At 40.0% G+C, this 57671-nt stretch carries 52 protein-coding genes and 5 pseudogenes (1 of these 57 running past the window's edge); 34 read left to right on the top strand and 23 right to left on the bottom strand.

The genetic code is table 11. The features are described from left to right. Nucleotides 1–316: the 3' portion of a hypothetical protein gene (locus WIW89_RS09335; protein WP_337720550.1), read on the top strand. 185 nt of this gene lie to the left of the window's left edge; only the last 316 of its 501 coding nucleotides appear in the window; its start codon lies beyond the left edge, outside the window; the stop codon is at nucleotides 314–316. 16 nt (nucleotides 317–332) lie between these two features. Here WIW89_RS09335 and WIW89_RS09330 read toward each other — a convergent pair whose 3' ends face one another. From WIW89_RS09330 to WIW89_RS09320, 3 genes are all read right to left on the bottom strand, one after another. Further along, nucleotides 333–1187, bottom strand: coding sequence for a lysine exporter LysO family protein (locus WIW89_RS09330; RefSeq protein WP_337720549.1), 855 nt, complete (start codon nucleotides 1185–1187; stop codon nucleotides 333–335). A gap of 81 nt (nucleotides 1188–1268) precedes the next feature. Beyond that, nucleotides 1269–4268 carry a thermopsin family protease gene (locus WIW89_RS09325; protein ID WP_337720548.1) on the bottom strand — a complete coding sequence of 1000 codons (3000 nt, stop codon included), beginning with the start codon at nucleotides 4266–4268 and terminating at the stop codon, nucleotides 1269–1271. A gap of 175 nt (nucleotides 4269–4443) precedes the next feature. Next, nucleotides 4444–6402 carry an APC family permease gene (locus WIW89_RS09320; RefSeq protein ID WP_337720547.1) on the bottom strand — a complete coding sequence of 653 codons (1959 nt, stop codon included), beginning with the start codon at nucleotides 6400–6402 and terminating at the stop codon, nucleotides 4444–4446. Nucleotides 6403–6579: 177 nt separating this feature from the next. On the opposite strand from WIW89_RS09320, the gene gapN reads away from it, so the two are divergent. Beyond that, nucleotides 6580–8103, top strand: a complete 1524-nt coding sequence (gene gapN / locus WIW89_RS09315) for an NADP-dependent glyceraldehyde-3-phosphate dehydrogenase (RefSeq protein WP_337720546.1) — start codon at nucleotides 6580–6582, stop codon at nucleotides 8101–8103. Nucleotides 8104–8124: 21 nt separating this feature from the next. On the opposite strand, the gene WIW89_RS09310 is transcribed toward gapN, so the two are convergent. After that, nucleotides 8125–8946: a DMT family transporter gene (locus tag WIW89_RS09310; protein ID WP_337720545.1), complete on the bottom strand. Its 822-nt coding sequence runs from the start codon at nucleotides 8944–8946 to the stop codon at nucleotides 8125–8127. Between the two features lie 35 nt (nucleotides 8947–8981). On the opposite strand from WIW89_RS09310, the gene WIW89_RS09305 reads away from it, so the two are divergent. Beyond that, the gene (locus WIW89_RS09305) at nucleotides 8982–9863 is read left to right on the top strand and encodes a bifunctional 2-dehydro-3-deoxy-phosphogluconate/2-dehydro-3-deoxy-6-phosphogalactonate aldolase (RefSeq protein ID WP_337720544.1); all 882 of its coding nucleotides are present in this window, start codon (nucleotides 8982–8984) and stop codon (nucleotides 9861–9863) included. Continuing rightward, complete coding sequence (gene kdgK, locus WIW89_RS09300) at nucleotides 9856–10794, top strand: bifunctional 2-dehydro-3-deoxygluconokinase/2-dehydro-3-deoxygalactonokinase (RefSeq protein WP_337720543.1); 939 nt, start codon at nucleotides 9856–9858, stop codon at nucleotides 10792–10794. Before WIW89_RS09305 ends, kdgK begins: the two co-directional genes overlap by 8 nt. 36 nt (nucleotides 10795–10830) lie before the next feature. On the opposite strand, the gene WIW89_RS09295 is transcribed toward kdgK, so the two are convergent. Continuing rightward, nucleotides 10831–11349 (bottom strand): type 1 glutamine amidotransferase domain-containing protein, encoded by a 519-nt coding sequence (locus WIW89_RS09295; RefSeq protein WP_337720542.1) that lies wholly within the window; start codon nucleotides 11347–11349, stop codon nucleotides 10831–10833. 127 nt (nucleotides 11350–11476) lie between these two features. Here WIW89_RS09295 and WIW89_RS09290 point away from each other — a divergent pair, with 127 nt between their 5' ends. Then, nucleotides 11477–12418, top strand: coding sequence for a glycosyltransferase (locus WIW89_RS09290; protein ID WP_337720541.1), 942 nt, complete (start codon nucleotides 11477–11479; stop codon nucleotides 12416–12418). Between the two features lie 50 nt (nucleotides 12419–12468). Continuing rightward, on the top strand, nucleotides 12469–12846 hold the full coding sequence (locus tag WIW89_RS09285; RefSeq protein ID WP_337703113.1) for a cupin domain-containing protein: 378 nt from the start codon (nucleotides 12469–12471) through the stop codon (nucleotides 12844–12846). A gap of 16 nt (nucleotides 12847–12862) precedes the next feature. Here WIW89_RS09285 and WIW89_RS09280 read toward each other — a convergent pair. Beyond that, nucleotides 12863–13095: pseudogene (locus WIW89_RS09280) on the bottom strand (aldehyde dehydrogenase family protein); the annotation flags it as partial. 63 nt (nucleotides 13096–13158) lie between these two features. Here WIW89_RS09280 and WIW89_RS09275 point away from each other — a divergent pair. From WIW89_RS09275 to cobB, 7 genes are all read left to right on the top strand, one after another. Beyond that, nucleotides 13159–14901, top strand: a complete 1743-nt coding sequence (locus WIW89_RS09275) for a S9 family peptidase (protein WP_337720540.1) — start codon at nucleotides 13159–13161, stop codon at nucleotides 14899–14901. Nucleotides 14902–15170: 269 nt separating this feature from the next. After that, nucleotides 15171–16022: a glyceraldehyde dehydrogenase subunit beta gene (cutB, locus tag WIW89_RS09270; RefSeq protein WP_337720539.1), complete on the top strand. Its 852-nt coding sequence runs from the start codon at nucleotides 15171–15173 to the stop codon at nucleotides 16020–16022. Next, nucleotides 16012–16497: a (2Fe-2S)-binding protein gene (locus WIW89_RS09265; RefSeq protein WP_337703119.1), complete on the top strand. Its 486-nt coding sequence runs from the start codon at nucleotides 16012–16014 to the stop codon at nucleotides 16495–16497. Before cutB ends, WIW89_RS09265 begins: the two co-directional genes overlap by 11 nt. Then, nucleotides 16484–18700, top strand: a complete 2217-nt coding sequence (cutA, locus tag WIW89_RS09260; protein ID WP_337720538.1) for a glyceraldehyde dehydrogenase subunit alpha — start codon at nucleotides 16484–16486, stop codon at nucleotides 18698–18700. Before WIW89_RS09265 ends, cutA begins: the two co-directional genes overlap by 14 nt. Nucleotides 18701–18962: 262 nt before the next feature. Continuing rightward, complete coding sequence (gene doxD / locus WIW89_RS09255) at nucleotides 18963–19505, top strand: thiosulfate:quinone oxidoreductase large subunit (protein ID WP_337720537.1); 543 nt, start codon at nucleotides 18963–18965, stop codon at nucleotides 19503–19505. A 5-nt stretch (nucleotides 19506–19510) separates the two neighbouring features. Next, a complete protein-coding gene (locus tag WIW89_RS09250) occupies nucleotides 19511–20023 on the top strand; it encodes a TQO small subunit DoxA domain-containing protein (protein ID WP_337720536.1) in 513 nt (170 codons plus the stop codon). Between the two features lie 76 nt (nucleotides 20024–20099). After that, complete coding sequence (gene cobB / locus WIW89_RS09245; RefSeq protein WP_337720535.1) at nucleotides 20100–20855, top strand: NAD-dependent protein deacetylase; 756 nt, start codon at nucleotides 20100–20102, stop codon at nucleotides 20853–20855. Nucleotides 20856–20884: 29 nt separating this feature from the next. Here cobB and WIW89_RS09240 read toward each other — a convergent pair whose 3' ends face one another. Together WIW89_RS09240 and WIW89_RS09235 are read right to left on the bottom strand one after the other, a co-directional pair. Next, the gene (locus WIW89_RS09240) at nucleotides 20885–21094 is read right to left on the bottom strand and encodes a hypothetical protein (protein ID WP_337720534.1); all 210 of its coding nucleotides are present in this window, start codon (nucleotides 21092–21094) and stop codon (nucleotides 20885–20887) included. Between the two features lie 117 nt (nucleotides 21095–21211). Then, nucleotides 21212–21994: a KaiC domain-containing protein gene (locus tag WIW89_RS09235; RefSeq protein ID WP_337720559.1), complete on the bottom strand. Its 783-nt coding sequence runs from the start codon at nucleotides 21992–21994 to the stop codon at nucleotides 21212–21214. A 241-nt stretch (nucleotides 21995–22235) separates the two neighbouring features. Between WIW89_RS09235 and WIW89_RS09230 the strand changes: the two are divergent. From WIW89_RS09230 to WIW89_RS09205, 6 genes and pseudogenes are all read left to right on the top strand, one after another. After that, nucleotides 22236–22878: pseudogene (locus WIW89_RS09230) on the top strand (IS6 family transposase). A 494-nt stretch (nucleotides 22879–23372) separates the two neighbouring features. Next, the gene (locus tag WIW89_RS09225) at nucleotides 23373–25961 is read left to right on the top strand and encodes an ABC transporter substrate-binding protein (protein ID WP_337720558.1); all 2589 of its coding nucleotides are present in this window, start codon (nucleotides 23373–23375) and stop codon (nucleotides 25959–25961) included. A 9-nt stretch (nucleotides 25962–25970) separates the two neighbouring features. Further along, a complete protein-coding gene (locus tag WIW89_RS09220) occupies nucleotides 25971–27017 on the top strand; it encodes an ABC transporter permease (RefSeq protein WP_337720533.1) in 1047 nt (348 codons plus the stop codon). A 2-nt stretch (nucleotides 27018–27019) separates the two neighbouring features. Beyond that, nucleotides 27020–28372, top strand: a complete 1353-nt coding sequence (locus tag WIW89_RS09215) for an ABC transporter permease (RefSeq protein ID WP_337720532.1) — start codon at nucleotides 27020–27022, stop codon at nucleotides 28370–28372. Nucleotide 28373: 1 nt separating this feature from the next. Beyond that, nucleotides 28374–29312: an ABC transporter ATP-binding protein gene (locus WIW89_RS09210; protein WP_337703131.1), complete on the top strand. Its 939-nt coding sequence runs from the start codon at nucleotides 28374–28376 to the stop codon at nucleotides 29310–29312. Further along, nucleotides 29281–30261, top strand: coding sequence for an ABC transporter ATP-binding protein (locus WIW89_RS09205; protein ID WP_337720557.1), 981 nt, complete (start codon nucleotides 29281–29283; stop codon nucleotides 30259–30261). Before WIW89_RS09210 ends, WIW89_RS09205 begins: the two co-directional genes overlap by 32 nt. Here WIW89_RS09205 and WIW89_RS09200 read toward each other — a convergent pair. Next, complete coding sequence (locus tag WIW89_RS09200) at nucleotides 30258–30443, bottom strand: hypothetical protein (RefSeq protein ID WP_337709283.1); 186 nt, start codon at nucleotides 30441–30443, stop codon at nucleotides 30258–30260. The two genes, WIW89_RS09205 and WIW89_RS09200, sit on opposite strands and share 4 nt — an antisense overlap. A gap of 489 nt (nucleotides 30444–30932) precedes the next feature. Further along, the gene (locus tag WIW89_RS09195) at nucleotides 30933–32225 is read right to left on the bottom strand and encodes an APC family permease (protein WP_337720531.1); all 1293 of its coding nucleotides are present in this window, start codon (nucleotides 32223–32225) and stop codon (nucleotides 30933–30935) included. Nucleotides 32226–33174: 949 nt separating this feature from the next. Here WIW89_RS09195 and WIW89_RS09190 point away from each other — a divergent pair. Further along, entirely contained in the window at nucleotides 33175–33786 is a 612-nt protein-coding gene (locus WIW89_RS09190; protein ID WP_337708057.1) for a hypothetical protein, read from the top strand. Between the two features lie 929 nt (nucleotides 33787–34715). On the opposite strand, the gene WIW89_RS09185 is transcribed toward WIW89_RS09190, so the two are convergent. From WIW89_RS09185 to WIW89_RS09175, 3 genes are all read right to left on the bottom strand, one after another. Then, entirely contained in the window at nucleotides 34716–34886 is a 171-nt protein-coding gene (locus WIW89_RS09185; protein ID WP_337709288.1) for a hypothetical protein, read from the bottom strand. Between the two features lie 214 nt (nucleotides 34887–35100). Continuing rightward, nucleotides 35101–35310 (bottom strand): hypothetical protein, encoded by a 210-nt coding sequence (locus WIW89_RS09180; protein WP_337709289.1) that lies wholly within the window; start codon nucleotides 35308–35310, stop codon nucleotides 35101–35103. A gap of 199 nt (nucleotides 35311–35509) precedes the next feature. Further along, nucleotides 35510–36670 (bottom strand): cation:proton antiporter, encoded by a 1161-nt coding sequence (locus WIW89_RS09175; RefSeq protein ID WP_337709291.1) that lies wholly within the window; start codon nucleotides 36668–36670, stop codon nucleotides 35510–35512. A 134-nt stretch (nucleotides 36671–36804) separates the two neighbouring features. On the opposite strand from WIW89_RS09175, the gene WIW89_RS09170 reads away from it, so the two are divergent. Together WIW89_RS09170 and WIW89_RS09165 are read left to right on the top strand one after the other, a co-directional pair. Next, nucleotides 36805–38055 carry an APC family permease gene (locus tag WIW89_RS09170; protein ID WP_337720530.1) on the top strand — a complete coding sequence of 417 codons (1251 nt, stop codon included), beginning with the start codon at nucleotides 36805–36807 and terminating at the stop codon, nucleotides 38053–38055. Between the two features lie 30 nt (nucleotides 38056–38085). Continuing rightward, nucleotides 38086–38964: a mechanosensitive ion channel family protein gene (locus tag WIW89_RS09165; RefSeq protein WP_337720529.1), complete on the top strand. Its 879-nt coding sequence runs from the start codon at nucleotides 38086–38088 to the stop codon at nucleotides 38962–38964. A 33-nt stretch (nucleotides 38965–38997) separates the two neighbouring features. On the opposite strand, the gene WIW89_RS09160 is transcribed toward WIW89_RS09165, so the two are convergent. Continuing rightward, nucleotides 38998–39963: a CBS domain-containing protein gene (locus WIW89_RS09160; protein WP_337720528.1), complete on the bottom strand. Its 966-nt coding sequence runs from the start codon at nucleotides 39961–39963 to the stop codon at nucleotides 38998–39000. A gap of 659 nt (nucleotides 39964–40622) precedes the next feature. Between WIW89_RS09160 and WIW89_RS09155 the strand changes: the two genes are divergently transcribed. Both WIW89_RS09155 and WIW89_RS09150 read left to right on the top strand, forming a co-directional pair. Continuing rightward, on the top strand, nucleotides 40623–41612 hold the full coding sequence (locus WIW89_RS09155) for a TRM11 family SAM-dependent methyltransferase (RefSeq protein ID WP_337720527.1): 990 nt from the start codon (nucleotides 40623–40625) through the stop codon (nucleotides 41610–41612). 29 nt (nucleotides 41613–41641) lie between these two features. Beyond that, on the top strand, nucleotides 41642–41776 hold the full coding sequence (locus WIW89_RS09150) for a hypothetical protein (protein ID WP_337720526.1): 135 nt from the start codon (nucleotides 41642–41644) through the stop codon (nucleotides 41774–41776). 176 nt (nucleotides 41777–41952) lie between these two features. On the opposite strand, the gene WIW89_RS09145 is transcribed toward WIW89_RS09150, so the two are convergent. Both WIW89_RS09145 and WIW89_RS09140 read right to left on the bottom strand, forming a co-directional pair. After that, nucleotides 41953–42426: a hypothetical protein gene (locus tag WIW89_RS09145; protein WP_337720525.1), complete on the bottom strand. Its 474-nt coding sequence runs from the start codon at nucleotides 42424–42426 to the stop codon at nucleotides 41953–41955. Continuing rightward, on the bottom strand, nucleotides 42410–43012 hold the full coding sequence (locus WIW89_RS09140; RefSeq protein WP_337720556.1) for a molybdopterin-dependent oxidoreductase: 603 nt from the start codon (nucleotides 43010–43012) through the stop codon (nucleotides 42410–42412). The genes WIW89_RS09145 and WIW89_RS09140 overlap by 17 nt, the downstream gene beginning before the upstream one ends. Nucleotides 43013–43578: 566 nt before the next feature. Here WIW89_RS09140 and WIW89_RS09135 point away from each other — a divergent pair. Next, nucleotides 43579–43808 (top strand): annotated as a pseudogene (locus tag WIW89_RS09135) (hypothetical protein). Between the two features lie 120 nt (nucleotides 43809–43928). On the opposite strand, the gene WIW89_RS09130 reads toward WIW89_RS09135, so the two are convergent. Beyond that, nucleotides 43929–44450, bottom strand: coding sequence for an adenosylcobinamide amidohydrolase (locus WIW89_RS09130; RefSeq protein WP_337720524.1), 522 nt, complete (start codon nucleotides 44448–44450; stop codon nucleotides 43929–43931). Nucleotides 44451–44554: 104 nt separating this feature from the next. Continuing rightward, nucleotides 44555–45292: a hypothetical protein gene (locus tag WIW89_RS09125; RefSeq protein ID WP_337720523.1), complete on the bottom strand. Its 738-nt coding sequence runs from the start codon at nucleotides 45290–45292 to the stop codon at nucleotides 44555–44557. A gap of 477 nt (nucleotides 45293–45769) precedes the next feature. Between WIW89_RS09125 and WIW89_RS09120 the strand changes: the two genes are divergently transcribed. The 3 genes and pseudogenes from WIW89_RS09120 to WIW89_RS09110 form a co-directional block, all read left to right on the top strand. Continuing rightward, the gene (locus WIW89_RS09120; protein WP_337720521.1) at nucleotides 45770–46018 is read left to right on the top strand and encodes a hypothetical protein; all 249 of its coding nucleotides are present in this window, start codon (nucleotides 45770–45772) and stop codon (nucleotides 46016–46018) included. After that, nucleotides 45987–46388 carry a type II toxin-antitoxin system VapC family toxin gene (locus WIW89_RS09115; RefSeq protein WP_337720520.1) on the top strand — a complete coding sequence of 134 codons (402 nt, stop codon included), beginning with the start codon at nucleotides 45987–45989 and terminating at the stop codon, nucleotides 46386–46388. The genes WIW89_RS09120 and WIW89_RS09115 overlap by 32 nt, the downstream gene beginning before the upstream one ends. A gap of 119 nt (nucleotides 46389–46507) precedes the next feature. Further along, nucleotides 46508–46873 (top strand): annotated as a pseudogene (locus WIW89_RS09110) (hypothetical protein); the annotation flags it as partial. Between the two features lie 87 nt (nucleotides 46874–46960). On the opposite strand, the gene WIW89_RS09105 reads toward WIW89_RS09110, so the two are convergent. The 5 genes from WIW89_RS09105 to WIW89_RS09085 all read right to left on the bottom strand — a co-directional run bounded on the left by WIW89_RS09105 (nucleotide 46961) and on the right by WIW89_RS09085 (nucleotide 52458). Further along, nucleotides 46961–47341 (bottom strand): type II toxin-antitoxin system VapC family toxin, encoded by a 381-nt coding sequence (locus WIW89_RS09105; protein WP_337703385.1) that lies wholly within the window; start codon nucleotides 47339–47341, stop codon nucleotides 46961–46963. After that, nucleotides 47307–47546, bottom strand: a complete 240-nt coding sequence (locus WIW89_RS09100; protein WP_337720519.1) for an antitoxin VapB family protein — start codon at nucleotides 47544–47546, stop codon at nucleotides 47307–47309. The genes WIW89_RS09105 and WIW89_RS09100 overlap by 35 nt, the downstream gene beginning before the upstream one ends. Nucleotides 47547–47977: 431 nt before the next feature. Further along, on the bottom strand, nucleotides 47978–50236 hold the full coding sequence (locus WIW89_RS09095) for a hypothetical protein (protein ID WP_337720518.1): 2259 nt from the start codon (nucleotides 50234–50236) through the stop codon (nucleotides 47978–47980). Between the two features lie 297 nt (nucleotides 50237–50533). Beyond that, nucleotides 50534–51883, bottom strand: coding sequence for an ATP-binding protein (locus tag WIW89_RS09090; protein WP_337720517.1), 1350 nt, complete (start codon nucleotides 51881–51883; stop codon nucleotides 50534–50536). Then, the gene (locus WIW89_RS09085; protein WP_337720516.1) at nucleotides 51880–52458 is read right to left on the bottom strand and encodes a hypothetical protein; all 579 of its coding nucleotides are present in this window, start codon (nucleotides 52456–52458) and stop codon (nucleotides 51880–51882) included. The genes WIW89_RS09090 and WIW89_RS09085 overlap by 4 nt, the downstream gene beginning before the upstream one ends. Before the next feature lie 603 nt (nucleotides 52459–53061). Here WIW89_RS09085 and WIW89_RS09080 point away from each other — a divergent pair. From WIW89_RS09080 to WIW89_RS09055, 6 genes and pseudogenes are all read left to right on the top strand, one after another. Next, a complete protein-coding gene (locus tag WIW89_RS09080) occupies nucleotides 53062–53367 on the top strand; it encodes a Rieske (2Fe-2S) protein (protein WP_337720515.1) in 306 nt (101 codons plus the stop codon). Between the two features lie 14 nt (nucleotides 53368–53381). After that, entirely contained in the window at nucleotides 53382–54170 is a 789-nt protein-coding gene (locus WIW89_RS09075) for a hypothetical protein (RefSeq protein ID WP_337720514.1), read from the top strand. A 46-nt stretch (nucleotides 54171–54216) separates the two neighbouring features. Continuing rightward, nucleotides 54217–55323, top strand: coding sequence for a hypothetical protein (locus tag WIW89_RS09070; protein WP_337720513.1), 1107 nt, complete (start codon nucleotides 54217–54219; stop codon nucleotides 55321–55323). 309 nt (nucleotides 55324–55632) lie between these two features. Then, nucleotides 55633–56744: pseudogene (locus tag WIW89_RS09065) on the top strand (transposase). Nucleotides 56745–56754: 10 nt separating this feature from the next. Beyond that, nucleotides 56755–56913 carry a hypothetical protein gene (locus tag WIW89_RS09060; RefSeq protein WP_337720512.1) on the top strand — a complete coding sequence of 53 codons (159 nt, stop codon included), beginning with the start codon at nucleotides 56755–56757 and terminating at the stop codon, nucleotides 56911–56913. 201 nt (nucleotides 56914–57114) lie between these two features. Continuing rightward, on the top strand, nucleotides 57115–57378 hold the full coding sequence (locus WIW89_RS09055) for a type II toxin-antitoxin system RelE family toxin (protein ID WP_443295511.1): 264 nt from the start codon (nucleotides 57115–57117) through the stop codon (nucleotides 57376–57378). The last annotated feature ends 293 nt before the right edge of the window (nucleotides 57379–57671 follow it).

Below are 57671 nucleotides of genomic sequence, written 5' to 3'. Positions count from 1 at the left end.
CGACGATGCAGTTTCCAAGGCTAGGGAGACGGGGAAGGCATTTATCGATGGGTTTAACGAGGCTAAAAAGGACGTCGTGATCATATCCGACGTTGAAGAACTTGAGGCTAATAGGAACGAGATAACGAGTCTGGGTAAACCCGTCTTGTTCAGGAACATAAAAAAACTCGTGTTAGAAGACATAGATGAGCCTACTCTAGATAGATATATCGACTCTATCGTGTCAGTGGATGAGCTTGTTATACCTAGATCGTTGAATAAGTTTAAAGTTTTACAAAAATGTAAGTTCGTAAAGAGGATAACTCAAGTCCCGTGAAGGGAGTCATTTCCCATTATAGTAATGCAATCGTTGGCAAAATAATGGGTATGAGCAAAGTTAAAATAAAACCGCTTATCATTGCCCCTACAGCGTATTCTCCGCCTAACAAGTCCACGTATAGAGGTAACGTTACGTCCATTGACGTAGCCCCTCCTATGGCTATAGCACCTATAGGAGTTGCCTTCACTCTTAGTAAGATCGGTAACAAGATGAAAGCTAATTGCTCTCTCAGGAAGTTGCTTAGAAACCCGACTACGCCAAGAGCTGGACCGAAGTATTTAGCGACGAATGGTCCCGTATACGAATACCAACCTGATCCTAAGGTTATCATTAAACTTGCCTTTAAGGGAATTAAGGGGGAGAAGATCACTGAGAGTATTATAGCCCCTACCACGTCAACCGTAACTGCTAAGATCGCTAGTCCCGTAGTCCTCTTGAGTAATCCTATGTTAAAGCTCCTGCCTATCTCAATACCTATAATTACAGCCAAAAAGTATAACTCATAATCTATGATGAAGGTAAAAGGTAGCTCAAACCTGATTCCAAGTCCTAAGATAAGACCCAAAACCAAAGGTATAACGTATTTTATTTGCATCCTCAAGTTAACTTTCATAGGGTATAAATGAACTTTGTCTATAAAGAATAAGCCAATAACATATGTTATGAGGATTAACAAGGTTGCCATAATTAGAGATATTACCAAAACGCTAGCGATCTCGTTGACTGGAATTGTAACGCCTCCCCAATAGGAAATAGTGAATATCAAGACAAGCACTGTAGTTTCCGTGATCACTGAAGGCAGTTTGACTTTCCTTCCTATAGCCATACTTATAAGATATAGGGAGAGAAAAGTCAGTGTAAAGTTCATACAACTCAATATAATATTCTGCTTAAATGATTATCCTTACTTTAGTGGAGAGAGAAGTTTTGACTAAAACTTTCTTCCTCCTTATCTTCTTTTAATTGCCGCAAATAGCATTAAAAGCGTGGAGATTATCAGTAATACCACAGACACAACATTTACTAGATTGATAGAAACTACAGCGTTTTCCACTATGGGTTTATTTATTATGATCACAACTCCATTCGGTAAATTATATGTCCCAGTCCACTTTACACTCTCGAAAAAGGGAACTGTAGTATTTAACCTTATTTCACTGCCCTTGAAGTACCATGACTTCTGTCCGTTTATTGTGACCAAGTATTGTGGGTAATAAATTACTGTAATTGAGGTAGGTTTTATTAATGTAAAGTTAGAGAAAGGTAATACAGAGAGGACTGCATATCTTTCCGTACTATTTATTGGGTAAGTTACGTTAGTCAGAACCTGTATCTTACTTCCGTTGAAATACCACCCGTTAGTGAAATTGACGAGGTGACCGTTAACAAGGGCTAATACAAGATATTGTGAACTCACGTTAACGAAGAATTGTAACCTCCAAATAGCTGTAAAGTTCAGGGGAGATTCAATTCTTATTGTCATATTATTAATCAGGACATACCTGCTATAATTGTTAACGTAATAGTATTGAACCGGCACGTATATTGAAAGTCCGGAGTCGTACCATCCCGTAGTAAAGTTCATGATCATCCCGTTTGCTATGCCTTTTAGTGGGTACGGAGAAAGGACGTTTACAAGGAACTGTTTAACTAACGACACATTTATAGCTACAGGCTTATTGACGATTATGTAAGTAATGTTAGGAGAACATGCTATCCTCTCGCTAGACGCGATAAAATCGTAGTAGGCTACCTTAAACACTATAGAAGTCCCGTTATTATACCACCCACTTGTAACATTCATTAAAGTCCCATTTACATACCCTTCCAACTCTCTGTTTATACTTACGTAGTATTGGTAACTAGAGATTATGGTAATCGTCATAGATGAGTTAACTATAACGTGGAAAGGAGTTGGTATGTAGTATACTACTCTTTCGTCATTGGAAAGGTAATGGTAATTGTTCGGCACCGTTATCATTGTTCCATTATTATACCATCCTGAAGTTATGTTCTGGTAACTCCCGTTTACTTCTACTAACGCCTTGTAAGGGACTATAACGTAGTACTGTAATAAGAATCTTGCTGTGAAATTAATGGGTGAGTTCAATGTTACGTTAAGGTTGTTGGTTAAGATCCACCTCTCGGTTTTCGAGCTGTAGTATATTTGCGGAGGGATGAGGACTCTTGAGCTCTGGTTTATCCATTGTATATGTGTAGCCGTCATATTAATCCCGTTAACCAGTTCGTATAATGGCAGGGGAGAGTTTATTATCAGTCTGTATTGTGTTATCCATGAGGCTGTGTAGTTTATGTTCGGTTGACTTACAATGAAGCTGGTGGGATTTAGTAATTCTTCTCTTATACCCGTTAATAAATAATAATATTGCAGTGGGATCACTACTTTTGAAGAGGAGTTAAACCACTGGTTCCCTGTCACGTTCAATGTTTTCCCGTTGACTTCTACTATTAGGGGGTACTCGGTCTTAATATCTACCAAGTACTGTAAAACTACGGTTACGTGTATTGTTATGTTAGTCGTAATTACTATATATGTTACGTTAGGAATTAGAAGTTCCCTTTCCCCCTGTGCTATTACAGAGTAATTGCATATGGGTAATTCTATTACTTCTCCGTAATAGTATTCACCCGATTTGATGAGTGCGGGGGTTCCGTTCAATGTCCCCCACATGGGTATATTAATTGTAACCTTCAATATGTTAGGTATTTGGATATAACTCACAAACACTTGATAATAGCCGTTTGACAAAGTGATTATGTTGTTAGTGGTATTATAACTACCACTACTACTTAGCACCTTGCTTATAGGCAAATAGCGGTAAAGTGATGTATTAAACAGCGGAAGTTGTAGGGTAATACTAGAGGGTGAGGTGTAAGATGTGTAATAGGACTCTCCGTAATCCGGTTCTTGAGTGTTATAAGGTACATTTGCTGTAGTGTTATACCCGTTAACTAAGTAGTAGTGGTTTGAGAGTACTGTAACTAATGTCCACCCCGGGATCAAAGGTGTAAAATAGCTCGTCAAATAGGACGGGTTTGGGTTGCCGATAGTCACACAGACCATACCGTTATTACCCAAGGTTGCTTGTATGTTAGATGAAGTCTCTGCTGTGTCGAAGCCATAGTTATAAACTTCTGGAAACGGTGAGTATAAGTTAGTTCCCGTAACCTTATAATATATTGCTAATTGTGATTTCATTGACGAGAATGTAGCTATAGATCCGTTTGAGAACCCTCCCCAGACAAGCTCAGCATCAAAATACTCCCCATTTCCGGTTAATTGGGGTGCCACTAAGATATAGGCGTTAAGGATATCGCTTAATGTTATTATCACGGTGTCATATCTAACGTAAGAGCCACCCATTTCATATCCTATACAAACCTCCGCCCCACTTTGGGTTTTTGACACATTTATGAAAAGTAACAATGACATGGGAGTTGAGAAGGATTGATAAGATGTCGAATAGTAGTAAAATGATACTACTTGTCCATTATTTGTGGTTGTTGTCGTCACTTGACCATTACCAGATATATATGCTGGGTTCAATCCGGCACCATTTGCTGTAAAGTTCCAAATATTGTCTATGAAACGCATTTGAGATCCTTGGAATTGTATTGCATTCTGTATCCAATATTCCTGAAGGTTACTTAAGGAGCTCATCACTAGCACCACATTCAGCTGCAGAGAGGCACCGCTCGTAGACAGTGATCCTATATATACATAACCCATTACAGAATTTGTCTCAACTGCAACTTTAACCCCCGAGGGACTAACACCGTTAGATGAGACTCCAATGGGATAATAGGGAGGGTCTTTGGTGTAAACCTTAGGGATCAATGTAGGTGTTGAAGAGATGGGAGTGAATGTAATGAGGTCTAGAAGAAAAGAAGTGATCAAGAGTAAAGTTAACAGTAATCTTAAATTCATATCTAGTTTTTAAAAATCACAGTTTTAAAAACTTTTGAGAACAGAAAACATAGCTAAGGACAGAAGTATTAAAGAGAGAAATATTAAAACAAATGCAATGACTATACTGTCGTAAATCGGCTTTAAATAATATAAAAAAAGAAACAAAGCTATAATGGGGTTCTTCGTAAAGCTTTCACCTTTGTTGAGGCAGCTCGGGAGTCTCGCTTAGTATTTCCTCTATTGCCTCAGTCCTGAAACCGCTCTTAACAGCTGCGAAGTAGAACCCCAATATTACTAAAGCTGCTACAACTGTGTCCTCTGGGAACGGTATTATTGGATTTAGGCCGAATCCTCCGAAGTAGGACAGAATATATATTGCTATAAAGAAGCCTACCAACCACCAACCAGCATTTACCTCTCTCTTAATATCCTCACTCGTTACGGATAAGTTAAGGAGAGCTACATTTGCCATTAATAGAGCTGCATAAATGAGTATGTAAATTATGAACGCTGTATTGTTAGCTGTTGTAAGTCCTGAAGTGGCGTTAAAGAAAGCTATTGCAATTATTATAGAAACTACAATGTCAACAATGCCAACCAAGGCGGAAATGGTCTTGTTCACCTTTAATACTTTGTATGCGTAATACCCGAAGAACAACGGTAAACCGAAGGTAATACCAGTAAACACATAGAATAGTACAGCAAACCCTGACCAATATAATATCAGACCAGCGGCTAACGTCGCTAAGGGAGCTATTATTGATACACCAGGCAATTTGAAGGGTCTATTTAACTCTGGTGCATGCTTCCTTAGCACCGCTACGCTAATTCCCCCCATTATGTAAGTTAACACTGTAGCTGAGGATATGAAAGACACTAGGGCATACCATGACGGGAAGGGTAGTAAGAATATGAACCCTATGATTAATGCAGCAATTAGTGAGAATACTGGAACTTTAGTCTTTCCTACCTTAAGGAATATCTCTGGTAAGTAGCCGTTACTGGCAAAGGCGTATATAGTTCTCGCGGAAGTTCCAGTATAAATCCATCCAGTACCGGATGGAGAGACAACAGCATCTATTGTTAACACTATAGCCCATAACACAAATAATCCAGCAATAGCTCCAGCCTCGGGTGCTAGGTGGAATAATATTAAGAAGGGACCGTTTGCTATGGCTGCACCACTGCTTGTCTCAGCTGTAGGTAGAGCACTCCAATTACCAACTGGTACTGGGACTAGCTTACCTGACTCATTTAGATATAATTGGTTCCAGTTAATTCCGCCTATGAAAGCTACTTGTAACATTGTATAAAGTAGTATGGCAATTACTAACGAACCAATTACTGCAAACGGAATGTCTTTCTTAGGATTTCTACCTTCTCCTCCATATTCAACAGCTTGTCTGAAGCCTAAATATGAGAACACAACTCCGGTAGTAGGTATTGCGTAAAGCACAGCGTTGACTCCATAAATTCCACTAGCTCCTCCCACTACGTTGGAAGATGATGGGAAGAATCCTCCGCCAGCTGTAAAGTTTCCAGTATGGAAGTCGAATATTAACAGAAATATAACAGTTAGCGTCGGGACTAGTAACTTCCACCAGCCTACTCCATGTGTTACCTTACCTAGGATGTTAACGCCTGCATAGTTTAGGAAGAAGAAGAAGAGCAATAGAAGACCGGCGAGTGCTATTCCTTCAGGTGTTAGTATTGTTATCTGGGTTCCGTTAAAAGTTCCCGTAGTAGTTAATTGTGGATAATATGAGGCTATATACTCAACAGCTCCAGCCGCCTCAATAGCTGGTACTGAAGAGGCTGATAGGAAATAAGCCCAAGTTATTATGTAACCTACTACGCCTCCGTGAGTGTAGTGGGGATATCTGGTTATTCCTCCAGATTTCGGTATAGCAGCTCCAAGCTCAGCGTAAGCTAAACCCACGAACATTACTAGGATTCCCGCAACTATCCATGACAGAATTGCAGAACCTCCAGCATATGCACCAGTACTCAGAGAAGCGAACAACCACCCTGAACCTATTACTCCTCCTAAGGAGAGATATAATAATTCGAACTTATTTAGAGATCTTCTTAACAATTTATCTGATTGGGTTCCGAAATCTCTGGCTCCCCCTTTTATTTCCCTATCAGACATAAGTTTAAACTATATGAAGTAGTTTATAAATCCTTGGTATCTAATCATGGTTTGAAGGTGAACAATTTCTAATTGCTTAAAATAATTTGAACGATTCATGAATGATAATTTGAGATTTTAATTTCTATACCAGAGGACTGAAAAAATGATTTAAATGAAAATGAATAAATATATCTTATGGCAAAACTCAAAGAGCTTTCAGGTGAACTTAGAGAGATATATACAGTAAACTCAGATGAGGTGCTTTCCTTTAAGACGTATATAGCTGGAATCTGGACATCAACGAAAGATTTAGAAGAAGTAAAATCTCCCATAGACTTAGAGGTTTATGCAAAAGTCCCAAAGTTAAACTATGAAATGGTTGACATGGCTTTACAGACGCTTTATAAAAAGGGCAGGTGGGAAATAAGGGATATGCCGGGGGAGAAGAGATTAAAGGTTTTTCACACACTGGCTTCTTTACTGGAAAAGTTCAGGCAGGACTTTGTGAACGTGTTAGTAATCGGTAACGGAAAGACCCCTTCAGCTGCAAATGGCGAAGTTAATGCAGCTATCGAGAGGTTAGAGAGGGCTGACTTAGACGTGAGAAAACTATACGGTGAGTACGTCCCGGGTGACTGGAGTACCGAAAGTTTGGAGGCTGAGGCAATAGTGAGAAGGGAGCCTTTAGGTATAGTGTTAGCCATTACCCCCTTTAATTACCCTCTTTTCGACGTGGTAAACAAGTTCGTATACTCGACCGTAGCAGGGAACGCCTTTATTCTTAAACCAGCCAGTGCCACTCCCCTACCGGCGATGCTGTTCGCAAAACTTGCAGAGATGGCAGGTTTTCCGAAAGAGGCTTTAGCGGTAATCACTATACCGGGCAAAGAAATGGACAAGATAGTTCAGGACAAAAGGATAGGTGTTATTTCACTCACGGGAAGTACCGAGACTGGGGAGCAAGTGATGAAAATAGGTGGAATAAAGCAATACGTTATGGAACTCGGAGGTGGCGATTCTGCGATAGTTATGGCTGACGCTGATCCGAAAGTTTCAGCCCAGAAAATAGTCACCGGTATAACGAGCTATTCCGGGCAGAGATGTGACTCGATAAAGTTCGTATTTGCAGAAGAACCAATATACGATAAACTAAAGGAGAATTTAGTAGAGGAGTTAAGGAAGGTGAAAGTAGGAGACCCGAGACAAGACGGAGTCACTATGGGGCCTGTGATTGACCCTAAGACCGTAGACGAATTCGAGTTTGCCGTAAAAGACGCCGTAAGCAAAGGAGGAGTTGTACTTTACGGAGGAAAAAGACTGGGCGCCACTTATATTGAGCCGACGCTTATTGAAATCGATAAATCGAAAGTAAAGGACTTGTACTTGTATAAGAAAGAGGTATTTCTATCAATCGCAGTGCTCACTCAAGTAAGCAATATAGAAGAGGCAATAGAGTTATCTAACGGTAGGAGGTACGGACTGGACGCAGCATTGTTCGGAAATGACATAAATAAGATAAGAAAGGCAGTAAGAATGCTCGAAGTAGGTGCGGTTTACATAAACGAGTACCCCAAGCATGGTATAGGTTACTTCCCCTTTGGCGGGAGAAAGGATTCCGGGATAGGGAGAGAAGGTATAGGATACACTATTGAATATGTGACGGCTTATAAAACAGTGGTATATAACTACAAAGGAAAGGGAATATGGGAGTATTTGTGACTAAACGAAGTAGTTAGTGTTCTAACTCTTCTCTGAGCTCGTCACGACTATAAGTATCGATAGTATTACTAACATTCCCCCAGAGATTTCGAAGACGGTCGGTATTTGACCGAATATAGGGATAGCCAATAATGTTGCGACTACTGGCTCTAACAGCCCTATCGTCTCGATATGTTGAGGTTTGACCTTTCCAGAGGCTACTATTATAGACGTATGACCCAGCAAGGTAGGTAATGTGATTAAACCTAATAGTGCTAGGACGGAAGTTATGGTAACTGTGCCAAGTCCCTGCATTAGGAACAACGGAAGTGTAAATATTGAAGAAGAAATATATATAGAAGAAGTTAAGGTTATCGGCTCGTCTTTGACTTTACTCAGTCCAGCCGTATAAAGGGCTATTAAAAAGGCTGACAATATTGCAATGGCGTTTCCGAAAAGTAAACCGGGCTTTAGAGGAAGGTTCATTAATACCACTCCCAAAAACCCGGTGATGACAGCGATTATATCCCTTAAGTTTGTCTTGAATTTTAAGAAAGGTGATAACAAAATTACGAAAAAAGGGGAGGTAGAGACGAGAACAGTAGCATCGATTATCGTTGTCGAGTAAACACTGATAATAAAGGTCACCATATGCATTGCTAGTAGTAATCCAAATGGTGAATACCTCACGACTTTCTTAAGGTCGACCCTCCCTAAAGTGAGGATGAGACCTGCAATAAAGAACCTAAGGAATGCTATACTCCCAGGGGACATCGCCGATAATTTAATGAAAATAGAAGCGGTACCAAAGCTCATCCCACCGGCGATCAGTAGCAGGTAATACTTGTTTATCGATAGTTTCATTAGGACTTTTTATCCTAACTCAATAAATATGATTTATGCAAGTCGTAGTCCCTATCATTACCCCCTTTACGAAAGATGGTAAAGTTGACATAAATGCCTTAAAAGACCACGTGAAGAGGCTTTTAGAACTCGGAGTAGACGTAATTTTCCTTAATGGAACAACAGGTTTGGGACCGGCTCTTTCTAAAGAGGAAAAGAAGGAAACGTTAAAGGCGGTGTATGACGTCACACACAAGGTAATATTCCAAGTGGGTGGTCTTAATTTGTATGATGTCTTTGAGCTTGTCGAATATTCTAAGGAGTTCGACATTTTGGGAGTAGCATCTTACTCTCCTTATTACTTCCAGAGACTTCCAGAGAAATGGCTGATCAATTATTTTAATGACATTATAAGCAAGAGTGAACACGACTTCTTCCTTTATAATTATCCCGCGGCGACTGGATATGATATATCAGCAAAAGTAGTGGGAAAGATCCACGGGCTCAAAGGACTAAAGGACACTACGCAGGACTTAGCTCACACACTTGAATACAAGATAGTAAATCCTAACTTAATCGTTTATAATGGATCCGATAGCTTAATCTACTATTCTTTATCGTCACTTGACGGTACAGTAGCCTCTTTTGCAAACCATTCTCCCCACATAATATCGGCTATGAGGAAGCTGATAAAAGAAGGAAAGAGGGAGGAAGCACTCAAGGTCCAGATGTTGATTAACATGCTACTAGACGCGATCAGGAAATACGGGCAGCTCTCGGCAACATACTATATGGTGGAGATAATGTTAGGTTATAAGGTGGGTTATCCTAGACCCCCAATATATCCCTTAACAGACGATGAAGTTAAAATGTTGAAAAGCGAAGTTGAACCTTTAAAGAGAAAATTAGAAGATATTATTAGTGGAATTTATGGCTAAAATGGTCACGCTGGGAGAAATTCTGATTCAGTTTAACCCAATTACTCCCGGACCCCTAAGGCATGTTAACTATTTCGAAAAACATGTTGCGGGTAGCGAGGCAAATTATTGTGTCGCGTTCATAAGGCAAGGGAATGAGTGCGGTATTATAGCTCGTGTCGGGAAAGACGAGTTCGGGTACAACGCCATAGAGTGGTTGAGAGGGAAAGGTGTAGACGTATCTCAGATAAAGATTGATGATTCAAGCCCTACTGGGATATTTTTCATACAAAGGCACTATCCAGTCCCTTACAAGAGCGACTCGATTTATTACAGAAAGGGGAGTGCTGGGAGCAAACTTTCCCCGAATGATGTTGATGAAAAATATGTCAGAAGTGCTGACATAGTACACTCCTCTGGGATTACCCTCGCTATTTCAGACACTGCTAAAGAGGCTGTATACGAGGCTTTTGACTTTGCTAGAGCCAGATCCTTTGACACTAACATAAGGCTTAAACTTTGGTCTCCTGATAAGGCGAGATACGAGATAATGAGGATACTTAACAAATTCCACCTGAACTTCCTGATAACAGATACTGACGACTCAAAGATAGTATTGGGCGAGTCGGATCCCGATAAGGCAGCTAAAGTATTTCTAAATTACGCTGATGTAGTGGTAATGAAGATGGGAGCTAAAGGAGCTACATTGTACTACGAAGGTAAGAAGTACTACTCTCACGGATATACGGTTCCGGTCGAAGATGTAGTAGGTGCTGGAGACGCTTTAGGAGGTACTTTTCTGTCTTTATATTACAGAGGTTTTACTTTAGAAAAGGCTTTAGATTATGGTATAGTAGCGGCAACACTTAACGTTATGATAAGAGGAGATCAAGAGAACTTACCCTCGACTACTGACATAGAACAATTTTTGAGAGAGTTCGAAAATAGATAAGAAAAAAGAAATAGAGGTTAAATTCTAAATGGGTAGTTAACTAATTTTTCTTCCCTTTAATGCCTTAATCAACGTTGATGCAAAATAGGGTAAGTCACCTGGATGCCTCGATGATATTAGATTATCGTCCTCAACTACTGGGCTGTCTATGTATTCTCCGCCAGCAGCGATCACGTCGTCCTTAATCGAAGCCACGGAAGTGACTTTTCTTCCCTTTATTACTCCGGCGGAGATGAGGATTTGAGGTCCGTGACAGATTGCGGCTACGGGTTTTTTCAATTCGAAGAATTTCCTCGTTAACTCCTTGACCTCCGGCAAAGTCCGTATTCTCTCAGGACCTCTACCACCTGGAATTACCAGAGCTGAGTACTCTTCGGGCTTTACCTCTTTAAACGAGATATCCGCTACTACAGTATAACCGTGTTTACCGACTATCTTTCCTCCCTTTTCTTTACCCGCAATAACCGGAGTGAAGCCTTCTTCTATAACTCTATAAAACGGGTATAACAGTTCAATATCCTCATATTCATCTCCTACTATAAAGAGTACTTTCATAGTGTGATAATGTGTGGCAATATAAACTAATAACGTTAATTAATTGTCAGTCTAATCAAACCGTTATAAGTCCCCCACCTTACCTCTCTCAAAGGCTTTATTTTATTTTAATCTACCTTTAGAGTAAATGGTGGAGATATGCCTCTACGGTACCGTCTACAATAACGCGGACACAGTTGAAGAGAGTGTGAAGTCTGTTTTCGACCCTAGTTACAAAATAATCATAACCGACAATTATTCAACTGATGGTACTTACGAAAAACTGGAGGAGTTGAGAAAAGACTTTAATTTGACCGTTTTGCGTTATAAGTCCTCAAGAGGTGTGGGGAGACAATATTCACTAAACTACTGCCCGGAAAACTCCATGACAGCCTATTTTGATATGGACGTAAAATACAACAAGATATTTCACGATATAGTGAAATACTCAGCTGAAAGAGGAGCAAAGGTAGTAACTACGATACAGAGCACTCTTGTCGCACCCAAAAAAGAGATTATAGAGAAGGGTGGTTGGAGGGATCTTATAGTCGCAGAGGACATAGAGCTCTGGTATAGAGTAGGCTTCGACCACCACATACCGCTGATAACAATGGAGAAGAATTTACATAGACAGTCCAGCTATGGAGCTAGAGAGAAAAGGTACTCAAAAGGGATTAATTATTACTACCGGTGGTTTATGAGTGTAGTCGACACCATAAGGGGTAGGGGATTTACGTTAGAAGACGCCTTTTTATGGTATAAAAAGAAATACCACGCAATAGTCTTCCTAGCGTACATAATAGCCAAAGCAAAGGGGATGTACAGAGGTACTACCATCCCCGAGCTGTTAGAAAAGATCTACATTCCAGACGAGTTTAGGAATTACGAGGACTATATCCTTATAGGGGTAGGTCTAAGAGAAGTAAATTATAAAAATAGAGATATAATTAAGAAATACACGGAAGGGTTTAAGTCCTTCTTATGCGATGACAATATGATACTGTTTGTGAAAAAAGAAAAGGTTGTTGAATATTATATGAAGAACTTAAGTAAAAAACTTGTGAAGAATTGTGAGAAATTCACACTCTGAAGTTATAATCTATTTAAAATCTCCTCTAAGTAATAATAGTGGGGAACAATTTGGAGTATTATCTATCCAATATTTCTTCCGTAAAGAAAGACCAAGTTCCGATAAAGGGGTCAAAAGGAGCTTACATCCAGTGGCTTGTCACAAAAGATCATGGAGCCCATTACGCAGTCAGAAAGTTCACATTAGAGCCACATGGCGTAATACCGATGCACGTACATAAATACCAAGAGGCTGTCATCATAACTAAAGGTAAATGCAAGGTATGCGTAGCCGACAAGACCTACGAGATGAAAGCTGGTGACTTCATTTTCATAGATTCTAATGTAAAACACTCCTTCGTGAACGGTGACTCAGAACTGGAATTCTTCTGTGTAATCGATTACACAGACGACATGAGTATAAAGACGTTAGACGAGGAGTGCAAGTGAAAGAAAAAAGTCAAAGTCACTCGTAATACGTCTGAGCTTGTTCTCTGAGGAAGGAGAGTAAGTAATAGGGTCCTCCCGCGTTTTTCCTAGTCCAACCCGAATGCTTCCAACCCCTAACGGTTGTACTCCGGGCATTGCACCGGTAGTAGCCCCTACAGTCCTATTTACGTAAACAACACCGGCTTCTATATTGTTAAAGAAGTATTCAATCTCTCTCGGGTCCTCACTGAAGATACCAGCGGTTAAGCCGATCGCATACCGATCTTAGGACCTTCAGTTGACATTATAAAGTAAGTAAACACATAATACTTTATGGACACGATAGAAGAAGCGTATTCAATAAGACTCGTTTCAGAAGTGAAACTAAGTCAGAAGGGTCTATTACATACCGAGACGTGGATAGAAGGGAATGAGTATAAGTCAAGCATCTACCTTGATAAGAATAGGATTACTTTCGGCGGGAAGGAGTTCTTACCATCGATCAACGGAGAGGATCTCTACTACGTTTTAAACGGAAGAACACTCGTCAAGCAAAGTCCTTACGGAGAACCTAAGAGACTCTTTACTCTCGGTAAGATACATAAGTTCGTCTTCCATAAGGACGGGATTTTAGTCATAGGAGAAAAGAAAGATAAAAAAGAAGGCCACTTCGTGGCTAAAAAACTGAAGTATAGGTTTGACGGAAGAGGTCTACTGAGAACTAGGATGTCCTTGTTGTTGTTTGACGGAAAAGAAGTTAAGACACTTGTTGAAGGTGACTTCGACGTAACTGACGTTGCAACTAACGGAAAAAGGATCGTGATCTCTGCTACAAAAGAAAACGATGATGTGGGTCTATCCGACATTTATGAGGTTGAAGGAAATGAATTAAGGAGAATCACAAGAGGGGAGGGAAACATAACGGCTGTTGCTATGAATGAGGACGGTCAAATAGCCTATCTAGGACACCGAAAGGGTAAAACACCATGGGCAGTAAAAGAAGTAATACTACCAGAGGAGGATAAGAGTTATCTGTGCGGAAATTATTGTGGTAATAGCGTCCTCACTGACTTGTTCGACGGTGCAAAGGAGAAGTTAGTCTTTAAGAGGGGAGAAATAGTAACCACTGGTCAAGTCGGAGCTAAAACAAACGTTTACAAAGTTAGTGATAACAAGGTGGACCAACTGACAGATGGGGATATGGTAGTCAGGAGTTTCGATTATTTAGACGGAGAACTGGTTTATGTTTATACCACTCCTGAAAAGCCTTCAATAATGTACTACAAGGGGGAGACATACGACCCTAACCCCTCAGTAATGGGTTTAAAGCCTGAACTGGTTAGGGGAGATGTTGAGGGTTGGGCTATAATAGTGGACAAGCACGCTCCGACGATACTCTTTATCCACGGAGGGCCACACACTGCTTACGGGTACTCCTACTTCATAGAATTCCAGTTTTTCGCAAAGCACGGGTTTAACGTAATATACTCAAACCCTAGGGGTAGTCAAGGTTACGGTGAGGACTTTGCTAAAGCATGTGTAGGTGACTGGGGAGGGAAGGACATGGAGGACATCTTAAACTTCGTTAAAACTGTCAGAGAGAAATACGAGCTGACGGGTAAGATCGGCGTTACCGGGGGATCTTACGGTGGGTTTATGACTAATTGGATTGTCACAAAGACAGATATGTTCTCTGCGGCGATTAGCGAGAGGAGTATATCTAACCTCGTCAGCATGTGCGGTACGAGTGACATAGGCTTCTGGTTCAACACTATAGAGTCCGGTATTGACGACCCGTGGAAACCTGAAAATATGGATAAGTTAATGAAAATGTCTCCCATATATTACGTAAAGAATGTCAAGACGCCTACAATGCTAATACATGGAGAGGAGGACTACAGATGTCCTATAGAACAAGCAGAACAGTTCTTTATGGCGTTGAAAATGAATGGAATCGATAGCGAACTGGTCAGGTATAAGGGTGACGGTCACGAACATGCGAGAAGGGGTAAGCCCAACAACATGAAGGATAGGCTTAGAAGAAAGCTAGACTGGTTTAACAGATATTTGAGATAGGTGACCCTCCGCGTAAGATGCCTACGTTCTCGATATAAACAATTCATATACTCTCTTTAAGTTTATGAATAATGTAAGTTCTGATTATTCGTAGTGTCTTCAACATGTATTCGAACCATATACATCCTAAAACAAAACCGATTCTAAGGAGACATTATATGGTCGACCTAATTAATTAAAATATGTTTAAATGAACATTTTTTGATTTTGTAACAATTTAATCAAGAGATAAGCAAAGTATTTAATAAATTTCTTACCATTACCATATAATGTATCCACCCCAATTAGGCTATTATAGACCGGTCAGTCTTAGTGACGCCTTAGACTTCTTAAGTAATGAAGACGTTAAGCCCTTAGCAGGAGGTCAGAGCTTAATACCTATGTTAAAGTTTAGAATATTAAAGCCTAAGTTTCTACTGGACTTAAACCCTCTCAAGGAACTAAATCACATCTCGTCAGGAGATGATAGTGTAATCATAGGTGCTACAGTGACACATGCCAGCCTGGTTAAAAGCGGTATAGTGAGGATAGACTTGCCTCTACTTCACCAATCGGCAAAAAAGGTAGGTGATATGCAAGTCAGAAATATGGGTACTATAGGTGGTTCGTTAGCAAACGCAGACCCATCGGCAGATTATCCAGCTGTAGTTACAGCTTACAACGCTAAGTTAAGGTTACAGAGTTCGAAAGGCGTGAGGGAGGTAGAGGCTAAGGATTTCTTTAAAGGGCCCTATACAACCGAGTTAAGGGAGGACGAGCTTTTAGTGGAGATCGTCTTCCCTAAACTTAAGGGATACAACTATAAGTACGCGAAAATAGTGAGGAGAGCTGGAGACTACGCATTGATTGGAATGGCTGTTTTAGCTAAAGTAGACGGAGTAGTAAAGGATATCAGAATTGCTTATACCGGCGTTTCCGACAAGCCGTTCAGACCTTACGAGATAGAGAAGTCTTTACTCGATACTAAACCTTCTGAGAACGTAATTAGGGACTTCGCAGAAAAAGTAGCCTCTCAAGTGAACCCTCCTTCAGACTCCAGAGGATCTTCCGAGTACAGAAGAAAGGTGATGAAAGCTCTTACGGTAAACACCCTAAAGGAGGTGTTAGGTATTGTTAGTTAGACCAGGGGAAAAGGCAAAAATTAAAATAAAAGTAAACGGGATATGGTACGAAAGGGAAGTAGAGCCTAGGCAATTACTAGTCCACTTCCTGAGAGATGAACTAGGGCTTACCGGTACTAAGATAGGATGTGATACATCAACTTGTGGTGCGTGTACTGTACTCCTCAACGGTAAGAGCGTTAAGTCTTGTACAGTGCTTACAGTCCAAGCTGACGGTGCTGAGGTGACTACCATCGAAGGGTTAGACGCAAAGGAGCTTAAAGAGGCATTCAAGGAGAACTTTGCCCTCCAGTGCGGCTACTGTACTCCAGGGATGATAGTTCAAGCTCACTATCTCCTCAAGGAACATCAACATCTCTCGGAAGAGGAAATAAGGGAAGGTATTCATGGTAACATCTGTAGGTGTACTGGATATCAAAACATAGTCAAGGCAATAAGGCAAGTTGCAGGAGGTGACGGTCATGTACACGGGTAAACCAATAAAGAGGTTATATGACGATAAGTTCGTCAGCGGTAAATCAACTTACGTAGATGACATACAGATATCAGCCTATTATGCGGGGTTTGTCAGGAGCCCTTACGCACACGCGCTGATTAAGTCTATAGACGTAAGTGATGCGCTAAAAGTCCAAGGGATAGTCGCGGTCTTCACGGCAAAGGACTTAGAGGTTAAGGAAGGTATAGGAATATGGACTACTTACGAAGATCCTAAGTTATGGAAATTCGTAAAAAGGAAGCCGTTGGCAGATAAGAAAGTTAGGTATGCCGGAGAACCGGTGGCTATAGTGATAGGAACTGATAAGTATTCAGTGAGGGACGCTATAGACAAAGTAAGCGTTGACTACGAGAGATTACCTGCGACAGTTAAGATGGAAGATTCCTTAGAAGATAAAGTGATCATACACGAGGAGTTAAAGACTAATGTAGCTTTTGACCGGACTTACAGTGCTGGCAACATAGAGAACGCCTTTAAGAACGCGGACAAAGTGATCCCAGTCGAGATAACAAACAACAGACTCATCCCGTCACCCATGGAGCCTAGAGGCATTATAGCTAGATATGAAGGAGGCTTCCTGACGGTATGGTACTCTACACAAGTTCCCCACACAGCTAGGTCAGAGTTCTCCAGAATTTTTGGCATTCCTTCCAGCAAGATAAGGGTCATAATGCCCGATGTAGGAGGAGCTTTCGGAAGCAAAGTGAATATTTTGCCGGAAGATATAAGCGTCATAGCCAGTGCTATAAAGTTGGGGAGACCAGTAAGGTGGACAGCGACTAGGAGTGAGGAAATGTTAGCCTCTGAAGCCAGGCATAATACCTTCAAAGGGGAAATTGCAGTTAACAGAGAAGGGAGATTGTTAGGAATTAGAGGAGACTTACTGGTTGACTTAGGAGCTTATCTAACTTATACTGCCCCTCTACAACCAGCAATTATTCCTTTAATGATCCCGGGGCCATATAAGGTTAGAGATATCCATATAAGGAGTAGGGCAGTTTACACTAACACCCCACCCATAACAATGTACAGAGGAGCAAGTAGGCCAGAAGCTACATTCATAATAGAGAGAATAATGAGTATTATTGCCGACGAGTTGAAGCTAGACGACGTGAGGGTCAGAGAAGTGAACATGGTAAGGACGGACGAGATGCCGTATACGAACCCATTCGGCTTGAAGTATGATTCTGGTGATTATTTAGGCTTACTGAGGGAGGGACTGAAAGCACTCAAATATTATCAGCTCAAAGGATGGGCTGAGGAGGAGAGAAAGAAGGGCAGGAAGATAGGTGTAGGGATGGCATTTTACTTGGAGATCAGCGGTTTCGGGCCTTGGGAGTTTGGCGAAGTCAGAGTATCCGAGACTGGAGATGTATTAGTAATAACCGGAGGAACCCCCCACGGTCAAGGTACAGAAACTGCAATCGCCCAGATAGTAGCTGACACTTTGCAGATAGACATTAATAGAGTCAAAGTGGTCTGGGGAGACACTGAAATTGTCGCTGCAAGCATGGGTACTTATGGGTCGAGAACAGCCTCAGCTGCTGCGAGTGCTGCACTTGTCGCTGCAAAGGAGGTATTGGAGAAGATGAAGAGGACAGCTGCTAAGATTTTGAACGTGGATGTAGAGGAGGTCGCATATTCCAATGGAGAGTTCAGTGCAGGTGGTAAGAAAGTTAGTTGGGATGAAGTAGCTGCATCCTCTTATGCCTCAAATGAACCAGGTATTTACGCTCAAGTCACTCTGTCCGGAGATGTTACATTCCCCTATGGAGTTCATGTGGCAGTAGTTGAAGTAGACGATTATGGTATAATAAAGGTAATAGACTACAAGGCTTACGATGATATAGGTGTAGTGATAAATCCGGCTTTAGCTGAGGGGCAAATTCACGGTGGGGCTACGCAAGCTGTAGGACAAGCAACATTAGAAGAAGCTATAATTAACGACGATGGTCAGTTAGTTGTAACTTACGCTGATTACTTTATACCAACGGCTGTTGAGACACCAAAGTTTGAAAGTCACTTCGTAGAAAAACCACATCCATCCGCGTATCCCACTGGGGCAAAGGGAGTTGGTGAAGCCGCACTAATAGTTGGACCAGCTGTTATAGTAAGGGCTATTGAGGACGCCACTGGAAAGAGGTTCAATAAGACTCCCGTAAGACCTGAAGACGTAATTTAGCTTGATTAAATTCTTTTTTCTTAAACAAAGTGTCTCCAGTATAATTTTATTATACTTTTATTTTATGGTTAATAATCGTCATATGATTTGAATGATCTACCAAGATAATTTATATATCTTCTCTTTTTAATCCTTTTCTATTTATCGAAGTTTAAAAAAGTCTTAACTTTGTAAATAATTGAAGATTAAAAAGATTTATTACTTTTTATTAGAAAAACTTAAATTTGTTTTTTAAACAATTTGAAATAGGTGAGTTGAAAGGATGGCTAAAACGGAGTTAAATGAAGGAAATTCAACGAGAATGGAATACATATGGCCTATACGTTTTGCTGTAGGTTGGATGTTTTTAGACGGTGGTTTAAGGAAGGCTGTACTAAAGCCTGAAAAGTTAGACCCTAACTCATCTTCATTCGTGGGAGGAAAATTAGTGAATTTCCTGCCACACGCTGGTCCGTTTAAGCCTCTCTTACTAATGACTCTAGAGAACAGAACATTAGACGTAACATTCCTCACTGTCTTCAGTTATGTCGAACTACTTGTGGGGATTATGATAGTGATCGGGTTGTTAACAAGATTGGCATCACTAGGCGCTCTAGCAATGTCTGTGGGTTTCGCTCCAGCATACTGGTTAGGTTCCACATGCGAGGACGAGTGGCAAATCGGTGCTCTATTAACAGCAGGTTCAGTAGTACTAATGTTAACAGCTGCCGGAAGAGTATGGGGATTAGATCACTTCCTCTATAAGAAGTTCGGAGATAGACCGATAGCTAACGTACCGATACTTAAGTGGATTAAACTGTGGTGAAAAGTATGGAAAAAGTAGTTGTTCTTGGCTTAATTTTCAGTATCTTGGTAGCGGGCTGGATACTAGCTACTGGTCAGTGGGCTTATGGAAACGTAGTAGGGCCTCTAGTAAATAACTCAAAATTACCGAAACTAGAGATCACTTATATAGACGCTTATAATACACCTCAGGGTCTATGTCTTATAATGAACATAACAGATATCGATGGTCCGGACGCTTACCCGGCTTCCGCTCCACTGATGGAGATATACAATACAAATCACACGTTTATGATGTTCCTAAACTCTTCACAGATATCTAACGATACCGTGAAAATAATACAAGCCCCGTGGAACGCGAATAAAAAGGACACCGTTAACTGGTATTCGGGATTCGTAGTAATATTGGGAAGTGAAGGACAGTTCCACTTACTAATAAAAGGAGTACACTTAGCCCCCGGTAACTATTACGTGAAATTATACACACCAGCAATATCTACCGATATGGAAGCAGTAGCGAGCTTTACTATAACCTCATAACTTTTTCTTTTTTTAATTTATCCTCACTTTTTTCTCTCGCTTTACTTTTTTTACTTTTTCTTTACAATCTTTTGTGATGGAGAATGAAAAAATAAACATAGTAGTTGATATGTTGTTGTCTTCAGTAAATGCTATAGCTTTCACCGGAGCTGGCATCAGTACAGCTTCGGGTATACCGGACTTCAGAGGGCCTAACGGTCTTTGGAAAAAATACTCCCCTGAGCTGGCGAGTATAGAGTACTTTGAAAGGGATCCCAAAGGTTTCTGGGAGTTTTACTCGACAAGAATGAGGGGGCTATTTGAAGCGAAGCCGAACCCTGCGCATTTTGCTTTAGCTGAACTCGAGAAGATGGGGCTAATAAAGTACATTATTACACAGAATATCGACGGTCTTCATCAAAAAGCTGGTTCAAAAAGCGTGATAGAACTTCACGGCACTATGAAGAGGAGCTTTTGCTCCTCTTGCTTCAGGTCTTACGATTCGTCTGAGGTTCTTATGAAAATAGACGAGGGAGAACTTCCTCCAAAGTGCTCATGTGGTGGGATTATTAGACCTGATGTTGTACTCTTTGGGGAACCAGTTAAGGAGATAAATTACGCATTACAAATTGCTTACGATTCGGACTTGGCTTTAGTGGTAGGTTCCTCTCTGACTGTATATCCAGCAAATTTGGTTCCGCAAGTCGTAAAGGAAAGAGGAGGTAAACTAATAATCCTAAACATGGAGGAAACGCCTCTGGACTTTATTGCTGACGTCGTTATAAGAGACTCCGTCGAAAAAGTCCTACCGATGATAGTTGATGAAGTAAAAAGGCAGACTGGTTTGGTCTGACTTCTTCCCCGCTAGCGAGGGTTCCCTCCTCATCGTTCCCACCATCGATTCGGGTTTACATCTGGTGGGCAGTCGAGTGGCTCAGAGAACCACTCCCATTTGAAAATAGCATCGGGGGTGTGGGGGTATCCCCCACAAGGGGGACTTTCATTGTCGAGCTCTAGTCCCTTGAAGGAAAGAGGCGTCACTGCTTGCTCCTCCCACAGTACCATTAAGCTGAGGAGGAGCGTCGTTAGCATCACTAAGAGAAATTTTGATAGAGGAGTATTTAAACATGGGACTATCCATCCCGGCTGGCGAGGCTTTCCGCCCTTTTAACCCCTTTCTTTGTAACTTTCAGGATTCGAAAGTGGTAACTACTGAATGTCGCTTTCGTCCTTGTTTGCTTCCTTTATCTTGTCCATTACTTTTTTTGGTAAAGCATAGTCCTCCCTCCTCTCGTTTATTCTCCCCAAGAGGACTATGCCCTTTCCCGGGACTATGTCAATTTCCCAAACATACTTATCATGATTTGTCTGCCTCATCTTTTCTATAACTACATATCTATGTAGCATTCCATCTCTTATTACTCTCCTGAACCTGATAATCCCATCAGCTACGTGTTCAACTCCGAATCCGAAAGCTTGGGACGTAGTTATTGCGTATTGTGACGTAACGAGAATTGTAAACCTCCACTTGTTAAGTACTCTCTTCAAGTAGTAACTTATTTTTCTTGCCATTGCCGGTTTATCTAAGAAAAGTGCAGATACTGAATCGATCACTAGTCTAGCCCACCCAGAGCCTAATTTTTGCTTAGCCTCTATCACTTTTTGGACTAGTGACTCAGGTTCTAACTCCGTTAAAGACCACTCGTCTTCCCTTTCCTTCATTAACGCGTCAATTATTATCAACTTCTTTTCAATATATTCTTCGAGATCCCAGTTAAACATCTTGGCTTGCCTGACTATGGAGTCCCTGCTCTCTTCCGTAGTAACGTAAATTGCAGGCTCTCCATGGACAAGTCCTTCGTGTATAAAGCTGAGGGAGAAGATTGTCTTACCCGTTCCGGGTTCACCAGTCAAAGCTACAAAGAACCCCTGCGGAATGCCTCCCTCGATAAGCCTGTCAAATTCATGAATACCAGTAGACAGCCTGATCATAACCATTTATTTTGAACTAATGGAATAAATAATTGCCTTTTGATAAAGGTATTAAGGAAAAAATGGAGTGTGGACAACAATTTTGTTAATATAAAATGAATTATTTGAATTGTTTGTGCTTTATTAGTAGAACGTTAATGATAATACCTTTTTAGGGTGAGCACGGGAGGTATTACTTGGAGGTGAGCACTTGGAAACTAGATGGAAGGTTCCCGTGCTCACCCAAATTATACTAATTTTAATGCAGTATATTAACCTTAGCCCTAGGTTTTACTCTAGGGATACCTTAGCCTATGCATTGGCTAACCAGTTTCTGGGTTATCCACTTGGAGGGTCGTGTTATCCACTCTACTCTGCTTTACTATCATGGGAGGTTGAGTTACGTGAGGTATGCTGTGCCATTGAGTGGTGTTTACGCTATTGATGAGACTAAGGTGAGGCTAATTAATGGTCAGTACTATTACGTGTGGATCGTTAGGGATGTAAAAACCAAGGGAATACCCTTCTTCATGGTTACTAGCGTTAGGAGTGGGGTACATGTCTTGGCAGTTTTGGCAAGTATGAAGAGGGCTGAGGAAGTGGCAAGGGGAATATTTAAAGTGAGGGTGGATAAGTTACTTGCACGATGGGGCAACTGCATACAACGCCTTCACATGGTTAAACGTAGAACACGAGAAGGTAACGTTCAACGAGAGGGATTACGCAGAACAAGGGTTCAGAAGCTTAAAACATAGGCTTGCATCAATGGACTTCCACTTCCCTTGGAATACTGACAATCACAATAACTAGGTGGTTATCAACATTCTTCCTAATATTTCCTTTACACCCCAACGTACTTGTTAGATAAGGGGGTGATAATAAATGTAAATATTTCAAATGAATGAAATTGTTGTCCACACTGCTGGTGCATTGAAAGAAACATTTTAAATAGTTCTATAGAGATCGTTTACTTACAATCAATCGAGAAATAAATAGACGTTATCAATAGAAGTCGTATTCAGGAAACCCAGTTAGTGGTAGCGCGAATAACGTACATTTGTCCCATATTCACTAACTTAAGCCATAAAGTACTATATACGGGTTTATATACGAAGGAAAAGTAGTCGACATAGTCGGGAGTATACCTTAGAGGGTAAGAGATGTGGGACAATACGTAATAAAAATTTTTTATAGTACTAGCGAGTTTTATTTAATAACCAGTTAAAAACAATGTCAAATAATTTCATTTTTTTTAAAAAACTAAAGATGATTTCATACCTCCTTTACTCAATCAATAAAAGTTTATATTTCTTTAAAGTAAATTAAGTATTGTAAGGTGAATAAATTGGGACAGTCTTATAGGATTAGGAGATGGATCTCGGTACCGATTTTTATCCTAATGTTGTTAGGTACAATTACAGCCTTGGCTCAACCAACTTCAATACCTGCCTCAACTTCAATAACCTTCATTTCGTATAACGGTGATGATGCGAACGGTATATTAGCGTTTGAACATGGTCAGATAGCGTTTTACGCATACTCAGTTCCCCCATCGGAGTACACCTCCCTACCACCGGGGGCAAAGGCATATTTAATGCCGGCTACTTACTACGACGTCTTGGTAAATCCTTTAAATACAACATTTGGATTTAACCCGTTCCAGTTCCAAGAAGTCAGATTTGCATTAAACTTCATAGTTAACAGGACCTTCTTTGTGGATAATATACTTCACGGATACGGAATACCCTCGATAACTTTATACGCCGGAGAACAATGTGTGTTACACATACAGAACACTCTAGCTAAATACGCTTACATACATTATAATTTCACCTACGCTAATGAGACGATCTATAAAGTGTTGACCGCACACGGTGCTCAATACGTTAATGGTAAATGGTACTACGACGGGAAACCCATTACGGTTTATGTTTTCGTAAGGACCGATGCCACAGTGAGGAGTGAATATGCTGAATATTTCATTAGTCAGCTAGAAAAACTAGGGTTTACAGTTCAGGAGATACAAGGTAATTTGCAAAAGGAAATATCAATGGTCTACGGAAGCGATCCAGCTAATACTACATGGGATATTCTCATAGAAGCATGGGGAGACACTTACGGATATTATGATGCTGGGTTAATTGAAGGGCTTTACTCCACACTAGGTAGTTCTGCCCCCTTCACCTCATATTATGGATTATCATTTGGTAGCTTCAACGATAGTAAGTATGAGTCTCCTCTTCTACTTAAAGAGGCAAATGAAATCGACAACTGGTCTTTAACACTTATTCAAAGTGAATTCACCAATGCTGCTCAGTACTACCAGTTAGTTAATGATATAGTTAACGTCGGAATCAACATGTCAGTAAGAATAGGTTTGGGAATTAGCTTGACTCCTCAGTACGTATTGTCTAACATTAACGGTGTTTACCCCAATTACGCTCAGGGTAGCTTATTAAACTTCCAGACTTATCTCTCTATAGTTAACGGCTCCTACCCGAACGTGACTATAGGTGTTAGGTATTTAACCCAAGGAGCTGCTAACCCTGGTGCCGGTTTCACCGATGCTTACACGGACGAGATTGCAACAGCTCTGTTTACCCCAGCTGCTTTAACAGTACCCGGATCAGGATATCCAGTTCCTTACATCTATTCATTTAAGATTGTAAACATGACTCCCAATGCTGTGGTACCGGTTCCTTCCAACGCTTTATGGTGGAACCCTGCAAAACAACAAGTAACATATGTTCCTTCAAATACAACTGCACAGATGGCTGTGATCTACAATTTAGCACCTCTCTTCAATAATGATAAATGGGCCGACGGGCAAAACATAACTTTAGCGGACATAATATACCAATACATCATAGCGTCAGAAATGTCGCTGAACTCCAGCAACCCAATTTACGACTCTGTTACTAGTTCCGCCTACGGTCCTTCACTACAGACGATTAAAGGATTTAAGATAATTAACTCTACAGCAATAGAAATATGGGGTAACGATTGGTTCTTCGACCCAACAGAGGCAGCAGTAAGCTTATTTGGTTCATTCAATCCGTTAGGTTATGCATTAGCTGGTGGAGGTTACTTCCCGTGGCAAGTGTATGTTGGTATGAAGGATGTTGTAGCTGAAGGTAAGGCTGCGTGGTCACAGAGCGATGCACAATCTAAAGGAATTGACTGGTTAAACTTAGTAAGCCCCACTGACGTAGGCTATATACTTTCAGCCTTAGAAAACGCTTCCACAAGCGGTTACATACCGAACAGTTTAATACAAATAGAAAAATTAAGTAATATTACACTAGTAACTCAACAACAAGCGATATCTGGTTACAAAGCTGCAATATCTTTCATCCAGACTTACGATAACGCTCTAATTGGTGACGGACCGTTCATATTGGTAGCTTGGAACCCAAGTGCCTCCCCACCGTTTGCAAAGATAGTTAAGAACCCGTACTTCCACCTCGTCCCACCGCAACAAGCATTGTTAATCCCGATGACGTACTCAATATCATTTAATGTTCCACCTACAGTAACGGCAGGAGAGGTATTGAACGGGACGGTGAGGGGAACTCCAGCGGGAAGTACCCAAGCAAGTCCGGTAGCTAATGTGACGGTGTATCTCGAATTACTACATCCTAACGGATCCATAATATTCTCGACGCAAGAAATGACTAACAACCAAGGTCAGTTCACATTCAATATACCGAAGAACTTGTCATCTGGCTCTTATATTCTAACAATAGCGGCGTATCAAAACACTTCGATATTGATAAATCCAATGGAAGTTTCTCTAGTCGTATTACCACCTGTTACCACGACTTCGTCTACCACAACAGCTAATTTAAGTACGACATCAGTTCAGACCAGTTCATCAAGTGCCACCTCCACGACGTCGAGTGGTATTAATGTAGGTCTCATAGGAGCTGTGATAGCGATAATAATAATAGTGATAGCGGCTGTCGCGTTATTAAGAAGGAGGAAGTGAGGTTTCTAAATGGCGTACTTTACATTCGTCCTAAAAAAGGCAATCATTTATTTTTCCGTTCTAATTGCAACACTGTCTATTCTCTACATATTTACCTTTCCAATTTTGCAGGAAGTCATATCTAAAAGTATAGATTTTCAAGTGGCACAATTTACTCAGACTCTTTTAAAAAATTCTCACCATCTAAACTCCACTCAAGTTCAACTTATTGTTGAAAGGTACAAGGAAACGTTAATTTCTGCATACGGGTTGAACCAGCCTATTATTACTAAATACTTTGTACAAATGTATAATCTCATACTCTTTAATTTCGGTAACGCTTATTTTATCCAAGCACCATCTGGCTCGAGAGAGGTTAGTAGTATAATAGCATACTATTTACCCAACACAGTACTCCTTTTCACGACGGCGACTATCATATTTATAATAGCAGGCACTATCATAGGACTACTCTCCGCTAAATCAAAAGTATGGGATAAAATAATTGCCATAATAGCGGTAGTCCACTCCAGCATACCAACTTGGTGGTTAGGCTTTGTTTTAATAGCTGCCTTAGCTTATGGAGTAAAAGTTTTCCCGCCCGGGGGAATGACATCAGTTCCACCACCGAAAAACCCCTTTGACTATGGAATAAGCGTGATATACCATATGACTCTTCCTCTAATCACCATATTCATAGTGAATGTGGGTGGTTTTGCCTATATAGTTAGGAGCTTGGTTGCCTCTATAATGAAGGAGGATTTTGTAATCACAGCTAAAGCAAGAGGTATACCAGAATCTAGGATACTATTCAAACACGTCTTACGAACTGCTTCTCCTTCAATAACTACACAAGCTATCTTAGCTCTTGCCGGTTCATTGGGAGGTAGCCTGACTACGGAGGTAGTATTCGAATGGCCGGGGATAGGTTTATTGACTTACGTTGCAATAACATTAAACGACTTGCCCGTAATATTGGGAGTTACTTACGTCTTAACGATAGTCTTACTTTTGGGTTTGTTTTTAGGAGAGTTAGTTTACGGGATTCTGGACCCGAGAATAAGGTCAGGTGAATAAATTTGAGTAAATATGAAGTTGGTATTTCTAGTTATGTGAGAGAGTTTTTACACAATAAAATGGGTCTAACCGGGATCATAATACTTTTAATTTTGCTCGTTTTCACCGTAGTTGCCTTATCAGTACCTGCCCAAGTGTATGAGTCGTGGAATAATCCTGCATCATGGAGTGAGTATCCGAAACACGTACCCCCGGCGTGGCTAGGAATCTTCTATCCTAATAAGTATTTCACGACCGAGCAGTTGTCCCCAACTAACATATCAGAGTATTCACCAGCCAAAGACATTTACATAGCTTTAATCACGTTCTCGTTTAACTGGACTAAGTCGTTTCCGGCTTACAACGTCTACTTCATAATTTCTACCAACAGTACGCCGATTGAGGAAGTAGTCTATTGGAATAAACCCGACGGTAGCACAATTCAGATCCAAGTGCCTAATTCGTATTTTAACGTACCTTTTGACTTAACGGCTATACAAGGTTTCATTCTAAATTATATATCGTCGATCACCGGTAAAGCCCCCAACATAGTAAACGCTACTACATTATCCACCGCACTGTTTAACTCGCCCAAGTCTAACTTAACAGTGACCGAGGACGGCAAATACATAGTGAAAATAGAAGTCATATCTGCGAAACCGATGAACGTAACCAAAACCAAAATTTTACTATTAGGTAATTCTTACGGACTCATGGGTACAGATTACTTTGGTAAGCCCATAGATCTAGGCGTGCTTTTAGGGCTTCCCGATGCACTAGAAATAGGTGCCTTAACTTCGATTGTCTCCGTAGTGGTCGGGATTGTAGTAGGTGGTATATCAGGGTATCTTGGCGGTACTAAAGACTCCGTTATTCAGTGGATAACATTGGTGTTTCTGGCATTGCCTGCACTCCCGTTTTTAGTCGCAGTATCCTTTGTCACAGAGCCTAACCTCGAATTGGAAGGACTGTTAATCTCCTTCCTATCGTGGCCCTTTTACGCAATTATTGCGAGGTCTATGGCGCTATCGATCAAATCTAACAGTTACGTTGAAGTGGACAAACTCTTGGGCATACCTTCCTATAGAATATTCTTTACTCATTTTATGCCAAGATTGATACCGATAACTGTAGCTTACATGGCATTGGGAGTTCCTGCCGGTATATTGCTTGCTCAAACTCTAGCTTTTCTAGGAATAGCTCCGGCTAATATAGTAACGTGGGGAGGTATTTTAGATCAAGCGGAAACGTATCAAGCCCAAGTGAACGGTTGGTGGTGGTGGGTAGTGTTCCCTGGCCTTATGATAGTGGTAGTGGCAGTTCCTTTCGTTCTAATAGGTTTCGCAGTAGAAAGGATTACTTTAGGGGAGAGATAAAATGCTATTAGAGGTACAGAACTTAAAAGTTTATTTCTATACTAGGAGGGGTGTCGTAAGGGCAGTGGATGACGTTAACTTGAACTTGGATAAAGGAGAAATTGTAGGACTTGCCGGGGAGAGCGGTTCGGGGAAAAGCACTATAGGATACGCGATAATGAGGTTAGTACCTAATCCTGGAAAAATTGAAGGAGGCAAGATACTTTTCAAGGGCGAGAACATCTTAGATCTGGATGAGGATACCTTCAGGAGAAATTACAGGTGGAAAAAGATATCGATGGTTTTTCAAGGGTCGATGTCTGGATTTACGCCAGTTTTTAAGATAAAAGATCAGATCGTAGAGGTTTTGAAAATTCACGGTTGGAACGGAGACTATGATGAACGGGTTAAAGAGTTGTTTAAGATGGTTAACTTGGATCCATCATTGGCGGAGAAGTACCCTCATGAGTTATCTGGAGGGCAAAAACAGAGGGCTTTTATAGCCATGGCGTTAGCACTTAACCCTGAAGTTCTGATAGCTGACGAGCCTACTACTGCCCTAGACGTAGTAGTCCAAGAATACATTCTTAATTTACTAAAGCAACTTAGAAAAGATCTGAATTTATCTATAATTTTCATAACACATGACTTAGCGTTATTATCTGAAATCTCAGACAGAAATTATATACTTTACGCAGGTAAAATTATGGAAAGCGGTCCCTCTGAGATTATATTTAAAAAACCCAGACACCCTTACACGTCCTTACTAATAGAGTCTATAGCTACGTTAGATAAAGATATAATAAAAGGGATATCTGGCTTTATGCCAGACCTTTCAACCCCCCCTAAAGGGTGTAGATTTAACACTAGATGTCCCTTTGCTAAAGACGTATGTTTCAATGAAGAACCCGAATTTAAAAAATTCTCAGATGGTGACGAGGTTGCCTGTTGGCTCTACTGAGGATTATAGGGTTAGAGTGAGAAACTTAAAAGTCTATTTCGCTACTGGTGGTAGGATATTCGGTAAGAAGCACTTGACCAAAGCGTTAGATGGTGTGACGCTTACAATTAAGAAAAGGGAGATTATGGGAGTAGTGGGTGAGAGCGGTTCTGGTAAAACTACGTTAGGGAGGGTTACTTTAGGTCTTCAGAAACCCACAGAAGGGGAAGTTTACATCAAAACTGACAATGAGGAAATAAACGTAGTAAAAAGTAAGGTTAAGGTAGTAGGAAGATACGCACAGATGATTTATCAAGATCCCTATTCTTCGATAGACCCAATTATGAGAGTGTATGACGTTCTGGCTATGCCGTTAAAATACCGAAAAGAGGAGAACATTGAGGAGAAAATCAAGGAGGCAATGAATTTAGTAGAACTACCGCTGGAGTTATTAGAGAATAGAGTCTATCAGCTTTCAGGTGGACAGAGACAGAGGCTTAGCATAGCCAGGGCAATAATCGTAGACCCTGAGTACGTAGTTGCTGATGAGCCTACTACCATGTTAGACGCCTCACTGAAAGGCGAAATACTAAAGATAATAAAGGACGCTAGGGAGAAAAAAGGTATATCTTTCATGTTGATAACACATGAATTACCGATAGCTAAAATAATCTCAGATAAAATCACAGTTCTATATCTAGGGAAAGTAGTAGAGATCGGTAGAGCCAGTGACGTTATAAAGAAGCCCCTGCACCCATACACTCAGAGCCTGATTGAAGCCTATCCCAAAATCGACCCGTCATTAAGGGATAAACCCAAGGAGATAAAGATAAAAATAGACGTAGTGAGACCGGAGAAAGGTTGTGTGTTCTACCCCAGATGTCCATTCGCTCATGATAGATGCAAAGAAAAGGAACCCGAACTGAAGGAAATAGATCAAGACCACTACGTAGCATGCTGGCTTTATTAACGAGAAAATCTCTCTCCTAAAAACTCTAATAAACCTCTTATACCCACCAATGCACCAGCTATTGACACTATCATCGAGATAACTATAATCGACAAGCTCTGTAATGACGCCCCCAAGTAGTCTAAGCCTATCGCTCCTAAAAGCATCGTTAAGCCAACTATTACTTTAAGTAATGATTGCATTATTTAAGTCTCGTACTCAGGAACTAAAAACCTTGATTATAATAAAGCTAGAGATTATTAAGGGCGGAGGGTAGGCAACGTTAGACAGCTAACTTCTGAGGTTTGAACTTACGCTCAATGTTTTTGAGGGATTAATTGCATAAGTATTTAGCGGAAGTGATGAAATGAAGAGACCTTAGGGTGTGACGAATTAGATGGGTTAAATGGATTAGAAGAGTAACCATCCATGTTGAAGTACCATATGGTGAAGTTTGTCGTTTGTGCTGTTAGTGGTAAGCCGTTCTGGAAGGCCCTCAACTATAGCCCACATTATTAAAAATGTGTCATAACAAATTTCTAACATATTGAAAATAAACAAAAATATATCACTGACATAATTGAACATGATAAAGAATAAAATTTTCTTTTTAGATAAAAATAGTTAAAAAAGAGAACACGACCTCTTTTTACGCTGTAGTTAACAAAGCTGATAGATCTCCAATCATCATATTACTCTGCTTTGCGTTTCCCGATTTTACCATGGGGGTTGAGAGTTTTGCCTTTCTCTACCAAGTTTATTTCTACGTGAATTACGTGAATAATTAACCCTATCAATATTGACAAAACGCCTAAAACCAGGCTTTCCTCACCTAAAGCGATCAATACGACTATAGACAATAAAATAGAAAATATCTGTAACGCTGGGTAAAAAGGTGCTTTAAACGAACCGATAAAGCCCCTTCTCCTAGATATTATTACAGCCATAGCTGTAGTAAGATAAGAAAACACAGTCCCGAAGTTAGAGACAAGTCCGATTGCTTCAACGTTGCCAAGACTCAAAGACGATATCATGATTGATACTACAATAAGAGTCGGTAAAGCCTCATTTATCGAAAGTCTCGAGGGTATTAAGTTGTCCATAGCCATTTGCTTTAAAGTTCTCACTGTAGCGATTATTGTAGATAGGGTTACAGTAAGCGTAGCAATAATAGCAGTAGTAGAAACAGCTAAGACCACAAACAACGGGGCTTTAGCTTCTTGTAAAGCGAAAGTTAGCGGGTTTCCTTGCGTACCGTAAACTTGCCAAGGCAGTAAGTACAACATGGAAAACACCACAAGGACATAAAGCACCGAAGTTATGACTAAGGACAGTACTATTGCCTTAGGGATGTTTTTGTCTCCGTTTTCCACGTCAGGGGTTAAAGTTGCTATGGTGTTAAATCCAGAGTAGGCGAAAAATGCCAACGAAGAGGCGGTTAGAATTCCGTTTAAGCCATGAGGAACCAAAGGCGTAAAGTGAGATATGTCAAACTTCCCCGATAATAACGAGAAAGCGATAAATAGAACTAAACCGCCCATGTTAATTACGACCAATATCGATTCTATCTTGGAAGCAAGTTTCAATCCTGCTAAGTAAATTCCACCCAAAACTATAATGACAGTTCCCGCAATTACGTATGTAAGCTTGGGTATCTGAAGGTAGCTCGCAAATCCCAACGCTGTAGCCGCTCCAGACACGGAATATGAAATCATTCTCATCCAGCCCACCAGGAAGCCCACAGTGTCTCCCATGGTTAGTTTTGCAAAAGAGTAAACTCCTCCCTCAGTATCGGGGTACTTTGAAGCGAGTTCTGCACTATTCAAACCAATACTCATGGCAAGTAATCCCGTAATTATAAAGGAGAACAGTGCAGCCGGGCCAGCAAGGTTTATAGTGCTACCAGCCATAACGAATATACCAGCACCGATTATATTACCGAGACCTATGGCAGTAGCCTCAAGGAGGGATAACTTCCTTTTCATGCGATAATTGAGCCGGTAAAAAGTTAAAGCATTAACTTGTTGGATATACACATACATTTCATTTTAACTATAATTTATGGTAGAAAGGCTGAGTACTTCTCTGCCTTGGAAGGACGAGGTTTTCCTTTCAGGGGGCTCATCGTTCTCCTCATCGATTCGCTATCACATCCCTCATTTGGTGGGCAGTAAAGAGGCTCAGAGAACTATCTCCACTAAAGAAATGAAGTGACTTTCATCCATTACTTTTAGTCCCGTCAAGGAAAGAGAGATAATAGTTTCCACTTCTACAATCCCATTAAGCCCTCAATCGAGCTGGGAAGGAGCATCATCAACATTACTAAAATTATCTCGGCAAAGGGGTATCAAAATATAAGGGGACTATCCATCACCTCGGCGAGGCTTTTCGCCCCCTTAACCCCCCAGTTTCTGTAAACGAAAGACCATTTGTAAGGTTTACGATAGGTTGGAGACTAATAAATGTTAACGTCTCTAACGACAACAGATTATCATGATGGCTACTAATAGATTATTCTTTATACACTACGTTAAGATTATCTACCGCAAGAAAGTATAAAATAGGAAACGCTTAAGGTCTATGTTTCGAGAGCTGACATAAAGTTAGGAAGAATATAAGCTGAGAGAAAAGATACTTCTTTTTACGTAGAATTCATATTGTTAGGGAGGAGAAATTTATACAGGATTTAGTACATATACTATATGATTACCGTAATGTTCTATAGTAACATTTCTGGTAGTTTTGGGGTTCAATCTCAGCTTTAGCTATAGTACCTCTTAAAGAGACAAATAACACGATTTTAATTGAGGAAACTAAGATAGCTTAACGTTAAGTTTTTTCATTTTTCCTTTAATTTTTTATTGAGACATAACTTTTTTATGTATCTTAAATCAGGGAAAATTTTAAATACAATTAACGTAAATATAATTAATAATGATCGAAAGACAGATAATGCTTACGATCCACACTGATGCGAAGCTAATACTTCAGGATGTTTATGACTTGAGGAACTTGAAGGAATGGTGGATGTTTCTAAAGGACATAGAGATGGAGAATGAAGACACTTACATTGCTAAGTTCCGTGTCTTCATGTCATTTAAGTTTCATATGAGGAGGAAAATAGGACTTAATAAAGTAGTACATGAGGGAGTAATGAAGTTTCCCAAGGCTTACTTTCGTTTCACCGTAGAGGTATTTCCAAGAAGGAACGGAGACGTAGATATATCTGTAAAGGGTGAGTACTCAGGACCTCTAGAGAGGCTTGCGGGAACTCCGATGGAAGTTTTTTTGAGAAAGTTCGCGGAGAATTTAGAGGACAAGTATAAGGGAAGGAGTGAAGGTTTGAACATGAGGCAAATTTTGGAATACCAGATAGAAGCAAGTAAGGATTATGACGGAGAAATAATGATAACTGTTGATGAGTGCAAAGTTACGTTACGGAAAGGCAAAATAGTTAGTGCAGAGTGCGGAAATATAGTAGGGGACGAGGCGATAAAGAAGATTCTCAGCGAGGAAAAACCCAAGATAAAAATAGAGTATACCTAGAGAGGAGTCGGACTTTCATTGAGGTTTCATGAATTTGTATTCAACCTCTCGTCCTCATTCCCCTTGTCCGGCTCCCCACGCCTAGGTTAGGGAGTGTGAACTCCCGGCCACGACTTAGGGAGCTTCATTGAACCCATCCTCCCCCTCACATTGCCCCTCGGGTTCATCGTAGGGCTCTCTTCTACATGTCAACATCAACTGAAAAAGCTTGTAAATTTTCATTAAGGAATAGTTAGCAATGTTAAATGATATCAAATGACATAAAATTCACGGTTTATCGGAAGCTGCTGACAACGGCAAATAAACATGAATATCAAGAGTTGGCCACATATTATTTTGCAGATTAGGGTATAAAGACTAACGTCTCCCCCATCCTGGAAGGACGAAGTTTCCCCTAATCGTTCTCCTCATTGGTTCGGGACTACTTTTGGTGTACAGTAGAAGGCGCCAGAATTCCTTCATCTGAAGGGGGACTATCATCCGTGACATCTAGTCCTTTAAAGAGATTTTAGATGTTCCTTCCTCAGTCTAATTAAGCTAAGGAGGAGTGCGGTTAGCACCACTAAAGGATATCTCGGTAAAACGATATCAAAATATAAGGGGATTATCCATCACCTCGGAGAGGCTTTCCGCCCCCTTAACCCCTTTCTGCAAAAATAAGTTAAAAATGTGTAGACTATTTTTCAGTTAAGGAAGGGGTAAGTGCTCGCTTAATCAATTGGTTAAAAATAGTCATGGAGAGTAAGATAAATCATCTTTACCCTTGACAGAAATAGAAAATCATGTGTAAGAAAGAAAATAGATTAGAAGAATAAGAGCAATCTATTTTGAAAAATTTCCAGACTACATCACTATTTCTCTAAATCTCAATCTCACGTGTAATAAGCCTGCTATAACACCTAGTGTAAACAAAATTATTGCTGACTCAATTATTTGACTTCGTAAGCTGTAAGCTTTACTGGCATAAAAAGTGATTGCCCCTGATATATGATCATCAGACCTCCTAGTGTCATACCGGATATTATTGCCAGTTTTTGGTTATCTGTAACGTTTTTGAATTGTAACTTTTTCCTCCACAGCTCCCCTATACCGTAGAACAACACTATTCCTATTGTAATAAAGGAAAACAGTCGAGAGGAACTGTATCCACCAGTTCAGTAAATCATTGATCTCGAAGAGCTGAATGAATAAAAAACTGAAATATAATATAGTCCAAATCCGCGAGTCCACTGTTCTTGAAAGATCCGTAGACTCTCAGCCAAGGCATTTTAACAGTCTCCCTTAACCCTACACCCGCCGTCCGATTTATCAGTCTTATTGGGTCTTCAAAAGCCACATTATCCCTCCTGAAGTCCTTACTCTCCCCTCGTAGTCCATTTTAATACCCTTTACTAACCTCCCCAGAGGAAAAAATAACTCGATTCCCCTATCTGTAGGAGAGGTTAACATGTCCAGAAACATGTGCAAAAACACGCCTAAACCGAGGTAAGGATTGAAAAGTGTAACGGCCGAAGCGAAAAACAAGTTGTGGAATAAAGCTCTGTGCAGCTGATACCTTGCAAATATCGCTCTTCTAGTAAAAATGTACTCTCTGTCAGGTCAGGCAAGGCAGCACCAATACCTACTAACACGGCGAGTGACAAGTCATTATGAAAGAGTACTAAACCTACAGCTAAGGCAAAGGCTATATGTGTGTTTAAGTTCATATGAAGAATTCTCGTGGTTATTTAACTTCTTTCGACAAGTATGAGAAGAGTAAGGCTCCAAAAATAGTGGTGAAAAGAGTCATTAAAATTACGGCGAAGTAGCCATCTGTGTTGAGTATATTATATGTGAGTCCTAAAGAACCTACTACTATACCCGTCTCCCCTCTCGGTGTCATTCCGACCGAGATCAAGAACGCCGACCGCGGGCTCTTTGTTTGCAAGTAAGCGAACGGAAAGACGCCTACTATTTTGAAGACTATTGCGATCACGAAGAGTTCTAGGCCGAGAATCATTCCGTTGAAAGTTATGTTCTGGATATTAAGCTGAAAACCTACTGTAACAAAGAAGAGGGAGCCGAAAATTGCAAGGAGAGACTCGGAAATCCTCAGGAACTCCTCTCTTTTCTTACTCTCAGCGAGTGCAATGCCGGTAAGGAATGCTGGTACAATCGGAGAAAATCCTACAGTAGTCAAGATAAACACTAACCCAAACAGTGATATAAACGGAAACTCCTCTACGTAATTCTCCCCTATTCTATCAGCTAACTTGGGTAAAATCACTACAGCTAAGGCGAAAGCTAGTGCCCCTATTACTATGTAAAAAACGATCGTCTTTGTAACGGACAGAAATGAAGGTTTCTCCCCCGAGATCAGGGACAGTGCCACAGTCAGTAATAGCAAATCAACGACGTCGTCAACAGCTGAGGCCACTGTAATGAAGTTTGAAATACTTCCCTCCACGTTCCTCTCCTTTAATATTGATGAAACTGCTGCAATACTCGTTGCACCCACCGAAACGGCTAAAATCAACGACTGTGGATAAGGGAGAAGTGCCAGAGAGACTAGGAAAGGTACTAAAGCTCCGAAAAGAGCCCCTAGTATACCATAAATTCCGGAGCTTTTTAAGGTGCTCATCCCGTGCTCAAGTCCTGAAGAATAAATGAGCAGAATCATGGAGAATTCTGCTAAAAAGGATAAGTAATCATTAATGGTAAACAAAGGCATGTTCAAAATCCTGTTAAAGACTTCGCCAAATCCGTAGGGGCTTAATACGATCCCCGTTATGATCTCCCCCACAATGAGAGGTAAACCGTATCTTCCCATATAACTCCTCACTATCTCAGCAACAAAAATTAATATAAATATTTCTAGAAGAGCGAACAAGTATTCCGATTCCACAATAGACTTAACGACTGAAGATAATAATAAGCCTTTTGATACCTGTAATTCGCAGACTAGGTCGCGTCGTATTTACATCACACTCTAAGTCATTTTTTTATTATTCGACGTAAAGAATAAACAGAAGGTCTGTAATGAATAGGAAGGGGTTAAACTCTTTCGAAGCTTTTTCTCTTTCCTTCGGCGGACAAGCCCCTTTTACGTCTATGATAACCTACGGAACAGTTGCCCTGCAAATGGGAGGGACTTTTCTCCCCATAGCGACTATTATAGCCACGCTAATAGTTCTACTAAACGGTTTAGTGGTGTACAAACTCTCATCCGACTTTTCCGACGAAGGAGGTTACTTCACTTACGCATATTTCTCTCTCACAAAGAGGTTGGGCTTGGTAACCGGATGGATATTCCTAATGTATGCTTTTACTTACGCGGGGACACTAATTGCTGGTTCTATATACATACTGAAAAGTGTGACATCTCAATTACTGCCAGACGACGTGTTAAGTATACCTATAATTGCATTCTCTTCTTTTCTAATACTTAAGGGACTTAACGTCTCCGTGAAGTACTCTGAGTTCGTATCCGTAGCCGAGATAACAGCAATCGTGATTAGCTCTGTAGTACTTTTAATGAAACCTCATCACACATTTCAGCTCATGATCCCTCAAGATATCTTCCTGGTCACACTATTTGCCATAGGAGTTCCCTCTGGTTACGGAAACATAAGTCCCATGGGAGGTGAGGTAAAAGACGCGAAAAAGACACTGGGGATTGTTACGGTTAGCGTTATTCTAACCGGTGGGTTACTTTCAGCCTTGTTATTTTACGCGACCTCACTATACGGGACTGATTTCGTGATGATCCTGAAGGAGAACGTAAGTTTCCTCCTTCCCTATCTCTTCTTCTCAGCATTAAATGGAGGAATATTAGGTGGGATTGCTTACGTGATCGCTATGTCGAGAGTAATCTATGCAATGGGGATTAGGAAGATGGTTCCTACTAGTTTATCTTACTTAACAAACGGCAGACCGTTAAACGCCGAGTTGGCTTCGATAATGTTTTACTCTGTATTACTGTTCGCCCTAATTCACTTCTTGGGCGTTTATACAACTTTCGACTTGCTGGGAGAATTCTCTATGCTTACTTATTTGTTAATATCGATCTCCGCTGACATATCATTGCTGAGGAGGGCTATTAAAAGGAGTTGGGCAGATTTATCTTTATCATTTACCGCTCTCCTTGTCAGTATCATAGTCCTAGTATACTCAATAGTAGAGACGAGTTCACCCGTAATTAATTACGTATTAGCGTTATTCCTTATATTTGGTTTCTTTTACTTCGAGGTCTTGGAGTTGGCCAAGCAAACCAGGTGGAGATATGACTAACCTTAAATTATCGTAGAAAAATTATGAGACATGGCATTTTACAAGAAATTTCTCATAGGTATACTTCTTGTCGTCGTTCTTTTCGCCGTAAATTACGTTATGTCTTTGTTCGTATCAAACTCACAACTCCTTTTGCTGGTTAAGGTAGCTAGTGTGGTAATAAGCGGGTTATACTTCCTAATAATTATCACGGACGGTTTAAGGGATATATTGAAGGGGAAGGGTAACGTATCGATCGTGGTTCCTAATGTAGTGAAGTATTTAGGTTACATCGTGATTTTCATAGTAGCTTTCTCGATTTTCGGAGTAACCTCAGCAGAGGCGATTGCAGGTGGAACCTTCGCCGGTCTAGTAATAGGTCTAGCGTTACAACCCGTGTTACAGAACTTCTTCGCCGGATTACTGATCATGGGTACTGGTTACATCTCAATCGGAGATCACGTGAGAATAATGAGTACTAAAATTACCTATACACCAGTCCTCTTTCCCCAATACAAGTACTTCTCAAGGGACTTCATCGAACAAGGGATTGAAGGGGATGTGGTGGAGATAGACTTGTTCTTTTCGCGTATATTGCTAGAGAATGGTAGGGAGATTAGGATACCCAATTACATTTTACTGGAATCAAGTGTTATCGATTACACTTCAAAGTACAGCAAGGATTTCGTGATTAGTATCAGGGTCGAATTTCCCCTATATAAAGTGGACTTAGAAAGGATAGAACAACAAATAGTTGAGGTTTTAAAAGGTTACGAAATCATAGAGGGACCGTTTCTGAGCGAACAGAGCGATAAGGAGCACGTGATTCTTTCCCTGAAGATAAGGGCTAACGTAACTGAGTGGAAGAAGGTTAAATCTGAAGTACTGAAACGCCTTCTGATACTCAGAAAGAGAATAGTAGAAAGTTAAGGAGTGAAACGATAAACAAAGCTGATGGAAAAATCATATAACTTCACTTTCAATTAAAGTCATAGTCTCCTTGACCCCGGACAAGCTAGCTATAGAGTTAAGTACTGTAGTAGCGACAAGATCAGGATCTTCAACGTCGATAGTTATGAGTAAGTCGTAGGGTCCGTAAACTACTGCAACATCATAAACCCTAGGCATCGCCATTAGTGTTGCTGCGATTCCCCTTATCTTGCTACTTTCAGCCTTAACCAACACATGAGCTCTAACCATACTGGCGTACGTCCTCACGAGATCCCACTCGGTGACGATGCCCCTCAAGTTAGGGGCTTTTGGCTCTCCATCGAAGAGTAACACCGACCCTACATTCTTCATGGTTATCAAGTTCGCTACATCCGCCACCGTAGCATCTTCGTCAGCGTAAACCAATTGCTGTTTACCTATTAAATCTCCCAGCTTATTACTCATAGCGTTCTCATTTAACGCTTTAAGTACGTCCCTTAGCGATACAACTCCTATGATGTCAGAACCAGAGATCACGGGTATGTGGGATATCCCTAAAGAAACCATTAGTTTTGCTGCATCAGTAACAAGTGAGTCGGAGTTCAATGTTAGCACGTTGCTACTCCCTATAGCCATTGCGGGAATGTTTACTCTAGGAATAATCTTAGCTAAGTCACGTTCAGTAACTATTCCCTGACCTTTCACAATTAGAGAGCCTATTCCGAGCCTTACCATGAGTTTTGCAGCTTCCCTAAATGACGTCTCGGGGTCTACACTAATTGCAGGTTTCGCTATATCCGAGAGTTTTTCTTCGGTCCAGTTCTGTTTGCCTAAGGCTTCCTTGATCACAGTTCTGGCTGAGATAACTCCTATTATGTTCCCTGCGACTGTTACAGGTACTCTCCTTACACCTGTGGTAATCATTAGACTTACGGCATCTTTTAGAGTTGAATTAACGTCTAATGTCTTTAAGTTTGTGGACATTATTGTCTTTAACATTTCAAATAATAGTTGTATTTCTAAGTTAAATGTATTTTATTCAAATGTTTTCTAAGAAGACGTTAAATATGTTAATTATTGCTTGGTAACGAAAAATTGACTATGACAGGTAAAAATGTAATGTATAAATAAAAACGTTTTTAAAATGATTATAATGATAAATAATATCTTCTAAGAGCTCAGTAATAAGTAGAGGTGATTGTAGGCATAATAATACATGATTCATTGTCGTAGATTAGACAATGGGCAAACATATTCAAACTTTTAAATACCTAGCCGTTGCCAACAGTTTCAGATAAACCGTGAATTTTATGTCATTTGATATTATTTAACATTCTTAGCTCTTCTCATGAGAGTTTATAAATTTTGTAGTTACGTACTATCATTAGAAGAGAGCCCTACAGTGAACTCGATGAGCAATGTGAGGGGGAGGATGGGTTCGATGAGGCTCCCTATGTCCTTGAAGGAAGTGGTTTAACTACCGCAGACGGCATGGAAAGGGAAATAAGGGGAATGAGAACGAGAGATTGAATACAAATTCATGAAACATCGATGAAAGTCCGACCCCTAAACAGGGAAATACCTTACGTGTAGACTCTCCTCGTGTTTTCTCTTTTTCAGACGACTAATATAAAAATCTCCTCTCTACACATGTTCTTGTGAAAAAAGTCACATTCGACGACTACCTTAAATTCCTTAATTCACATGACAAAGTCGAGTTTGGAGAGAACGCCATACATTTAGACCCTATTAAGGTGGATAGGCTAAAGCCTGAAGAAGATGAGCTTACAAACATCTCGACTACTGTGTGGAGTTTCCCGAAAAGAGGTAGTTGGGCTACTCATAAAGGGGACTACCGGGGAAATTTCGCTCCTCAAATACCCAGAGCAGTAATTTTGAAGTACACCGATGTGGGTGATATAGTCCTTGACCCGATGGTAGGCAGTGGTACTACGTGTGTAGAAGCTAAGCTCTTGGGTAGGAACTGTATCTCTGTAGATGTAAACATAAACGCAGTAATGCTAACGTTACACAGGCTTTACTGGCTCGAAAAGTACTTAGACGAATGCAAGGACTTTCTGGAAGAAGTCAGTTGTGAGGACATAAGAAAGGCTAAAGTAGACGTGTACATAGGAGATGCTAGAAAACTGACAGAACTGAATGACGAGAGTGTTGACTTAGTAGTGACTCATCCCCCTTACTTTAACATAATAGATTATACTAGCGGGATTAATGGGGACTTGTCTTCATATACCAAGCTGGAAAACTATATCTCGGCTCTAAAAGAAATCGGTGAGGAGATATACAGAGTGTTGAAAAAGGAAAAACAGTTCGCCGTCCTGTTGGGAGACACTAGGATAAAAAAACATTACGTGCCGATTACGTCGTACGCCTTACTAACTCTTCTTCAAGTAGGCTTCGTATTGAGGGAGGAAGTAATCAAAATACAGCATAAAATGAAGACAACGAGAGAGGTATGGAGAAAAGGTAAAAGGGACTTTCTGTTGATATACCATGAGAAATTATATATCTTCGATAAGACTGAAGAAGTCAAAAAATATAAGTATAGTTCGGGTGAAATGGTAAGAACACTTTTTTACCAGAGCGAAAACAATAAGACATTGTTTAGCTCATCTTCTGACTTCTGAAGAATCTATAAGATACATGCTGAGAATTCATGACATTAGATATTATAAATGGTAGGAAAGTAGTTAACCCGATCATTACGGCTGAAAATAACTATTCACTATGCTCCTCTTCCATAAAGCATCTAGAGATCAATGAAAGTGACAAGGTTTATTCCCATTTCTAAGCTGAAAATCAGGAAGCAATCTTTAGTTAATGGTGGCTAGTGTTGTCATTAGTATATTGTTTGAAGCCCCATACGAGAAGGTGAATATAACGATTATCATAGTGAGACATGGTAACATTGTCCTCTTCATTAGAAGTATTAGAGTGTAAATAGTAGAATATAATCAGAAGAATTTGTTATAAAAGTAGCACATACATGTAGATTGCTATAGCGTATAGTGTGATCATTATTGTGGGTATTACGAATTCGTAAATTAATATATTTTTTACTCCTCTCCTCAATAACATTGAGCCTAAGCCAGAAGCTGAATGAAGGATGAAGAAGAACGTTAAAGGTCCTATCAGAAGTATGTGGAACTGCAAACTGTTACCCCTATTTAACAGGCCAAGAGTCAAGTCTGAGATCAAAGTGGAGGTCTGAGGACCAGCTCCGAAACCTGTTATACCCTCAAGAAGTGCTAATACTAACAGGAACCAGGCAGTTAACCTCTGAAATGACGGGGTGTAGATAGAATCTTTAAGGTTAGGACTAAAAGCTTTTCTTGACGCCGCTATCATTATGAGTCCGGGTAAAGCTAAGGGGAGAAAATAAGGTGCTGTAGACGTTATCAACGTACCTAATAATAACGTTAATTTACTTCCTTGCAACATCTGGATACCCCCTTGACTCCCAATAACCAAGATAGTTCTCATCCGTAACATGAATTCTCACTAACCACTTAGTGTAGCAGTACCCCCACCAACGTGGTACAACCATTCTTACTGGGTAGCCGTGAAGTTCTGGTAGTGGTTTCCCATCTACCATATATGCTACAACGGTATCATCTTCCATTGCCTTGTATAAAGGTAAGTCCGCTGTATACCCGTCAGCTCCGAAAGTTACTACTTTAATTGCATTAGGCTTAACACCAGCTTCATTTAGAATATACTTTAATGGAACCCCAGTCCACTCCACGTTAGCTTGTAAGAAATAAGAGTTAGAAACACATTGAATAGTATCTTTTACTGAAATTGACGGCATATTCATTAGATCCTCATATGTTAATTGTAAAGGATTTTCAACTTGTCCATCAACTGTTAGAATATAATTAGATCTGGATAAGGTAGGAGTGTAGTTACTATACTGTACTACATACCATGCTGAGAATGGAGTTAAGGATTTATTCGTATGAGAAATTAAAATATCACTTGTCCCTAATTTCCATATAGCTATGAGCGAAGTAGCAGCTAACATCATTTTAAGGAAATTTCTTCTACTCGATATCGAAGGCACAAGTCATTAGAATGCATAACCCAAAAAAAGCTTTTACCAAAATTCATGACGTAAACTCGACGTAGGGCTTATTAAGAGAATTAACAATAAAGATTTAGATATTACAAAGAAAGGGGTTAAGGGGGCGGAAAGCCTTGCCAAGGGGATGGATAGCCCCTTGTTTAAATACTTCTTTGCCAAAATTTCTCTTAGTAATGCTAATGACGCTCTTTATATAAAACATGTTAGTCAGATCTGGGTAATACAGATCTGACTGGGGTGTAGGCCGTGACGCTCCTTGGGCTTAAAGCTTGCCGGGGAGCTTGGCCGCCTCCAACTCGGACCGGAAGTTGGGCAAAAAGCCCGAATAAAACATAAGGGTGAGTGTAATTGGAGGCACCCAGTTCAGGAATAGATGTATCAAAAGATAAATTAATTGTACTATAGTAAGCAGTTTAACATTAGTGAGTAAAGCGGGTTTCATGGCGTAAGTAGTGTGGACTATGCTCAATTTTTAGGAAAAGTTTTTATACCAGAAGCTCCCCAGCTTAATGGGACTGTGGGAGGAGCAACCCTTATCTCCTTCCTTCAAGGGACTAGAGCTCGGCAATGAAAGTCCCCCTTTCAAGTGGGAGTGGATCTCTGATCCACCCGACTGCCCACCATATGTAATCCCGAATCAATAGTGGGAACGATGAGATTGGAACCTTCGCCCTTCCAAGGCAGAGAGGAAGTCAGTCTCTCACAAAACATGTTTTCTAACTTGAATACCATTATCTAACTTCCCGTATTTTGTTCCATTGGGCTATTATATCAAATACTAAAATGATAAAATTCAGTATGTATTGTAAATCTAAGTGGCGGTCATCTGACTTAAGATTTTATCTCTCACGTGGAGGAGTTATAATAATTCTCTCAACGTATTTCTAACGTCCTTGGCAACGCTCTTACCGAGGGGCGTTCCAGGGCCCGCGAAAAACTCCTTCCCAGGTAGGGCTCCTACAGCGACTGCGTCGCTTACAGTCCCCGTCAGGTTAAGATGTCTTAATGCTCCGCTCTTGGCTTCTGTAACAGTCCTGACCAAGTCCACTAAGCCGTTTACCGAAAGAGGATAGTTCACGAAAGCTCCTATGTTGATGGTACACCCTGCGTCCTCACCGCTCTTATCGATTCCAGCTGAAATGAATAACTCTCCCCACTCCCTCTTTTCAAAGCGGAATTTCCTCGCAGCAGTCATAAAAACCACTGCCTCCCTTTCCTTTACCTTGTCAACGTCTTCAAAGGCGTTTTTACAGTAGTCTTTGCTTACAATGATTAGCTTGATTTTTCTGACGTGGGATAATCCTTCAGGGTATAAAGCCGAAGTAAGGGTGAGGTATGTCCTTGGAAGGAGGAACTCGTGAAACTCGAGTTCAGTCGACATTAAAAACTCATTGACCCACTAATAAATTAGCTTTTCATCAAATGTAGTCTCTTAATTCCCTTTAGTTGTCTTTATGGTTGCGTTTTTAAAAAAAAAAAGACAAGCTAACTCGACTTTACGAAGACTTCAGAATAGGGCAAATATACCATACGTGGAACATAAACTACCTTAACTTTTATCCACTGTACCCCGTTATAGATTTCTATTGAGGTAGTAGGAGGTATGTATCCTTTGACCAGTATTACTCCATTATAAGTACCAGAAGCGCTACTCAACACGTAGGTTGTTATGTTGTTTATAATAATCTTTAACGGTGGTTGAGGTAGGACTATCAGTGAATAAGATCCGTTAGTATATATTATATCGCCGGTATAGGCGTTTAAGGTAAACCCGAAGTTAAGCGTGATTCCGGTACCATTTACGACCAGATTATATTTCCCTGGGGAAAAAGGCAGGCCATTATGATCTATTAACGGAAGTAAGGTCACGTTTGAAGTTATGTTAAAAGTATTACACAAACTCATACTATCGTTTGATAAATAGTATAAATAAGCTTTCGCTGGAATTTCATTTGCTAGTATAGTGAGGAAATATGTATCGTTACGGAGTACTAGAACTGCTGTAGCTACTGAGGTGGTGTAACTCGTTGTCTTTACAGTTGTCGAGTTTGTGTAAACCATATGCACGGCGGTGGTGGATGAATTCGTAGTATTCAAAATCAATGTATTTGTTTGACTTCCTGGTAATTTACTTGGCTTACCTCCGTGGTGATTAAGGAATAAAAAGGCTAGGATTATCACTATTACGACGGCTATTATTATGATCAATAACTTTTTGTTCATAGTTGATAGATTTGAGAGAAATAGAGTTAAAAGCGGTTTGGTGTGAAAAAGGGGTCGACTTTTACTGAGGTTTCATTAACTCGTATTCAACCTCTCGTCCTCATTCCCCTTGTCCAGCTCCCCATGCCTAGGAAGAGAAGGATACCGTACTTATCAACCTAGAAATTATAGCAAATTTCTTCCTCCCGTAGAGGTCGCCAAGAAATGATAAAATGAGGGAAACGAAAGAACCTACTAAAACTCCTAAAGAAAGTAATTCTCCAATTTCTAAAGCAGACAACCTAAAGAGAGAAGATAAAGTGAAATAATTGTTGAATTACTATCCATTATCAATCCTGACAACGAGGATGAAAGTATAAGCAAGAATTCTTCTTTTCTCACGCGTATCTATTTAGCTAGACCTTTTTATTGTTAATCTCTAAACCTGCTTGTATATAAGCAGTTTCTAAAAACCTCTACCTAATGCTTAAATATCTGGTGGAAAAAGTAGAAAATATGGAAAGCATAAAAATAAAGCCAGAAACTAAGAAGAAGCTCACGGAAATTGCCGGAATGCTTGAGAAAAAGACCGGCAAGAGAGTATCCTATGACGACGTTATAAACTATTTAATTGAGAAGAGGTTTAAGGATAGGAAAACTGCTGAAAAATTATTTGGAATAGCTAAAGGAGTGAATTTATACGAGGAACTCTTAAATGGACGTAAAGAAGACGAAAATAGTTCTTGATTCTGGAGTTATCTTATCGTTTCTTGAAGGAGAATTTCGAGATTATTATGAAAAGATATTGAATGAAGAGATTATACCCTACGTCAACACTGTTAATCTTACAGAAGTATATTATGTACTTTGTAGAAAAATAGGAAAAGAAAAAGCAGAAGAGATAATCAAGAGTATAATAAAATCCGGATATTATGAAATAATAGGTGTTAAACCTATAATTTTAAAATATGCTGCAGAATGCAAATGTGCATATTCAATTTCATTAGCTGACTGTTTTAGTATAGCTACTGCTAAATTCCTTAAAACCAAGGCATTATTTAGGAGAGAAGAAGAGCTTGCAAAGAAAAGCATAGAAGAGGTAAAATTTATTGACTGAGTAGTGAGAAGCAATAAGCTATCAGGATACAGAAATTTCAACGTCGTAGATTATGTAAACCTTGAATAATAGTAATAGAGATAAAATTGATGCCACATATATCCCTCTTATAAAACCTTCCGGGTTTTCCTAAAGGGAAAGCTAGGGCTTTACGTTTGAACGCTCTATCACAAGCCCTTAATTTCCTATCGAGGATTGGTGTTGATTATGTAGTTTTTGAGGACTTGTTCTTAGTGAAGAAGACGAAGTTCACTAGGAGTGAGAGCGGTAATAGGAAGGTTTCACGTTTCGCTAAGAGGCAAATGTTAATTCACGGTGTTATTAAAGCACTTAGGTTGGGTTTCAACGTTGTGTTAGTTAATCCTAAGGGTACTACAAATTCTGAGGATCACGACAAGGTGATGAGAGAGAAGGGATTCGACAAGCACACAGCCTCTGCTTACTTAATAGCATTAAAGGGATTAGGAATGTTAAATAATATCAAATGGCGTAAAATTCACGGTTTATCTGAAACTGTTGTCAATAACAAATCGATGAGAGGGAATCATAGACCTCCCAAGGTAAAGAGGGAGTCAGTTAACAAGGACTAATAGGTTTAATTCATTAAATTCTTCTTTAATTTTTAAGAAGTCAGAATCTTTAGTCACCAAAGTTAAGCCCTTATTAATAGCCTGAGCGGAAATCAATATGTCGAAACTTCCTATTAGCTTACCCTTATCTTTTAACCTCTTATAAATTCTCGAACCAATTACTGAATCCCTTTTAGTGGGATTCAGGATCTTAAATGCCGATAAGAAATCAAGAATTTTACTTTCTTCAATCTTACCTAATAAAACCTCAAAGACTGTTAGAGAACTCACGTAAAAATCCTCAGCCTTAAAAATAACTTCCTTTACCTTTTCATTCCCCTTTAAATACTCAATGATAGCTGAGCTTTCTACTAATACTTTCATCGTTTTTCTCCCTCATCTCCTTAATCTTCTTTATTAATTCTTCAGCATCTTCCTTACTCAGTATACCGAAATATCTTTCTAACCTTTTCTTCCTTAAACTTAAGGATTCCTCGATTAACTCTTCAATTACATCACTAAAACTTTTATCACCTTTTATTTCAACTAACTTCTTGTACACCTCATCCTTTATCATTATCGTCTTCATATATCATATATACATGCTATAGGAAAATAAACTTTAATGAATAACAGAGTCAAAGGGCTATATCTGTTATATTAGAGCGTGTATTATAGTGTCTATTTATTTTGTTCTGACTTCTTCCCTGCCTTGAAGGGTGAAGCTTTTTGCTTCCTTAACCCTCAAATTTATAAATTCAGAGATACTTGCCAACACGAGTAGATCATTATGAAAGTCGGGAATTGGACCTATTGAGGATAGATCGTAGCTATTAACAGATACTCACATTGCGGTTGTTAATAATGACTGTGCTATGCATCAAAAATTTCTTTGGTCTATAAAGGGTTGAAAAGATCTTTTGTAGCACGTGATAATCATTATTTAGTGTTCATAAGGATAATGTGAAGAGTATAAAAAGTTAAATGAATTATATATATATACATACACAAACAAAAAAGTTACTTTCTTCTAATAATAATTAAGGCAACTACTATTGAAACTAACAGTATAACGATGATAACCACTAACGGAAGTAAGTTCGGTGTTGAAGTCGTAGTAACGACGGGTGGAGGGACTACTACACTACCTTGTGTACCCGTCGTTGGGGTAAAGCTTGTAGTTGTCGAAGTTGTAGTTATTGAGGGAGAACTGTTTGTTGTTGAAGTACTTGTAGTTGTCGAAGTGTTGTAACTTGTAGTCACTGATGTAGTATTCGTCGATATTGCTGTCGTAATAGTTTCGGCTTTGTTCACGTGGATTAGGAATGTCATTTCTGGGTCGTTGTATACTATAGTCAAGTTGTAAACCCCTGGTTTAGTAAAGTTGAATGTCAGTTCGCTTACCTCACTACCGTTAAGGTAGGCAGTGTAATTCGAAACCCTTAAGCTAATACTAATTTCCTCTCCTTGAGTGGCATTAAAGGAATAAATTCCTTGAGCTATCTGAGTTACATTTACTCTAGACCCGTTGACTGTTACATTAAAGCTAACCGGCTTCAAATAAATTACTAAACTCCCGTTAGAGTTGACGAACAGCGTAGTAGTATTCGGTAAGTAACCGTTAGCCTCAGCCGTTATCTTTAAACTTCCAGACGCGGTAAGTGATAAGCCGTTTAAGCCTACTTTAAACTCCTCACCGTTAATGAACACAAGCCCTTGTATCGGTACACCGTTTGTCGATAATAATATTACTCTTAAGCTGTATTCAGGGACGACCACTTTGACTGGAATAAGGGATAATTGGCTTATATTCAAACCGTAAATTGTCTCGTTAAAAGTATATGCTATGTTATTGTAAAACAGTGTGTAGCCCCCTTTAGCTATGAACAAACCGTAAGGTAGCCCGCTTTGGTTAAGTACTAAGTAGGATGTATTACCCAAGGGTAGTAAGGCGTAACTAGTATTAAGTACTTGAGCATTTCCGCTAGATGCAGTGAAATTGTAAAAGTAACTCACCGTGCTACCGTTATTGTATATTATCTCATTTGTCCCGTTGTTAAATGATACTTCAATGTAGTTCTCAAAACCCAAGTTACCTATCACGTAGATTTTATTATGAGTAGCGAGCAGAATTTGTCCTCCTTCGGTCTCTAGATAATAAGTCCCGTTCTGATAACCAAGAAAATATCCGTAATTACCACCGACTACAAGAGTTGCTGGGAAGATTGGGAGTCGTACTTCTCCTTTCGGCGTTATTACGTATTGTGAGAGTATCTTAAGGCTGTTATTAACGATCTCAAATGTCGTGTTATAATTATAGAGGTTAACCGTTTTTGTTGGGGTTATCATGTAGAAAACATTATTAAATATCAAGTAGGGGTGGTAAAGTATTGTAGAGTTTATAAATGAAACCTTACCGTTACCTATAGCAACATAAGTTATATTTTCTGCCTGGATTACGTTATTTGCTTCAGACTGTTGCATAGTCATATTTCCGATTATTAGTTGCTCTAATCCGATTTCGGCAACACAGAGTGTATTATTTACTAATCTCTGAGGTATGACCTCAGTGACCGTAGTACTCATTAACCTCAAATTATATTCACCATTTAGGCTGTAAAGTAACTCCTCTCCTATTATTGGCATTTCTACGGTTACCTTAGTATTATTAATTATGGTTGTGTATTCTTTCACGGATGATAGTGCTGTAATTTCAATAAAATATATCCCGAATTTTTGAAATATTGAGGCAGTGACCACCGCATGTAAGATAAAGTAGGGCAGAAGCTGAAATATCTGTGAAGGGTAGAATATCTGGGTAGAGAATAATGTTAGATTAGTAGAATAAACTTGTCTAACTCCGTTATCACTTATCGAGTACACAGTAACGTAAGAGTTTTCGTAAAGCGTGTTTGACGTGTTAAATAACGAAACCCAGTGTATTAGAAGTTCATTACCATCTAGTTGTATTGTAATTAACGGTGAATTGTTGACTAAAAAGATGTTCGGAATGTTTTGTGTAAATAATAGTTGATATGATGATAAGTTAGTGTAAAATATACTGACGTTTAGGTTGGCGGTTAAATTGACATTATTATTTAAGAATGTTACTCCTAAAACACTATTAACTCTATAACCGGCTATCAAAAAGCCGTGGTTAAACGGTGTTACGTTGACTACATCAAACGGTTCTGGGATTGGGATTATAAAAGCTGATAATATCGGATAAAGTGACGGGAGTATTAAGAGAGTTATGAGCCCGAGTTTAACCCATTTCAACTTTTATCACAGCTTAATCTTAAGAGAGTCTTTTTTATGGGTTTCTATGAGGTTTAATCATTAAGACATTGAGTTTCGTTTAAATCTTCATGTGTCAAAATTTCGATCCTAAATGGAATGCTTATTATTTTGAAGTATGAGCCTCTATATACTCGGAGGCCTAACACCAGCTACAAGGAGAAAATTTTTACGTAATATATATAAACAACAATATATTATTCCTTGTCTCATTCATTTTTAATTCCTATAACGTTTCTTTGCGACTCTATATTCCTTATTCTCTTTATTTCCTGATTCTCATGTAGTTAACTCGCTTAGCATTCTCTTTATGAAGTTATCCCTAGTCTCTTTATCTCCATTAACGATCTTATAGATAGTCTTATTATCAACAAGGATTACTTTGAATTTCGGAAGGTTAACGTTATTCACGTTTGTCACTATAAACTTAACAACCTTTATGTTACCGTCCTTATCGAAATCCTCTAATTTCTTTATATTCTTAATATTACCTTCTTCTAACGTCTCCATATTACTCAGCTTAATGTCGCCTATAAACTCCATGTTGTTCCATATAAAGAAAATATCGACCCTTACGTGTCTTTCCTTAATTTCCTTACCCTTATCATGGACATAAGTGATTTTATAAATATCCTTAAGCTCCAAAAGCCCCTCCCTAATAGCCTTCTCCAGCTTCACGGATACCTCATTAATGTCCTCTATATTCCAACTATCTTTTACGTTGTCTTTCACACACTCCAATACCCTATAGGCTTCTTTACACTTCTCCAGAGCAATTTTAACGGTATCCCTAGCGATGTCAAGGAGTTTATTAACAGTGTCAGCGTCCCTTATATCTTTTAAGTTTATCAACTCTTCAGCTAAATCTGGGCAGTATGCTTTAAGAATATCTAGCTTGTCCTCATTATTCAGCTTTAGCTCGACCTTAATTTCACTTAACCTCCTTTTTAAAGCTCTATCCTTTATTTCATTGAACACATCAGTAGTCATTGTAACAGCGATTGGGATTCTGCTCTCGTTTATTATTTTATGCAGTTCTTGGAGGTGTCCATCTAACGCTTTGATTTCGTCCACGAGAAGTCCTATTTTCCCGATCTTAGCTAAATCATTGAGGAACTGTATAAACCCGTCAACGTTAGTTTCATAACTCATGCAATAGAGCCTTTCCGCGTATCCAAGTCTCTCGTCCCATTTTCTTTTATCGCATACGTGTTTCAACCAATTTCTGAACTCCTTACTTATCCTAGCCCAGCCGGTATAACCTATATTCTCCTTATTACTTTCCAATATACTGTAGGCTACTCCCTTTACTTTTTCATAAAGGCTAGTGTTACCTTCATAAGGATTTCTCATATGCTTCCAAGCTACTGTGGAAAGGGAATCGGAATTTACTAATTCAAGGTCAATTATGAAAACTTTTTCACTTAGATCCTTTTTAATAGCCTTTAATATCGTAGTTTTTCCCATCCCGGGCTCTCCAACTATTGTTATTACGACGTCTTTTCCAGTAACTATGTAGTCCTCTATTAGCTTTACAGTCTCAACCCATATTTTGCCCGCAATTTTTACTTCGGTGTCATTGTATTTGACTACAGTATACTCTTGGAAATTACAGTTCGTAACTTTCACCTCTTCTTCCTTATTATCCCATATAGTATACCTCCCTTCACAATCCCCTCCTTACCGCCGCTGTGTAGTTCATAATTTTGTATGATATAGTCACGGAACTTATCCATGAATTGCTCTATAGTCATCCCTAACTGCTCCCTGATGTCTCTAATTGACGCAAGCCCCAAGTCGTCTTTAACAAAATCATAAACACGGTCGAAATCAGCAATAGTTTTTGGCTTACCGAAATACTCTTCGAAAAGCTTTCTAATATCATTATAATACTCTTCATAAACTTCCCTCACAGCCTCACCGACAACTTTTTTCAAGTCCTTAAAATCACCGCTTTCGAGAGTTGTTACTTCTTCTTTTTTTCCATCACCTAAGGTATAATACTTAGCCTTACCTCGAGTTCTGCTTAACTTAATTACACCCTCTTTCAAGAGCTCGTCGAGTATATTATCCAACTCCTTTAAAACACTTCTTTTATTCTTCATGCCAAGAAATTCGGCTAACGTAGTCTTAGCAAACTCCTTTTTCTTATCTCCACCGGTGTATTTCGTTATAATATTTATTACATCATCTTTAGTAACCATACTCAAATAATTTCCAGACAAATATATAAACTTTTATAATGAAAGTAATTCTTTTCTGGGTTGCTTCAAGATTATAATACGTAAAGAAGGTTATGCGGTTAGTTACTAATGATGGAAGATGTTAAAACCACAAGGTTTAAAGTAGAGCTTGTACCTGTTGATAAAACCCCATTTCTTTAGACAAGTAATCTTCTGGTCCACTCGACTGCTCATCAAATGGCAACAGAATTGATAGTGGGAAAGATTATTTAGAAGGCAACATTTCTTACTTCCATGACGAGGAGACGTCAATGTGACTATGCGATACCCAGAATAGAACCTATTCTCGTAGACGGCACCGCTCACATTAACCACTTATAAGGGGGCTTACTAAAAGGTGGGATGTGTCCCCGCTTAGAGAGTACACTATAATCAAGCTAGTAAAATTAAACAAAACAAGGATGTAATAAGGAGAGACAAAAGACAGTGTTGTCTGTATAAAGTATTAGGCATCATATAAAAAAGATATTAGATAAAGCTGAAGTCTACGTACTCACTGTGATTTGATACGTGATACAATAAGGGATAATCTAAACCTTTTTACCTAGTCTCGTATTTATTTGTATGGTCGAAATCATAACCATCGACGGTTATCCAGTACTGGTTTACGAAAAAGACGGTGTTAAATATTATTGGTTAGCCGGTTGTCCCCACAAAAAGAGACCGTTAAGTGAAGGGAAAGTGTTGGAAGACAAGATAGAGTGCCCTTTTCACCACGCGGTATTCAGCTTGATCACCGGGGAGGTGGTGAAAGAGCCCCAGTCTAAAACTCCCTGCGTGAACTGCAAATTGATAAAGGTGACTTTCGAGGGAGGGAGAGCAAAATTTGAAGGAGAACCGTTCATCCCTGAACTGCCCGGAAAGAAATAGCCTTGTGATCACTTATGGTGAAGAAACACTCATTGACTGAGTACTCCGCCAAAATACCTAAACTTGGGAAAAGTGACTATTACGTCGTCGTACTGATATTCAGGGGTGAGGAGACGAAGAACTTCCCTAAGCTGAAAAGGCATTCAATACTAAAGAGGTATTGGTCTAAGGACTTCCTTGAGGCGGTGAGTGAGGCAATGGCAGTTAAGGAATGCGCTAACCTCACTGTAGACGGAAAGCCATTGCCTAAACAAAATGTCAAAGTAATGTACTACCTTAATCCAATAGACTTTCTTAAACTTTCCTACCTCGTGTCAACAGCTTTTATTCAGGAAAAGATGAATACAGTCCTTGCCTCCCTCAGGAAGGGTGATTTAAGAGGGGCAGAAAGTGTGTTATTAAGAGGTGACGTCTTTTCACTCGCCTTCTCTAACATGGCTAAGGCTGTAAAGAAACATGTGATAATGGTAGACGTAGACACTAAGGATATGGAGTTCTTATCACTTTTAGAAGGAATCCCGGTGAGGTTTGTAATAGAGACGCAACACGGATATCATCTACATGTTTATATTGAGGACGTTAAAGATAACGAGACCTTGAAAAAGCTCTATTCAATAAACGAAGCTTTTTCGAGGAAGGACTCCTTCAAAAGGCTTTTCGGTGAAAAGTTATTGGTCAAGTGGAAGGAGAGTCTAATAGAAGTTAAAGGGACTAATCCATTAGAATATGTCCCCACGGATGACTACCCGGTTTATGAGCTGGAGAGTAGAGACGTCAGGGAGTTCGTAGAGTTTAGGAGTTAACATGCTACACAAAATAATTTAATCTGTTAACACACCTTTCTAAGCAATGCAAGAGGCTTATGAGGACGTCTGTAGGAGTTTGCCTAAACTTTGTCCCAGGCTAGTTCCCGCTCCTTTATGGAGTTACACCCTAGCGGGGTTTGCTAGGTTAAATCCTTACATAGCTTTGGCTATATGTGATGAATGTGAGGACATCGTGAGGAGGTTAAACTATTTCTGGTTCGGACAAAAAGAAGACCGTTGTGAAGTTTGCGGAGAGAAGGGAAAGGAAGTAGATGAGGACTGGAGATATTATATAGAGGGTAATAAGGGAATAGCAGTGTTGGAAGGTCTTAGGACTCTCTGTGATAAGTGTCATGTAGCAAAACACCAAGGATATGCAGGTATAAAACACCAAGCTAAAGAAGCTCAAATTCACCTTGCTAAGGTGAACGGGGTGGAAGACGTGGAACCGTTGGTAAAGAAGTCCTTCATGATCCACATGAGGCTCAATGCTGTAACGGATTGGGAGTTTAGGTTGGACGCAATTGAAGAACCGTTGAGGTCGATGTTTGAGAAGTTACTAAACACCGCTTATAAGAGGGGTCTCAGGTATGAAGGAGGGTGGTTATTTTATACAAGTAAAAAAGCTTGGGAATTGGAGTTGAGATCGCTGAGGGTCAGTAAGGAAGTAGTGGAAAAGGGAGGCGACCTACTCACTTTGGCCGTTTCCTCCCTAAGCGGAATTAAAGTTCTTGAAAAAGAATTTAAAGAATTCCTTGATATGATCTCGGATAAGCTAAAATTGGCGTCTCTAGTTCAAGATGAGGAATTTTTGACTTACTCCTTAGGCGAGAGTCTGTCTGGTAAGTGGATGGTTTTTGTGCGAAAGGAAATATATCCCCGCTTTTTCTCGGTACTCGTTGACAGTTTGAGTGAGTTGGGTTATAAGGCAAAGATTACGAACAGAATTGAAAACGTGGAGTTACCGGTAATAGTCTACATACCTTCAGCTCTTGACTTCGATCTGGTCAGGGAGGTCAAAGATGTGATTAAAAAGATAATGAGAGAGTTTGACGTAGAAAAACCGATCTTCTTTAAACCCGATATATTCTCTGCAAACAACATTTACAGTGGTAGGTCTGATATTAGACCGTATATTTTTGTAGCCTAACGGTCTATAGAGTTAATCAGAGGTGAGATGAGGACTGTATGAGAAGAGTATATACGCTTTGAAAATTAGTGTAAGATTTTAACTCCTCGTTATTATACACATATGAAAATTTATTTGTTAAACCATTACTAAAATTCAGCCTGAACTCCCCTAGTTGATTACAAAAAGGGGGCCTCGCCTCTGGTAGGGTGTAACGTCAATAGCCCTCTTTTGATCAGTTCCAGCAGTTATGGGAATCTTAGGGAGGTAATACCAAGAAGCCGGTATTAGCGAGAAGTTTTTAATTTTAGACGTCTTCCTGCTGAAAAGATGACAAACCGGAAGGGAAAAGTCGAACTGGCTAAGGAGAGGCTGGTCAAGGCGGTCAACCAAGTTCTGGGCATAGTGAGGAGGAACGGGAGGAGCAGGAAAGTCGGGTTGGCGCTAGTCCTCATGACCCTGCTAGGTGGTAGGGCCAGCGTGAAGAATGTTGCCGAGACGTTCGGGTTGGACTACGCAAACCTGCTGGAGGCGTTGGGAGAACTCGAAGACGCGTGGAAGGACTACTTAAAGGTCCTGTCGGGGCTGGTGAAGGGTGAGGTTGTTGTCATCATAGACGACACCGTGGACCACAAGGAGTACTCCAGAGGAAAGGACGTGAGCCCCCACGGAAACTACTGGATCTACTGCCACGCCCACGGGAGGTTCGAGAGAGGTGTGCAGCTCCTCACGGTCGCCATAGTAGACCTCTCCACGGGCAGGGCGTTCATGGTGGGAGCCTTCCCCTACGCCGTGAGGAAGATGTTGGATTTGGGGATGGTCACCGAGTTCAAGACCAAGATCGACTTGGCCAGGGAGATGTTAGACGTGCTCAAGGGGTACTTCCGCGTGTCCAAGGTAGTCTTCGACTCGTAGTACTGGTCAGAGAAGCTCGTGACGGACAACGTGGTGTCTGAGCTCAAGTCCAACCGGAGGCTCCTCAGGGTCGAGTCGGTCCGGGGGACCCTCGAGGAGGTGGAGGGACACCTCCGAGTGGGGGACCTACCACCCGGAGTCTACTACGCCGACCTAACCCTAGGAGACCGAGTGATTACGGTAAAATTGCTAGTCCAAGAATATAAAGGTGACTCCGGGACACACGTCAGGTACCTCTACACGACCGATCTCTCGCTCAGTGAGGAGGAGATCGAGGAGGCTTGGAGGATGAGGTGGGAGATCGAGGAGCTCCACAGGGACGTCAAGGCCTTGGGACTGGAGGACTCCTCGTTCTGGAGGAGAGAGAGAGGCTTCAGGGTTACCTCACGATCTTCACCATCATGATCAACGTCGTCAGGGAGCTGATAGGGGCTCTTAACCTGAGGAGCGTGGAGGCGTTCCTCAGGTTCGTTGAACGTTATTTAGGTGGACCGTCGGGGCTGATGAAAATCTTTAAGTTACGTTAAAGTCCCATAAGTGCTTTCTTTAAATGACGAAGAACTTGATGAGTTCATCATGATACTCAAGGAGTTTGTTAAAAATGTAGAGGAAAAACGAAAAATGAGCCAGATTCAAGAACTTGTGAACTCAATGTCTGATGAAGAGAAACAAAAATTAAGAGAGTTACTGAGTTAGCCGGGGGATGCTAATGTTGTTTGTAGCAATACAACTACATATTTATCATTACAACTATTATCATTATCATTATCATTACAACTATTATTTCTAACGAGATAATATACGAAAAGAGATAGAAAAAGATTTTTAAATACATTTTCTAAATCTTTTAATGTGGTTTGCGAGAGGTGGACTTTCAGATTTTTAGTTAAAAATGAGATGGATAGAAAAGAGTTCATAGGATGGTTAAAAAGGAATTTCCCTCAATCGAAACTTCTAAGGCTTATTCTTGAAAAATTAGAGTTAATGAATGAGGATCCATTCAAGTACGCTAGGGAGAAACTCGGAACAGATAAATACGGGAACCCAATGTTCTCCATTGAGGTTACTGGAGATATAAGGATACTTTACAGCGTTGATTCAAAAAACTGTATAGTATTCATTTGGGAGATTGGGTCTCATAAGAAGGTCTACGGACGTTAGCCTTTTCTTCTTCTTCAATTTCTTTAATGGCCTCCTCAAATACTTCCCTTACTTCACTAAAGTCACTGAATTCAACAAAAGTGTCTTCCCCTTTCTTCACAGTCTTCATATATATAAACTTCTCACAGAGGTTATTAAAATAATGTGCTAATAGAGTTTCTTCTTATCGAATTGAGTGTGGACAACAATTTTGTTAATTTAATATAATTTTATTCAACAATCTTTTCTCGTTCTGTAAGAAATTGTTTTCGCGTAATACTATTTAAGGGTGAGCACGGGGTTTTTATCTTGGT

This window comes from Stygiolobus sp. CP850M, assembly GCF_037389425.1.
Lineage (GTDB): Archaea > Thermoproteota > Thermoprotei_A > Sulfolobales > Sulfolobaceae > Stygiolobus.
Note: the sequence above shows the minus strand (reverse complement) of the source record. Positions and strands in the feature narration are given on the sequence as shown.

Excerpts from the sequence above, each read along its gene's own strand:
- WIW89_RS09330 (WP_337720549.1), bottom strand. The coding sequence starts at position 1,187 with ATGAACTTTACACTGACTTTTCTCTCCCTATATCTTATAAGTATGGCT.
- WIW89_RS09325 (WP_337720548.1), bottom strand. The coding sequence starts at position 4,268 with ATGAATTTAAGATTACTGTTAACTTTACTCTTGATCACTTCTTTTCTT.
- WIW89_RS09320 (WP_337720547.1), bottom strand. The coding sequence starts at position 6,402 with ATGTCTGATAGGGAAATAAAAGGGGGAGCCAGAGATTTCGGAACCCAA.
- gapN (WP_337720546.1), top strand. The coding sequence starts at position 6,580 with ATGGCAAAACTCAAAGAGCTTTCAGGTGAACTTAGAGAGATATATACA.
- WIW89_RS09310 (WP_337720545.1), bottom strand. The coding sequence starts at position 8,946 with ATGAAACTATCGATAAACAAGTATTACCTGCTACTGATCGCCGGTGGG.
- WIW89_RS09305 (WP_337720544.1), top strand. The coding sequence starts at position 8,982 with ATGCAAGTCGTAGTCCCTATCATTACCCCCTTTACGAAAGATGGTAAA.
- kdgK (WP_337720543.1), top strand. The coding sequence starts at position 9,856 with ATGGCTAAAATGGTCACGCTGGGAGAAATTCTGATTCAGTTTAACCCA.
- WIW89_RS09295 (WP_337720542.1), bottom strand. The coding sequence starts at position 11,349 with ATGAAAGTACTCTTTATAGTAGGAGATGAATATGAGGATATTGAACTG.
- WIW89_RS09290 (WP_337720541.1), top strand. The coding sequence starts at position 11,477 with ATGGTGGAGATATGCCTCTACGGTACCGTCTACAATAACGCGGACACA.
- WIW89_RS09275 (WP_337720540.1), top strand. The coding sequence starts at position 13,159 with ATGGACACGATAGAAGAAGCGTATTCAATAAGACTCGTTTCAGAAGTG.
- cutB (WP_337720539.1), top strand. The coding sequence starts at position 15,171 with ATGTATCCACCCCAATTAGGCTATTATAGACCGGTCAGTCTTAGTGAC.
- cutA (WP_337720538.1), top strand. The coding sequence starts at position 16,484 with ATGTACACGGGTAAACCAATAAAGAGGTTATATGACGATAAGTTCGTC.
- doxD (WP_337720537.1), top strand. The coding sequence starts at position 18,963 with ATGGCTAAAACGGAGTTAAATGAAGGAAATTCAACGAGAATGGAATAC.
- WIW89_RS09250 (WP_337720536.1), top strand. The coding sequence starts at position 19,511 with ATGGAAAAAGTAGTTGTTCTTGGCTTAATTTTCAGTATCTTGGTAGCG.
- cobB (WP_337720535.1), top strand. The coding sequence starts at position 20,100 with ATGGAGAATGAAAAAATAAACATAGTAGTTGATATGTTGTTGTCTTCA.
- WIW89_RS09240 (WP_337720534.1), bottom strand. The coding sequence starts at position 21,094 with ATGCTAACGACGCTCCTCCTCAGCTTAATGGTACTGTGGGAGGAGCAA.
- WIW89_RS09235 (WP_337720559.1), bottom strand. The coding sequence starts at position 21,994 with ATGATCAGGCTGTCTACTGGTATTCATGAATTTGACAGGCTTATCGAG.
- WIW89_RS09225 (WP_337720558.1), top strand. The coding sequence starts at position 23,373 with ATGTTGTTAGGTACAATTACAGCCTTGGCTCAACCAACTTCAATACCT.
- WIW89_RS09220 (WP_337720533.1), top strand. The coding sequence starts at position 25,971 with ATGGCGTACTTTACATTCGTCCTAAAAAAGGCAATCATTTATTTTTCC.
- WIW89_RS09210 (WP_337703131.1), top strand. The coding sequence starts at position 28,374 with ATGCTATTAGAGGTACAGAACTTAAAAGTTTATTTCTATACTAGGAGG.
- WIW89_RS09205 (WP_337720557.1), top strand. The coding sequence starts at position 29,281 with ATGGTGACGAGGTTGCCTGTTGGCTCTACTGAGGATTATAGGGTTAGA.
- WIW89_RS09200 (WP_337709283.1), bottom strand. The coding sequence starts at position 30,443 with ATGCAATCATTACTTAAAGTAATAGTTGGCTTAACGATGCTTTTAGGA.
- WIW89_RS09195 (WP_337720531.1), bottom strand. The coding sequence starts at position 32,225 with ATGAAAAGGAAGTTATCCCTCCTTGAGGCTACTGCCATAGGTCTCGGT.
- WIW89_RS09190 (WP_337708057.1), top strand. The coding sequence starts at position 33,175 with ATGATCGAAAGACAGATAATGCTTACGATCCACACTGATGCGAAGCTA.
- WIW89_RS09170 (WP_337720530.1), top strand. The coding sequence starts at position 36,805 with ATGAATAGGAAGGGGTTAAACTCTTTCGAAGCTTTTTCTCTTTCCTTC.
- WIW89_RS09165 (WP_337720529.1), top strand. The coding sequence starts at position 38,086 with ATGGCATTTTACAAGAAATTTCTCATAGGTATACTTCTTGTCGTCGTT.
- WIW89_RS09160 (WP_337720528.1), bottom strand. The coding sequence starts at position 39,963 with ATGTTAAAGACAATAATGTCCACAAACTTAAAGACATTAGACGTTAAT.
- WIW89_RS09150 (WP_337720526.1), top strand. The coding sequence starts at position 41,642 with ATGACATTAGATATTATAAATGGTAGGAAAGTAGTTAACCCGATCATT.
- WIW89_RS09145 (WP_337720525.1), bottom strand. The coding sequence starts at position 42,426 with ATGTTGCAAGGAAGTAAATTAACGTTATTATTAGGTACGTTGATAACG.
- WIW89_RS09140 (WP_337720556.1), bottom strand. The coding sequence starts at position 43,012 with ATGATGTTAGCTGCTACTTCGCTCATAGCTATATGGAAATTAGGGACA.
- WIW89_RS09130 (WP_337720524.1), bottom strand. The coding sequence starts at position 44,450 with ATGTCGACTGAACTCGAGTTTCACGAGTTCCTCCTTCCAAGGACATAC.
- WIW89_RS09125 (WP_337720523.1), bottom strand. The coding sequence starts at position 45,292 with ATGAACAAAAAGTTATTGATCATAATAATAGCCGTCGTAATAGTGATA.
- WIW89_RS09115 (WP_337720520.1), top strand. The coding sequence starts at position 45,987 with ATGGACGTAAAGAAGACGAAAATAGTTCTTGATTCTGGAGTTATCTTA.
- WIW89_RS09105 (WP_337703385.1), bottom strand. The coding sequence starts at position 47,341 with ATGAAAGTATTAGTAGAAAGCTCAGCTATCATTGAGTATTTAAAGGGG.
- WIW89_RS09100 (WP_337720519.1), bottom strand. The coding sequence starts at position 47,546 with ATGAAGACGATAATGATAAAGGATGAGGTGTACAAGAAGTTAGTTGAA.
- WIW89_RS09085 (WP_337720516.1), bottom strand. The coding sequence starts at position 52,458 with ATGGTTACTAAAGATGATGTAATAAATATTATAACGAAATACACCGGT.
- WIW89_RS09080 (WP_337720515.1), top strand. The coding sequence starts at position 53,062 with ATGGTCGAAATCATAACCATCGACGGTTATCCAGTACTGGTTTACGAA.
- WIW89_RS09075 (WP_337720514.1), top strand. The coding sequence starts at position 53,382 with ATGGTGAAGAAACACTCATTGACTGAGTACTCCGCCAAAATACCTAAA.
- WIW89_RS09070 (WP_337720513.1), top strand. The coding sequence starts at position 54,217 with ATGCAAGAGGCTTATGAGGACGTCTGTAGGAGTTTGCCTAAACTTTGT.
- WIW89_RS09055 (WP_443295511.1), top strand. The coding sequence starts at position 57,115 with ATGGATAGAAAAGAGTTCATAGGATGGTTAAAAAGGAATTTCCCTCAA.